This is a genomic window from Microbacterium sp. MMO-10, assembly GCF_037148715.1.
GTDB lineage: Bacteria > Actinomycetota > Actinomycetes > Actinomycetales > Microbacteriaceae > Microbacterium.
Window position 1 is genome coordinate 284,051 of record NZ_JBBCSV010000005.1, and the last position, 56,095, is coordinate 340,145.

A 56,095-nucleotide genomic window follows, 5' to 3' on the forward strand; every position below is an offset into this window, starting at 1 on the left:
CGCGCAGTCCGTCTTCCACGTGCACGCCCATGTGCTCGGCGATCTCGAGGAGAACAAGCTCGTTGGCTTCTGACGAAACGGCTGAATCCGTCATCTCGGCGCGGATCGAGGTGGACGGCGTCGCGATGGTGCAGCTGCTCGGCCCGCAGGACCGGCTGCTGCGCATGCTCGAGAAGGAGCACCCCGCGGTCGACGTGCTGGTCCGGGGCAACGAGGTCACCCTCACCGGGGATCCCGGCGCGGTCGGCGCGGCGCGGAAGCTCGTCGACGAGCTCATCGAGCTCACGCGGTCCGGCCATGCGCTCGCCCCGAGCGATGTGGCGCAGTCGGCGCGCATGCTGGAGCGCGAGGGCGTGCGACCCAGCGAGGTGCTCGGCGAGGCGATCCTCTCGACCCGAGGACGCGTGATCCGTCCGAAGACCCTCGGTCAGAAGGAGTACGTCGACGCGATCGACGAGAACACGATCGTGTTCGGCATCGGCCCCGCGGGCACCGGAAAGACCTATCTCGCGATGGCGAAGGCCGTCCAGGCGCTGCAGCGCAAGGAGGTCGAGCGGATCATCCTCACCCGCCCGGCGGTCGAGGCGGGGGAGCGGCTGGGCTTCCTCCCCGGTACCCTCACCGACAAGATCGATCCGTATCTGCGCCCGCTCTACGACGCGCTGAACGAGATGATGGATCCGGAGATCGTGCCCCGCCTGATGGCGAGCGGAACGATCGAGGTCGCGCCGCTGGCGTACATGCGCGGACGCACGCTCAACGACTCCTTCGTCGTGCTCGACGAGGCGCAGAACACGACGCCCGAGCAGATGAAGATGTTCCTCACCCGCCTCGGGTTCGGCACGCGCATGGTCGTCACCGGGGACATCACCCAGATCGACCTGCCCACCGCCGCATCCGGTCTCCGGGTCGTGACCCGCGTGCTGAAGGACATCGACGGCATCCACTTCTCCCGGCTCACCAGCGACGACGTCGTCCGGCATTCCCTGGTCGGCCGCATCGTCGACGCCTACACCGAGTACGACGAGCAGCGCACCGCCGTGCGCGCCGAGCGGGAGCAGGCCGCCGAGTTCGCCAACCGGGCGGAGCGCAGAGCGGGGCAGCAGCGCCCCGGCCCCCGAGACCGCATGCCGAAACGAGGCCTGAAATGATCGAGATCAACAACGAGTCGGCCATCGCGATCGACGAGACGGTGCTGCTGCGCCTCACCGAGCGCAACCTGGCCGAGCTGAACGTCAGCGCGGACGCGGACGTCGCGATCGTGCTCGTGGACGAGGGTGCCATGGAGGCGCTGCACGTGCAGTGGATGGACGAGCCGGGTCCCACGGACGTGCTGAGCTTCCCGATGGACGAGCTGCGCCCCGGCACGATCGACCGCCCGACGCCGCCCGGGCTGCTCGGCGACATCGTGCTGTGCCCCCAGGTGGCGGAGACCCAGGCCGCCACCGCGAAGCACACCCTCATGGACGAGCTGATCCTGCTCACCACGCACGGTCTGCTGCATCTCCTCGGGTTCGACCACGCCGAGCCCGAGGACGAGAAGGAGATGTTCGGCCTGCAGCGCGAGCTCATCGCCGGCTTCGCGGCCGACGAGCGCTCCCACGGTCGATGACTCCATTCCTGCTGCTCGCGGGCGCGATCCTGCTGGTCGCCTTCGGCGGTCTGATGGCGGCGATCGACGCGGCGCTCTCGGTGACCTCCCGTGCCGATCTCGTCGAGATGGGCGCGGAGGGACGAAACGCGTCGGCCCTCGCCCGGATCGCCGCGGATCCCGAGCCGCACGCGAACGCCGTCGCGTTCATGCGCGTGTTCGTCGAGACGGCGGCCGCGGTGCTCGTCACGGTCGCTCTCGTGCTGCTCTTCGACGACCAGATCTGGTGGGCGATGCTCGCCGCGGCGGTCATCATGACGGGCATCACGTTCGTGCTCGTCGGCGCCAGCCCGCGCTCCTTCGGCCGGCAGCACGCCGACGCGATGCTGCGGGTGTGCGCGCCGACGATCCGCGCCGTCCGGGTGATCCTCGGTCCCATCGCGCAGGGCCTCGCGGTCTTCGGCAGCCGCGTGACGCCGGGCGCGGGTCGCAGCACCTTCGCCAGCGAGACGCAGCTGCTCAGCATGGTCGACGAGGCCGCCTCGCACGATCTCATCGAGGCCGACGACCGGGAGCTCATCCACTCCGTGTTCGACTTCACGGACCAGTTCGTGCGTGCGGTCATGGTGCCTCGCACCGACATGGTCACCGTCGATGCCGCGGCGACGACGTCCGAGGCGATGGATCTCTTCCTCCGCCGCGGCGTCTCGAGGATCCCGGTGGTCGACGACGACGCCGACGATGTGGTGGGCGTGCTCTACCTCAAGGACCTGGTGCAGTTCGCCTACCGCGACGACCTCAGCTGGCGGGCGGCGTCCGTGCGGCAGATCGCACGCCCCGCCGTCTTCGTCCCCGAGTCGATGCGGGCCGAGACCCTGCTGCAGCAGATGAAGCGCGATGCCGTGCACGTGTGCATCGTCATCGACGAGCACGGCGGCATCGCCGGACTCGTGACGCTCGAAGACCTCATCGAGGAGCTCGTCGGCGAGATCTCGGACGAGTACGACCGTCCCGGCAGCGAGGTCGTCGAGCTCGAGCCGGGTCGCTACCGCGTGAGCGGCCGCATGGACCTCGAGGACGTCGGGGAGCTGTTCGGCGTCGAGCTCGAGGACGACGACGTCGACTCCATCGGCGGGCTCCTCGGCAAGGAGCTCGGCCGCATCCCCACTCCCGGCGCGACGGCCGTCGTGCGCGGGCTCCTCCTCACCGGCGGCGCCTCGCGCGGACGCGGGCGCGGCATCGAGTACGTCTTCGTCGAGCGGGCCGAGGAGCCGCTCGCGGAGGATCAGCACGGATCCGACCGGTCCAGCAAGGAGAACCACGATGAGCGATGAGCGCGAAGCGAAGGACGAGACGGGGCACCGAAGCGGCTTCGTGACGTTCGTCGGCCGCCCGAACGTGGGCAAGTCGACGCTCACCAACGCCCTCGTCGGCGAGAAGATCGCGATCACCAGCGAGAAGCCGCAGACCACCCGGCGCGCGATCCGCGGCATCGTGAACCGCCCCGACGGGCAGCTCGTGATCGTCGACACCCCCGGGATCCACCGCCCGAGGACGCTCCTCGGCGAGCGGCTGAACGACCTCGTCGAGCAGGTGCTCGGCGACGTCGACGTGATCGGCTTCTGCGTGCCGGCGACCGAGAAGGTCGGTCCGGGCGACCGCCGCATCGCGGCCTCGCTGGACGGCTACCCGCGGGCGAAGAAGGTCGCGATCGTGACCAAGGTCGACGTCGCCGACCGCGACGAGATCACCGAGCGCCTCATGGAGGTGGACTCCCTGCGCGAGGACTGGGCGGCGGTGATCCCGCTCTCGGCGCTGACGCGGGTGCAGCTGGACGTGCTCGCGGACGAGGTGCTGTCCCTGATGCCCGAGGGGCCGTCGCTGTACGGGGACGACGTCGTCACCGACGAGTCGACGGAGGACCGCATCGCCGAGATGATCCGAGAGGCCGCGCTCGAGGGCGTCCGGGACGAGCTGCCGCACTCGATCGCGGTCGTCGTGGACGACATCTCGCCCCGGGAGGACTCGGACCTGACCGACGTCCACGCCTCGATCGTGGTCGAGCGCGACAGCCAGAAGGCGATCATCATCGGACGCAAGGGCGCCCGGCTCCGCGAGGTGGGCGCCACCGCCCGCGCGGGGATCGAGGAGCTGCTCGGCACCCGGGTGTTCCTCGGGCTGCACGTGAAGGTCGCCAAGGAGTGGCAGCGGGATCCGAAGCAGCTCGGCCGGCTGGGCTTCTGACATGGGCTCCGCGGCGCGGCAGTGGATCGCCCCGGTCTGGGGGCCGCCGGAGCAGTGGCGCCTCGTCGATGCGACGGTGCCGGCACCGGGTCCGGGGGAGGTCACGGTGCGCGTGCGGGCCGCGGGGATGAACCCGGCGGACCGCAAGCACGTCGCGGCCCCTCGCGCGGGTGTCGCCCTCCCCGTGCCGATCGGCTACGAGATCTCGGGCGAGATCACCGCGATCGGTCCCGGCACGACGATCGGATCCGGCGAGGCACGGCTCGGCGACGAGGTGATCGCGTTCCGCGTGCAGGGCGGCTATGCGACCTCGCTCACGTTCCCTGCCGAGAAGGCGTTCCGCAAACCGGCCCCTCTGTCGCACGCGGAGGCGGCGAATCTGCTGCTCGCCGGTACGACGGCCGCCGAGATGCTCGAGCGCGTGCAGGCCCGCGCGGGGGAGACGATCCTCCTGCACGGCGCGTCGGGTGCGGTCGGCGTCATGGTGCTGCAGCTCGCCGCGCTGCGCGGCATCCGGGTGATCGGCACCGCGAGCGCGGCGGGCGCCGAGCGCGTGCGCCGTTTCGCCGGGATCCCCGTGGCGTACGGAGAGGGACTCCTCGGCCGGGTGCGGGCGCTCGATCTCCCGGTGCACGCGGCTCTCGATGCGGTCGGCACCGACGAGGCGGTGGACGTGTCCCTCGCGCTCGTCGCGGACCGCGCCCGGATCGTCACGATCGCGGCCCCCGCGCGCGCCGCCGAGCACGGCTTCCTCAGCATCGCCGGATCGCAGCCGGCGAGCGCCGCGTTCCGGGACGGGATCCGCGGCGAACTCGTCCGGCTCGCCGACGAAGGGCTCCTCGTGGTTCCGCTCGCGCGGACCTATCCGCTCGCGGACGCCGTCGAGGCGACCCGGTTCCTCGCCGAGGAGCATCCGGGCGGCAAGCTCGCGCTGATCCCCTAGGCGCCCGTCACCATCCGCCGGACGATCCGCCTCCGCCGCCCCCTCCCGACGAACCGCCGCCGAAGGATCCGCTCGACGATGACGACGAAGAGCTGGGCGTCGGGGTGGCGCTGAGCGAGCTGTTCATGCCGGACAGCGAGCCGGCGAAGCTGCTTCCGGAATAGCCGGGGTACCAGCCGGGCACGGTGCCGTCGCGCTCGTACTGCACGGTCAGCACCTCGCCCCATTCGCGTTCCAGGCCGAAGAGCATCGCGTACGGCAGAAGCCGCTCGTACAGCACCACGACATCCACGCTGCCGTCCGCGCGGCGTTCGGCGCCGCGATACGACTGCAGCATCCGGATCCGGTCCGCCTCGGCGAGCCGGATGTACTCGCGCACGCCGAGCAGGTCCTCGCGGGTCTCGGCGCCCTGCGGGGTGAGCACGGCGCGCCGCGGAAGCGAGACGATGAGCGACACGACCGCGACGACCGTCGCCACGATGGCGACGACGAAAGTGGCGATCGCGGCCGGGCGGCCGACCGCCAGACCCGGCACGGCGAGGGCGACGGCGGCGAGGCCCGCGACGATTCCGAGGGCGCTCAGTCCGATCGCGAGCGCCGCCCGGCGCCGCACGAGCAGTCCGCGGTCGAACGCGGCGGCGCGGGCGGAAGCGTCCAGGGCCTTCAGGCGCCCGACGAGGGCGTCGTCCGGAACCGCGAGGGCGAGGGTCGTGCCGACGGGCTGCGAGGGGAACAGCGCCTGCAGCGCTGCTGCGTCGAGCGGATCCGGGGCGATCGTCGGATCCCTCAGCTCCAGCACCGGCTTGCTCTCCCCGTCGGCGATGCGCAGGGCCTTGTGCACGGCGAGGTGCACCATCTCCGCGGCGTTAGCGACGGACCGGCGTCCCTCGATCTCGGCGGCGAGCAGCGGCGGCAGCGTCGCCGGCACGTCGTACTGGGCGACCACAATCCCGCGTCCGCCTCGGCGTCCCCTTCGCCGCAGCAGGGCGATCCCCAGGATCGGGCCGCCGATCGCGAGCAGCACTCCGGCTCCGGCGACCGGATACGGGACGACGTCGGTCATCGGGTCGGGCTGGCGGGCCGGCGCGGGGGCGAAGGTGCCGGCACGCATCGGGAACGCCACCGTCACGCCGCTCGCTGCGGGGAGGTCCTCGGCGGAGACGGAGTAGGCGCCGTCAGCGCCGGCGGACAGCGTGCACGGCGTGGTGGATCCGATCGCCCCGATGTAGCAGGACGGCGCCGCGATGCTCGCCGACGCCAGCTCCGGCGCGATGCCGAGGGTGGCGGAGAAGCGGGCGATCGGCTGCTGCGAGCTCAACGGCAGCAGATTCCAGTACCACTCGTCGATCCGGCGGTCCGTCGGACGGTGCACGACGTCGCGCATCGTGTAGCGGATCACGTAGGTGGTGGGACCGTGCTGGAAGCTGTCGGGATCGCCGATCCGGATCTGGCGTTCGCCGTTCTCCGTGTCGCCGTCGTCGTACGGCAGCGCACGACCGGAGCCGTCGGTGATCGAGACGATGTGCAAGCCGAGCGGTGCGCCGTCGTACCAGGTCGGCAGGCCGCGGATGATGCCGTGGTTCTGATCGAACTCCGGGAAGTCCGCCACCAGGGTCTCGGTCACCGCGAGGGTCGCCCGGCCGGAGGCGTCTCGACCGAGGTCGTACCGGGCGTCCCAGGAGGCGTAGGAGAAGTCGTTCGCGTCGGCGTGCGCGGCCGGGACCGCGAGCAGAGGGGCCAGCACGAGCGCGAAGGCGCCGAGCAGGGCGAATAGGCGGGCGCGCGATCGAGCCGTCATGCGAGCCAGACTATCCGCCACGCCGGCCGCCGCGGGATCCCGTCGGCCTGAGAGTCGCTCCCGATTCCGGCCTGCTCGGGCGAGGATCAGTGCAGAGCGCTCGTCTCGATGATCTCGCGGAGCACGGCCTCGTCGTTCGGGATCTCGGTGACGCGCTGCGGGGCGGCGAGCAGAGCCTGCAGTTCTGCGGAGAGCGGCAGCTCGATCCCGAGCGCCTCGGTGATCGTCTCCCCGAACTTCTCGGGCTTCGCGGTCTCCAGAACGAGCATGGGCACGGCGTCCTCGACGAACTCCCGCGCGACCTTCACGCCGTCCGCGGTGTGCGGATCGATGATCGTGCCGGTCTCCTCGTGGACGGCGCGGATCGTGGCGAGCCGGTCGGCATGGGTGCTGGTGCCGCTGACGATCCCGAACTCGTCGGCGAAGCGGTGGAGATCCGCGGTGAAGTCGAAGCTGCCGCTCGATGCGAGATCGCTCCACGCCGCGCGGACGCGCTCCGCATCCCGGCCGACGAGGTCGTAGATGAAGCGCTCCAGATTCGACGCCTTGGAGATGTCCATCGACGGGCTGGACGTCGCGAGCGTCTGCGCCGCGCTGCGCGGACGGTAGACCCCGGTGCGGAAGAACTCGTCCAGCACGTTGTTCTCGTTCGCGGCGAGCACGAGCCGGCGGATCGGCAGGCCCATCCCACGGGCGAAGAAGCCGGAGAGGATGTTCCCGAAGTTCCCGGACGGCACGGCGAACGACACCTCGAAGCCCGCCCGCTCGGACGGTGCGACGGCGTCGGTGGCCCGCAGCCAGGCCCAGAAGTAGTAGACGACCTGGGCGGTGATGCGGGCGAGGTTGATGGAGTTCACCGCGCCGAGGTGCTGCGCGTTCTTGAAGTCGAGATCGCCGGCGAGGTCCTTGACGAGGTTCTGGCAGTCGTCGAAGACGCCGTCGACCGCGATGTTGTGCACGTTCGCGTCCTGCAGCGAGTACATCTGGGCACGCTGGAACGCGCTCATCCGTCCCTGCGGCGAGAGCATGAACACACTGATCCGGTCCTTGCCGCGCAGCGCGTGCTCGGCCGCGGAACCGGTGTCGCCCGAGGTCGCGCCGACGATGTTCAGCACGCCGCCGGTGCGCTCCAGCGCGTACTCGAGCGCCTGCCCAAGGAACTGCATCGCCATGTCCTTGAACGCGAGTGTGGGCCCCTCGGAAAGACCCACGAGGGAGATCCCGTCCCCGATCGGGGTGAGCGGGACCGGAGCCGCGAAGACCTCGGGGGAGTAGGCGGCGGCGCACAGTGCGGCGAGGTCGTCGCGGGGGATGTCGGTGGCGAAGAGCCCCAGCACCTCGGTGGCGAGCTCCGCATAGCCGAGCCCGCGCCAGGACTCCAGCGTCGCGGCGTCCACCACCGGAAGACGCTCCGGCACGAGCAGGCCGCCGTCGATGGCGAGGCCTTCCAGGAGCGCCTCGCTGTAGGTCTTCGGCTCCCCGCCGCCGCGGGTGGAGATGTACTGCACGGCTGCTCCTCGATAAAAGTCGGGCGTCTCGGATCCGCCCGCACGCGCGCGGATCCGCGTCCATCGATTGTCGCAGGTTCCTCGGTCCTTCTCTCCCCGCGTGACGCCTCGAGAGGGGCACCCGATGGGCCGTGCTAGCATGGCCGCATGCGCGCAGGCGGTCTGCTCCTTCTTAGCTGCCGCGACGAGTCCCGTATCTGAGGGCCCCACTCGTCGCGGTGTTCGTGTTGGCCCGCCCCCACACTTGAAGCGACGAGAAGAGCACACCCTCATGAAGAACAACCAGCGCCCCACCGCCATGCCGGTCCACAAGTACCGGCCGTTCCACGAGCAGATCCGCGTCGACCTGCCCGACCGCACCTGGCCGTCCGCCCGCATCACCGAGGCGCCGCGCTGGTGCGCGGTCGACCTGCGCGACGGCAACCAGGCCCTCATCGACCCGATGTCGCCCGAGCGCAAGCGCGTGATGTTCGAGCTGCTCGTCAGCATGGGCTACAAGGAGATCGAGGTCGGCTTCCCGTCGGCGAGCCAGACCGATTTCGACTTCGTGCGCCAGCTCATCGACGAGAACCTGATCCCCGACGACGTCACGATCCAGGTCCTGACGCAGTGCCGCGAGCACCTGATCGAGCGCACCTACGAGGCGATCGCCGGCGCGAAGCAGGCCATCGTGCACTTCTACAACTCCACGAGCGTGCTGCAGCGCGAGGTCGTCTTCCGCTCGGATCGGGAGGGCGTCAAGCAGATCGCCCTCGAGGGCGCCCGGCTGTGCCGCGAGTTCGAGAGGCGCATCCCCGACACCGAGGTGTACTACGAGTACTCGCCGGAGAGCTACACCGGCACCGAGCTGGAGTACGCGGTCGAGGTCTGCAACGAGGTGCTGGAGATCCTGGAACCCACCCCGGGACGCAAGGTCATCATCAACCTGCCCGCGACCGTCGAGATGGCGACGCCGAACGTCTACGCCGACTCGATCGAATGGATGAGCCGGCACCTGAACCACCGCGAGAACGTGATCCTCTCGCTGCACCCGCACAACGACCGGGGCACCGCGATCGCCGCCGCCGAGCTGGGCTACATGGCCGGCGCCGACCGCATCGAGGGATGCCTGTTCGGCAACGGCGAGCGCACCGGCAACGTCGATCTGGTCGCGCTGGGCATCAACATGTTCACGCAGGGCATCGATCCCCAGATCGACTTCAGCGACATCGACCAGGTCAAGCGCACGGTCGAGTACTGCAACCAGCTGCCCGTGCCCGAGCGCAGCCCCTGGGCCGGCGACCTCGTCTTCACGGCGTTCAGCGGCTCGCACCAGGACGCGATCAAGAAGGGCTTCGAGGCGATGGCCGCGCAGGCCGAGGCGCAGGGCGTCACGGTCGACGACATCGAGTGGGGCGTGCCCTACCTGCCGGTGGACCCCAAGGATCTGGGCCGCTCCTACGAGGCGGTCATCCGCGTCAACTCGCAGTCCGGCAAGGGCGGTGTCGCGTACCTGCTGAAGACCGACCACGCGCTGGATCTGCCGCGCAAGCTGCAGATCGAGTTCTCCGGCGTCGTGCAGGCGAAGACCGACGCCGAGGGCGGCGAGGTCACGAGCGAGCAGATCTGGGACATCTTCACCGACGAGTACCTGCCCGCGTCCGCCGACGAGGCGAAGTGGGGACGGTTCGAGCTGCTCGGCACCCGCACGAACAGCGACATGTCCGGCGAGGTCAGCCTGGATGTGGTGCTGCGCGACGACGAGGAGCGCGTGGAGGCACAGGGCCGGGGGAACGGTCCGGTCGCGGCGTTCATCGAGGTGCTGCGTGAGCGCGGCTTCGACATCTCGCTGTACGACTACGTCGAGCACACGCTCTCGACCGGCGGCGACGCGCAGGCTGCGGCCTACGTGGAGCTGCAGGTCGGCGATCAGCGCCTCTGGGGCGTCGGCATCGACGGCGACATCTCCACGGCGTCGCTCAAGGCCATCGTCTCCTGCGTGAACCGCTCCATCCGCGCCCGGGTCGCCGCCGACGCGGACCTCGTCACGGCCTGAGCGGCCCCACCACGCTTCTCCGCACCGTCACCCCGTGTGCGGAGGACACGTCCGCGGCGCCACAGCACGCGTGACTGCGCCTGCGCCCCGTTCCCGGCAGATCTGCCGGGACCGGGGCGCAGACGTCTGCCCGGGTCTTTCGGCCTGCTCCCGGAGAGCCGCGACGCGGGTCAGGGCTTGATGATCGGGATCATGCCCGTCTCGGCCGCGACACGGCGACGGTAGAGGGCGCGCTGCTCCGGCAGCGACAGATCGAAGACGACGGCGAGGACGCGGATCACGGCGGTCACGACGATCCCGATGACGGCCGCGAGCACGATCCCCATCCCCAGACCGTGCGCGATCACGATGAAGGCGCAACCGGCCCCTGCGGCGACCGCGTACAGCGAACCCACGTGCATGATCGACACCGGCAGGCCCATGAGCACGTCGCGCAGCACTCCGCCGCCGGCGGCGGCGCACACCCCGATGAAGATCGCCGGAACCTCCGGCAAACCGAACGCGATCGCCTTGCTCGTCCCGAAGGCGCCGAACATGCCGATCACGACAGCGTCGAGCCCCACGACCACGGCGTTGAGCCGCTGGAAGAGCCCGGCCAGCAGCATTCCGACGAGAGCTGCCCCGCCGGCGGTGAGCAGATACCCGTTGCTTTGGAGGGATGCGGGCGGCTGCCCCAGCAGGATGTCGCGGATGAGTCCGCCGCCCATGCCGATCATGATGCCGATGATGGCCACGCCGAGAAGGTCCAGGCGGCGCTCGCCCCGGAAGCCGCTCGCGAACATCGCGCCCTGCACGCCGCCCAGGCCCACGCCCAGCAGATCGGCCCAGAGCGGGATGGTGAAGGTCGGTTCGGTCACAGCTCTATTGTCCCCGGGAGTGGGATGATCGAGGAATGCCCACCTACCGAGACGAAGCGGTGATCCTGCGCACCCACAAGCTCGGTGAGGCGGACCGGATCGTCACGATGCTGTCGCGCGCGCACGGCAAGGTCCGGGCCGTGGCCAAGGGGGTGCGGCGCACCTCGTCGAAGTTCGGCTCGCGCCTCGAGCCGTTCATGGTCGCGGACGTGCAGCTGTACCAGGGGCGCTCGCTCGACATCGTGCAGCAGGCGGAGTCGCTCGGCTCCTACGGCGCCGACATCGCGCTGCACTACGACCGCTACACGGCGGCGAACGCCATGGTCGAGACGGCGGACCGGCTCAACGACGCGGAGGCGACGCCCGAGCAGTATCTGCTGCTCGTCGGGGGCCTGCGCGCCCTCGCCCGGGGCGAGCACGCGAGCCGCAGCATCCTCGATTCGTATCTGCTGCGCGTCATGGCGCTGTCGGGCTGGGCCCCGTCGTTCAGCGACTGCGCCCGGTGCGCGAAGCCCGGAGCGCACACGGTCTTCGTGGCGCAGATGGGGGGCATCGTCTGCGACGAGTGCGCTCCCGTCGGCAGTCCGCGGATCCCGGCTACGGCGATCGAGGTGCTCCGCGCCCTTCTCGCCGGGGACTGGGAGCGCGTGGACGCCGCGTCCGACCGTGAGACCGCGGCCGCGTCCGGCGTCATCGCCGCCTATGCCCAGTGGCATCTCGAGCGGGGGATCCGCTCGCTCTCGCTCGTGGAGGGAAACCGTTGAGCCCCAAGCCGTACACGCACAAGGACGCCGTCCCGTACCGTCCGCTGGACTGGACCGGCGTTCAACCGCCTGCGTTCCCAGCGGTGCCGAACCACGTGGCGATCGTCATGGACGGCAACGGCCGATGGGCGAACCGACGCGGACTCAACCGCATCGAGGGGCACAAGGCGGGGGAGGAGGTGCTGCTCGATGTCGTGGCCGGGGCGATCCAGGCCGGCGTCAAGCACCTGAGCGTGTACGCGTTCTCGACCGAGAACTGGGCGCGCTCCCCGGAGGAGGTGCGCTTCCTCATGGGGTACAACCGCGACGTGCTGCACCGGCGCCGCGATCAGCTCAACGAGTGGGGAGTGCGGATCCGGTGGGCGGGGCGCAAACCGCGCCTGTGGGGATCCGTCATCAAGGAGCTGGAGTACGCGTCGGAGCTGACACGCGGCAACGACACGCTCACGCTGACCATGTGCATCAACTACGGCGGCCGGGTGGAGCTCGTGGATGCGATGCGCGCGATCGCCGAGGACGTGAAGGCCGGGCGGATGCGCCCGAGTGCGATCACGGAGAAGGCGATCCGCCGGCACCTGTACATCCCCGACATGCCGGACGTCGATCTCTTCCTGCGCAGCTCGGGGGAGCAGCGCACGTCGAACTTCCTGCTCTGGCAGTCGGCGTATGCGGAGATGGTCTTCCTGGACACGCTCTGGCCGGACTTCTCGCGCGAGGAGCTGTGGCGTGCGATCGGGATCTACCTCTCCCGTGACCGTCGCTTCGGCGGCGCGGTCGACACGCCCGACGCGCTCGACGAGGTCTGAGCCGGCCGTCGGATCGCTGGGTGCCGGGGCACGTCAGGCGGCGGGGTGGAACCGCCTCGGAGGAGGATCCACGTCGCCCCAGGCGTAGCGGACGGGGAGCCTCGGTCGGAGCGTGGTGCGTTCACCGCCGCGGTCGTGCAGCACGAAGTCGTCCGTCCCGATACGGGTGATCCGCCATCCGCCGTGGTGCAACCGCATGTGGTGGAAGCGGCAGAGCAGGATCCCACGGTCGATGTCGGTGCGTCCGTTATCGCGTGCCCACTCGTCGATGTGATGCGCCTCGCAGTATGACGCGGGCCGATCGCAGCCGGTCCACCGGCATCCGCCGTCGCGGATCGCGAGGCCGATGCGCTGCCGGGGCGTGAACAGCCGCGATTCGCGACCGACGTCGAGGGGATTCCCGCACCCGTCTACGGTCACGGGAACGGTGCCGGCCTCGCAGATCCGCCGTTCTGCAACGGCCGCCGGCAGCGCCGTCAGTCCGTCCTCGCTGATCGCGATCGGGGCAGAATCGCCGTGCCGGTCGACGGTCTGCACCAGTCGCAGCCCGGCCTGGCGCGTGCCGAAGACGCCTTCCGGTTCGGCGAGCGCGCCGGCGCGGATCAGATCCAGCAGCAGGTCGTAGGAGAGCTGCTCGTTCGTGCGGGGGTCGGCGGTGAGGTCCGCCGCTCGTGCGTTCTCGTCGGCGTCGACGAACCGCGGGCCGCCCCGGCGCGGACGCAGTGCAGACGCGAAGACCGCATCGACGAAAGCTCCGCCCTCGTCGTCGAAGACCGCCGAGGCGTGCCGTACGCCCTCATGGTCGAACCAGGTCCGGAACGAGCGGCGCTCGTATCGGGCGTTGAATCGCGCCTGGGTGCCCTCCGGGTCCAGCAGGTCTCGGATCGCTCGCGCCGACGCCCCCAGCTCTTCCACGGTGCGTTGCGGCGCCTCCTCGATGAGCTGCGCGGCGGCCTGCGCCCAGGCGGCCGCGGCGTCCTCCGGCGGATCGCCGAGTCCGCTGCGGATCGCGTCGAACTGGGCGGAGGTCAGCGTTCCCGATCGCAGCCCGGTTCGGAGCGGCTCCCGCCAATCGCCCGAGGACGGTTCTGACGACGGCGGTTCCGACGACCGTGTGGCATCGCCGGTCTCCGCCGGGCTGTCGTCGCGCACCTCGTCTTCGAGGAGCGCCTCTCCGACGCGCACCTGGCGTGCCGCCTCGCTCTTGGTTGTGCCGGCGAGCTCCTGGATCAACGACGCCGCGGAGCGGTGCCCTCGCGACTGCGCCAGCCCTGCGTGCCCCGCCGATCGGCTGGACCGGCGTGCGATCTGCCCGGCGCAGAGCAGCTGGATCTGCTCCGTGAGACGGCCGATCTCGACCGCCTCCTGACATGCCGCGATCGTCTCCGCATCACCGAGTCCCGCGATGACCTCCTGAACGTCGGACGCGCTCGCGCCGGCACGGATCCGCCCCGCAAGGGTCGGGATCAGTGCCGCGATCGCTTCCAACGTCGTCATACCCCGATTCTTCTCGGGGCCACCGACATTCGAATCCCCTGATCAGCGATATGTTCCGAGCTGTGGAGAATTGCGCCGAACGGCCGATTGTGGAGGACGATCCGCGAATCCTGCCGGTGCGGACACGACGCATCGATCGCGTGCGTCCGGTAGACTGATTCCGCGAAGGGGAGTATTCCGACTTCACACGATCGTCATCACGAGGCCCGCCGCCGGGCCTCCGGGCGTGTGACCGCCGTGCGGCGGAGGGAGAGACTTTCGGCCGTTTGACCGACCCCTCCGAAAGGCCCCTGTGGACGTTCCCGTCTGGTTCGAAGTCGTCTCGCTCGCCGTCCTGCTGCTGATCCTCATCGGAGATCTGCTCATCGTGCGGTGGCGCCCGCATATCCCCTCGACCAAGGAGTCCACCCTCTGGGTCGTCTTCTACGTCGCGCTCGCGCTCGGTTTCGCCGGTCTCCTGCTCGCGGTGGCCGGGGGACAGCACGCCGGCGAGTTCCTGACCGGGTGGGCGCTCGAGTACAGCCTCTCGATCGACAACCTCTTCGTGTTCGTGCTGATCATGGCCCAGTTCTCGGTGCCGCGGAAGCTGCAGCAGGAAGTGCTGATGGTGGGCATCATCATCGCCCTCGTGCTGCGCGGCATCTTCATCCTCCTGGGCGTGACGATCATCGAGAACTTCGCCCCGGTGTTCTACCTGTTCGGCGCATTCCTCATCTGGACGGCGATCCGCCAGGCCATGCCGGAGAAGGAGCAGGAGGACGAGACCGCGGCGAAGGAGGGCTTCGCCGTGCGCCTGGTCCGCCGGCTCGTCCCCGTCAGCGACGACTTCGACGGCCCCAAGTTGCGGACGGTCGTCGACGGCAAGCGCGTCTGGACGCCCATGATCATCGTGTTCGTCACGATCGGCGTCACGGATCTGATGTTCGCGATCGACTCGATCCCCGCGATCTTCAGCATCACGCAGAACAGCTTCCTGGTGTTCACCGCCAACATCTTCGCGCTGATGGGCCTGCGCCAGCTCTACTTCCTCCTCGGCGACCTGCTCGACCGCCTGCGCTACCTGCACTACGGCATCGCCGTGATCCTCGGATTCATCGGCGTGAAGCTCGTGCTCCACGCGATGCACGAGAACAGCGTCCCGTTCATCAACGGTGGTAAGCCGATCGAATGGGCGCCCGACGTGCCGATCTGGCTGTCGCTCACGGTGATCGTCGTCGCGATGCTCGGCGCGACCGGGGCGAGCCTCATCGCGTCGGGCCGCGAGAAGCGCCGCGAGCGCGCCCTCGCCGAGTGACCGCACGCCTCCAGCGCCGGTCAGGGTGGGTGGGAAACACCCACCCTGACCGGGGGTAAGCTCGTGGCCATGCAGGCGGTGCTTCTCCTTAGCAGCCGCGGCGAGACCTCGATCTAGGCCTCTCTCGCCGCGGAGTCTCGCGTGGGCCGCACCTTGACCCTCTGGAGAAGCAACGCATGAATGACGCAGCCCCCCGCCCCCGGACCCTGGCCGAGAAGGTCTGGGACGACCACCTCGTCGTGAAGGGCGAGAACGGCGAGCCCGATCTCATCTACATCGACCTGCACCTCGTGCACGAGGTCACCAGCCCCCAGGCCTTCGACGGCCTGCGCACCGAGGGGCGCCCGCTGCGCCGCCTCGATCTGACCATCGCCACCGAGGACCACAACACTCCGACGCTGGCGATCGACAAGCCGATCGCCGACCTCACCAGCCGCACCCAGATCGAGACGCTGCGTCGCAACGCCGAGGAGTTCGGCGTGCGCCTGCACTCGCTGGGTGACGCCGAGCAGGGCATCGTGCACGTCGTCGGACCCCAGCTCGGTCTCACCATGCCCGGCATCACCGTGGTCTGCGGGGACTCGCACACGTCCACGCACGGTGCGTTCGGCGCGATGGCCTTCGGCATCGGCACGAGCGAGGTCGAGCACGTCATGGCCACGCAGACGCTGCCGCTGAAGCCGTTCAAGACCATGGCGATCACCGTCGAGGGGACCCTGCGCCCCGGTGTCACCGCGAAGGACATCATCCTCGCGGTGATCGCGAAGATCGGCACCGGCGGGGGACAGGGCTACGTGCTCGAGTACCGCGGCAGCGCGATCCGCGCCCTCTCCATGGAGGGCCGCATGACGATCTGCAACATGTCGATCGAGGCCGGCGCCCGGGCCGGCATGGTGGCGCCCGACGAGACCACCTTCGCGTACGTGCAGGGGAAGCCCCACGCGCCGCAGGGGCAGGACTGGGACGACGCGGTCGCCTACTGGCGCACCCTGCCCACCGACGAGGGCGCGACGTACGACGCCGAGGTGTTCATCGACGCGGACGCGCTCGAGCCGTTCGTCACCTGGGGGACGAACCCCGGTCAGGGCGTCTCCCTGTCCGCGGACGTGCCGGACCCCGCCGACATCGTCGACCCGAACGAGCGCAGCGCCGCCGAGCGTGCGCTCGAGTACATGGACCTGACTCCGGGCACCCCGCTCAAGGAGGTGAAGGTCGACGCGGTCTTCATGGGATCGTGCACGAACAGCCGGATCGAGGATCTCCGCGCTTTCGCCTCGGTCATCCAGGGCAAGAAGAAGGCCGACGGCGTGCGCGTCATGGTGGTCCCCGGATCCGCCCGCGTGCGCCTCGAGGCCGAGGCCGAGGGACTGGACAAGGTCTTCACCGACTTCGGCGCCGAGTGGCGCTTCGCCGGCTGCTCAATGTGCCTGGGGATGAACCCCGACCAGCTCGCCCCGGGGGAGCGCTGCGCGTCCACCTCGAACCGCAACTTCGAAGGCCGACAGGGCAAGGGCGGACGCACGCACCTGGTGTCGCCGCTGGTCGCGGCCGCGACCGCCGTGCGCGGCACGCTGTCCAGCCCGAGCGACCTCGTCGAGAACGGGCAGGAGGCCTGATCATGGAGAAGTTCACCACCCACACCGGTGTCGCCGCACCGCTGAAGCGCTCCAACGTCGACACGGACCAGATCATCCCCGCGGTGTTCCTGAAGCGCGTCACCAAGACGGGCTTCGACGACGCGCTGTTCCACGCCTGGCGTCAGGATCCCGACTTCGTGCTCAACCAGGAGCCGTTCCGGAACGCGTCCGTGCTCGTCGCCGGATCCGACTTCGGCACCGGATCCAGCCGCGAGCACGCGGTCTGGGCGCTGCGCGACTACGGCTTCGCGGTCGTGCTGAGCCCCCGGTTCGCCGACATCTTCCGGGGGAACTCCGGCAAGCAGGGCCTGCTCGCGGCGACCGTCGAGGAGGCCGACATCGAGCGGATCTGGGCGCTGATCGACGAGGATCCCGGCCGGGAGATCACAGTCGATCTCGAGGCGCGCACCGCCACGATCGGCGACTTCCAGACCTCCATCGGGATCGACGATTACACTAGATGGCGGCTCCTCGAAGGGCTCGATGACATCGGGCTCACGCTGCGCAACGAAGACAAGATCGCGCAGTTCGAGGCCCGCCGCGAGTCGTGGCGGCCACGTACGCTTCCTGTTCTCTGAACCGGACGCGGCCGTGAGCCCAGGGCATCCGCCCGGCGGCTCCGGCCGCGCCCGTTCCACAAGAAGAGGCCCTGAATGACGACACCGCTGCACGAGACCACGCTCGCTTCGAAGCCCTCGGGCGACGTACTGGCAATCCGCGGCGGACGTCCACTGCACGGCCGGGTGGACGTGAAGGGCGCGAAGAACCTCGCGACCAAGGCGATGGTCGCGACCCTCCTCGGCGAGACCGCGAGCACGCTGCGCGACGTCCCCGACCTGAGCGACGTCGCCGTCGTGCGCTCGCTGCTCGAGGTGCACGGCGTGCGCGTCACCGAGGGCGACGAGCCCGGCGCGCTCGTGTTCGACCCGAGCGACGTCGAGTCGGCGCATTTCGAGGAGATCGACGCGCACGCGGGGGCCTCACGGATCCCGATCCTGTTCTGCGGCCCGCTCCTGCACCGTCTCGGCCAGGCCTTCATCCCCGACCTCGGCGGCTGCCGCATCGGCGACCGCCCCATCGACTTCCACCTCGACGCGCTGCGCAAGTTCGGCGCGGTCGTCGAGAAGCTGCCCAGCGGCATCCGCCTCTCCGCGCCGAACGGCCTGAAGGGCGCGAACATCCACCTGCCGTATCCGAGCGTGGGCGCGACCGAGCAGGTGCTGCTCACCGCGGTGCGCGCCCAGGGCCAGACCGAGCTGCGCAACGCGGCGATCGAGCCCGAGATCATGGATCTCATCGCGGTGCTGCAGAAGATGGGCGCGATCATCTCCTACGAGCCGAACCGGGTCATCCTCATCGAGGGCGTCGAGACGCTCCGCGGCTACGACCACCGGTCGATCTTCGACCGCAACGAGGCGGCCTCCTGGGCCTGCGCAGCGCTGGCCACCGACGGTGAGATCTTCGTCGGAGGCGCCAAGCAGCAGGAGATGCTGACCTTCCTCAACGTCTTCCGCAAGGCGGGCGGCTGGTTCGACGTGCGCGAGGACGGGATCCTGTTCCGCCGCGACGGCGAGCTGAAGCCGGTCATCGTCGAGACCGACGTCCACCCCGGCTTCATGACCGACTGGCAGCAGCCGCTCGTGGTCGCCCTCACGCAGGCACCCGGTCGCTCGGTCGTGCACGAGACCGTGTACGAGAACCGGATGGGCTTCACGGCCGCGCTGGTGAAGATGGGCGCCGACATCGTCGTGCACCCGCACGGTCTGCAGGACGGCCCTCGCCGCGTGGCCCGCCGCGACCTCGAGCAGGCCGCCGTCATCACCGGCCCGACCCCGCTGCACGGCGCCGACATCGTCGTTCCCGACCTGCGCGGCGGCTACAGCCACGTCATCGCGGCGCTCACGGCGACCGGCGAGTCCAAGGTCTCGGGTGTCGACATCCTCAGCCGCGGCTACGAGAAGTTCCTCGACAAGCTCACCGCGCTGGGTGCCGACTTCGACGTGATCGGCTGAGATGCGCGCGACCGCCGAGAAGACCCGCCCGAGCCTGTTCTGGTTCCTGGCGGTCTTCGTGGTGCCCTTCGTCTCCTTCCTCGCGAAGATCCGCTTCCGCGGCGCCGAGAAGCTGCCGCGCTCCGGAGCCTTCGTGCTGGCGCCGAATCACTACTCCGAGTTCGACCCGCTGATCGTGGCCGTCGCGGTCTGGCGGCTCGGGCGCGCCCCGCGCTTCATGGCGAAGGAGAGCCTGTTCCGTGTGCCCGTGCTGGGCTGGGCGCTGCGCGGCACGGGCATGATCCCCGTGGCGCGGGCGACATCCGTGGCCGCGGCGAAGCAGACCATCGCGCAGTCGAAGGAGCTCGTGGAGCACGGTCGCGGTGTGATCGTGTATCCCGAGGGCACGCTCACGCGCGATCCGGAGCTGTGGCCCATGCGCGGCAAGTCGGGCGCCGTGCGCCTCGCCCTCGCCGGGCGGATCCCGTTGATCCCGATGGCGCAGTGGGGCACGCAGAACATCATGGGCCGCTACCAGAAGGGGCTCAGCCTCTGGCCGCCGCGCAAGAAGATCGACGTCGTGATCGGGGATCCGGTCGACATCTCCGACCTGTACGACCGCGCGGGCGAGAACGCCGCGCTGATCGAGGCGACCGAGCGGCTGATGGCGGCGATCACCGCCCTCCTCGAAGAGGTCCGCGGCGAGAAGGCCCCGGCCCAGCGGTGGAACCCGGCCGAGCACGGGCAGAAGGAGACGGGGCGCCTTGACTCCTAGGAACGCGCAGCCCCGCACGGCCTCGATCCCGCTCGGGCCCAGGGTCACCGTGATCGGAGCCGGCAGCTGGGGGACGACCTTCGGCAAGATCCTCGCCGACGGCGGCGCCCAGGTGACGATGTGGGCGCGCCGCCAGGAGCTGGCCCACGAGATCGCCGAGGCCAAGCGGAACTCGCAGTACCTGTCCGGGATCAACCTGCCGCGCAACATGACGGCCACGCATCATCTCGTCGAGGCCGTCGCCGGAGCCGAGCAGGTGTACCTGTCGGTCCCGAGCCAGACCCTGCGTGAGAACCTCAAGGCGCTGCGTCCGCTGCTGCAGGGCTCCGACATCCCGGTGGTCAGCCTCATGAAGGGCGTGGAGAAGAGCTCCGGCCTGCGGATGAGCCAGGTCATCGAGCAGGAGCTGGGCTGCGATCCCGACCGCATCGCGGTGGCGAGCGGACCGAACCTCGCCCTCGAGATCGCCCGCGAACAGCCGACGGCGGCGGTGATCGCCTCGAACAGCCAGGAGACGGCCGACATCGTCGCGCGCACCGCGCGCAATCGCTACTTCCGCAGCTTCGTGAACACCGACGTCATCGGCACAGAGTTCGGCGGCGTGCTGAAGAACCTCATCGCGGTGGCCATCGGCATCGTCGACGGCGTCGGCTACGGCGAGAACACCAAGGCGTCGATCATCACCCGGGGACTGGTCGAGATGACCGACTTCGCGGTGGCGAACGGCGCGCAGCCGGGGACCCTGCAGGGTCTCGCCGGCCTCGGCGACCTGATCGCGACGTGCCAGTCGCCGCTCAGCCGCAACAACACGGCCGGGCGCCTGCTCGGTCAGGGATACAGCTTCCAGGACGTGGTCAAGCAGATGCAGCAGACGGCCGAGGGACTCGCGTCCGTCGCTCCGGTGCTGCAGCTGGCCCGCGCCGCCGGCGTGGAGATGCCGATCGTCGAGCAGGTGAAGATGGTGCTGGACGGCGCCATGGACCCGCGCGACATCGCCCCCCATCTGACCACCGACGACGACACCCCTCAGGGGGAAGGGACGGGCAATGGACAAGCAGACGGTGGTGGTGCTCTTCGGAGGGCGCTCCAGCGAGCATTCGATCAGTTCCGCCACGGCGGGAGGGGTGCTGCGGGCGCTTGACCGCGAGCGGTACGACGTCATCCCGGTCGGCATCACCCGTGCGGGCGCCTTCGTCCTCGAGGACGACGAGCCGGACAAGTTCCCGCTCGACGCCGCGCATCTGCCCGAGGTCGCCGACAACGGCACCCGGATCCAGTGGCCGGAGCCCGGCGGGGTCCGCACGCTGCGCGTGACGCGCGCCGACGGCGCGGTGGACGACCTCGGCACGATCGACGTGGTGCTGCCGCTGCTGCACGGCCCGCATGGCGAGGACGGCACGCTGCAGGGCTATTTCGACACCCTCGAGGTGCCGTATGCGGGCGGCGGAGTGCTCGACTCGGCGCTGTGCATGGACAAGCACTTCATGAAGATCGCCCTGCAGGCGGCCGGCATCGCCGTGGCGCCGTGGATCACCGTGCGCGCACGGCAGTGGGCGCAGGACGCCGAGGGCGTGCGCGCGGCGGCCGCCGAGCTCGGTCTCCCGGTCTTCGTGAAGCCCGCTCGGGCCGGATCCAGCGTCGGCGTCTCGAAGGTCACGGATCCCGCGGAATTCGACGCGGCGATGCGCATCGCCCTCGCCGAGGACGACAAGGTGCTCATCGAGAGCGGTGTCGTCGGACGCGAGATCGAGGTCGCGATCCTCGAGGGCGCGGACGGCGCGCGTGCGTCGGTGCCCGGTGAGATCGTGCTGACCTCGCGCGGCTTCTACGACTTCGAGGGCAAGTACCTCGGCGGCGACGGCGTGGACGTGGTCTGCCCGGCCGAGCTCGCCGACGCCGAGATCGCAGCGATCCAGGACGCCGGGATCCGCGCGTTCGAGGCGGTCGACGGACGCGGCCTGGCGCGCGTGGACATGTTCCTGACCGCGGAGGGCACCCTCGTCGTCAACGAGCTGAACACGATGCCGGGCTTCACGCCGATCTCGATGTTCCCGAAGTGCTGGATCGCCTCCGGGCTCAGCTACCGGGACCTCATCACGGAGCTGATCGAGGCGGGGCTGCGTCGCTAGTCCGACGCGCTCCCCGGAGCGACGGAGCCGCTAATTCGACGGGCTCGGGGCGGGTGTCGGATCCGCCCCGGGCCGCTCGATGCAGGCGTGGGTGGCCGGGATCGTGGCGATCGCGGCGGCGAGGCTCTTGTTGTCGATGACGTCGTTGCCGCTCACGCCGGATCCCGGCTTGCTGTTGATGAACAGCTGCACGGCCGGCTTGCGACCGTAGGTCGTGAGTGTGAGGTTGGGACTCCGGGAGTCGTCCACGAGCCAGTCGATGCCCTGCCGGGTGATGCACTGGAGGGCGCTCGTGGGCTCCGCCTCGGGCAGACCGCAGGTGAGCAGCACCACCGACGGGTCGCCCCACGCCGCCGTCGACTGCGCGTCCGTCCAGCGCCGGTCGTGACCGTCGATCGAGGGCACGTTCTTGAGGCGCACCGTGACATCGGCGCAGCGCGGGTCGTTCGCGTCGTCCGCCGGGTTGAGGTGAACGGTCGAGCTGCAGCCGGCGAGGAGCCCTGCCGCGAGCACGAGGACGGTGACGACGGCGAGACGACGGGGCATCCCTCCAGGCTACCGTTGACACCATGGTGGACCATTCAGCTCCAGGCCCCGACGCGGTCGCGGCAGGATCAGAGGATCCGACGATCGGCGAGGTGAGCGAGGGCCGCGTACTGCGGACGATCCTCGCGCGGACCCCGGCGGGTCGTGACGCCCTCCTCGGCCCGGGCGACGACGCGGCGGTCATCGCGGCACCCTCGGGTTCCGTCGTGGCGACCACCGACACCCTCGTCGAAGGGCCGGACTTCCGCGCGGCGTGGTCGACGGGCTATGACCTCGGCTGGAAGTCCGCGGCGGTCAACCTCGCCGACGTCGCCGCGATGGGAGCGCGGCCGACGGCGCTGCTCGTCGCCCTCGCCGTGCCGAAGGATCGACGCCTGTCGTTCGTGGCGGCCCTGGCCGACGGATTCAGGGACGCCTGCGCGGCTCTGGCGCCGGGCTGTGCGGTCGTCGGCGGCGACCTGACCGTGTCGGCGACGCTGATGATCGCGGTCACGGCGCTCGGAGATCTGGAGGGGCGGGCGCCGGTCACCCGCGCCGGGGCTCGGGTCGGTGACGACGTCGCGATCGCGGGGGAGATGGGACATGCCGCGCACGGACTGTCGGTGCTCTTCGGCCGCTTCCATCCGGCGGGCACCGCGGTGCCCGTCGATCCCGCGCTGCTCGCCGAGGGTGAGGCGGAGGCGATCGCCGCGCAGGTGCGCCCGGTGCCGCCCATCGGGCTCGGCCCCGTGGCAGCGGTCGCGGGCGCGACGGCGATGATGGACGTCTCCGACGGCCTCGCCCTGGACGCGGGGCGGATGGCGGAGGCCTCCGGCGTGACGATCGCGCTCGAGCAGGCGGCCCTCGGCGCGCATCCGCGTCGTGCACTGGCCGGAGGCGAGGACCACGCGCTGCTCGCGACGTTCCCCGCCGGCGCGCTGCCGCCGGGCTTCCGCCGGATCGGATCCGTGGTGCCGGCGTCGGAGGGCGCGCCGGTGCTGTACGACGGCGAGCCGGTGGGACCCCTCGGCTGGGACCCGTACCGCGACGCGGGCGCCGACGTCGGCACCTGAGCGGCAGGGAGCCGGAGCGCGAGCCGAGATCGCGGGCTACCCGTCGGCGGGCCACCCGCCGGTGCCCCACCGGTCAGCGGTGCGCCGGTTCCGCCCACCACAGCGCCGTGTCGCCGTACGAGCGCTCGCGGATCAGCGCGAGTCCCGCGGCGTCGAGGTCCGGGGCGGTGGCACGCCGAGCCCGTTCGATGACCACGACGGCGTCGGGGGACAGCAGCGGCGTCAGGGCGACGAGGTCGGCGGTCATGTCCGCATCGGACAGGTCGTAGGGCGGATCCGTGAACACGAGGTCGAACGGCCCGGCGGCGCGGCCGAGGTACGCCTGGACGGCGCTCTCGACGACGACCGCCTCGCGCCGATCCGCGTCCGGCCCCTTCGGCGCGGCGAGCGCCTTGCGCACGGCGCCGGCGTTGCGGCGGATGATCGCGGCGGCCGGACGTCCGCGCTCGACGAGCACCGCGCCGCGTGCGCCACGACTGAGCGCCTCCAGGCCGAGCGCGCCGGATCCGGAGTACAGGTCCAGCACGCGCGCGTCATCGATCGCGTCCATGGACTCGAGGGCGCCGAACAGCGATTCGCGCACTCGGTCGCTCGTCGGACGCGTGCCGTGGCCCGGCACCTCCAGGCGGGTGCCGCCCGCCGAGCCCGCGATGATTCTCGTCACCCGTTCACCCTATGGGGCGTGCCGCGGGTGTCGCGATCCGTCCGCGACCCGCGGGGAGGGGCAGGATAGGGGAGTGGCCGAACCTCTTGCAGAGCTGATCAGCATGCCCCGTCCCCAGATCATCGAGGCGGGCGAGGGGGTGGGCCTCGCGACGTACTCCTGGGGAGAGCCCGAGGCGCCCGTCGTGCTGCTCGTGCACGGCTTCGCGTCCAGCACGCGCGACAACTGGGTGCTCACCGGCTGGGCAAGGATGCTCGAACGCGCCGGCTATCGGGTGCTCGGGATCGACCAGCGCGGCCACGGCGCCAGCGAGAAGCCGCACCAGCCCGAGGACTACGGGATGCGGACGCTGGCGACCGACATCGAGCAGGTGCTCGACACGTATCTCGTCGACGAGGCCCTCTACGTCGGCTACTCCCTCGGCGCGCGCGTCGGCTGGGAGGTGCTGCGCGATCTCGGCGACCGCATCCCGCGCGCGGTGCTCGGCGGCATTCCGGACGGCCGGCCGTTGGAGCGGCTCGACGTCGACGAGGTCCGCGCGTACATCGCCGACGGGGCGCCGGTGTCCGACCCCGCGACACGCGACTACATCGCGCTCACCGAGCGGGTGCCCGGCAACGACCTCGAGGTCATGCTCGCGCTGGCCCTGGGGATGCGCGGCGAGTCCCGCACGATCGATCCGGATCCGGCGACGGCCCCCGGCCAGCCGATCCTGTTCGCGACCGGCTCCGACGACCCCATCATCGAGGGCTCGCGGCGTCTTGCGGACGCCTCGCCGAACGGGACGTTCTTCGAGATCCCCGGACGGCACCACTTCAACGCGCCGGGATCCAAGCCGTTCCGGGAGGCGGCGCTCGCCTTCCTCCAGGGCTGAGCAGCCGGGATCCGGGTCGCGCGGCGGCGGGGTTGTGCACAGCCGCGCGGCGGCGTCCGGGCCCCGCTCTAGAATTCTGAGCATGCCGCTCCGTCTCGATTCGCCGCTCGCCGTCGCGGTCGGCGACGGCAATGCGAAGACCCTGCAGAAGGCGTTCGGCATGTCCGTGGTCGCCGACCTGCTCACGCACTACCCGCGTCGCTACGCCAACCGCGGCGAGCTCACGCCGATCCTCGATCTCCCGAAGGGGGAGACCGTCACGATCGTCGCCGAGGTGATGAAGGTCGACGTGCGCGACATGAAGAACCGTCGCGGCGCGATGATGACCGTCGACATCGGCGACGGGGTGGGGCGCATGGTGCTGACGTTCTTCGCCAAGTACCGCGGCCAGCTCGAATGGCGCGAGAAGGAGCTGCGCATCGGCCGGCGCGGGGTGTTCACGGGCAAGGTGGGCGACTACCGCGGCGTCACCCAGTTCGCTCATCCGCAGTACGAGATGTTCGACGACGAGCTGCGCGCGCGCACGCAGGCCGACGTGCTCGTGACCACCCCGCTGCCGATCTATCCGGCGACGGCGAGCCTCACGACCTGGCAGATCGAGAAGATGATCGGCACGGTCCTCGACGCGCTGGGCCCGGTGCCGGAGCCGGTGCCCGACGAGGTGCGCCGCGAGGACGGCCTGCTCGATGCGCGCACGGCGCTGGAGCGCGTCCACCGGCCGAGCACCAAGGACGAGATCGCGCCGGCGATCCGCACCCTGCGGATGCACGAGGCGCTCACCCTGCAGACGGCGCTCATGCAGCAGCGCTACCTGGTGCGCATGCTCGACGCCACGGCTCGGCCGGCGAAGCCCGGGGGCCTGCTGGAGCGTTTCGACGCCGCACTGCCGTTCGAGCTCACGCCAGACCAGAAGGCGGTGGGCGAGACGATCGCGGCGGATCTCATCGGCGGTGCGCCGATGAACCGGCTGGTGCAGGGAGAGGTCGGATCCGGCAAGACGCTGGTCGCGCTGCGCGCCATGCTGCAGGTCGCCGAGACGGGCGGTCAGGCGGCGCTCATCGCACCGACCGAGGTTCTCGCGGCCCAGCACCTGCGCTCGATCACGAAGATGCTCGGCCCTCAGCTCGCGCCGCTCGTGATGCCGACGCTGCTCACGGGGCAGATGTCGGCGCCCGAACGGCGCAAGGCCGCTCTGCGCGTCGCGGCGGGGCAGGCTCTCATCGTGGTGGGCACGCACGCGCTGCTCGGCGAGAAGACCACCTTCGCCGACCTCGGGCTCGTCGTGGTCGACGAGCAGCACCGCTTCGGCGTCGAGCAGCGCGAGGCGCTGCGGGCGAAGGGCACCAGCCCGCACGCGCTCGTGCTGACGGCGACCCCGATCCCGCGTACGGTCGCGATGACCGTCTTCGGCGATCTCGACACCTCGGTGATCCGCACGATGCCGAGCGGGCGCGCGGGCATCGAGACCTTCGTCGCCCCGCTCGCCGATCACCCCGGCTGGTTCGCGCGGGTGTGGGAGCGCGCGGCGGAGGAGATCGCGCAGGGGCGACAGGTGTTCGCGGTGTGCGCGGCGATCGATACGGCAGACGGCGCCGAGGAGGCCGACCAGGAGCGCTTCGCCGACGAGGAGGAGAGCCGTGGTCCCCGGTGGGGCGTGGTCCAGCTGCAGGAGGCGCTGGCGACGCATCCGTCGCTGAGCGCGGTGCGCATCGCCGGCCTGCACGGGCGCATGGCCGCGGACGAGAAGGACGCGATCATGCAGTCCTTCGCCCGCGGCGACATCGATCTGCTCGTGGCGACGACGGTGATCGAAGTCGGTGTGGACGTCCCGAACGCGTCCACGATGATCGTCCTCGAGGCCGATCGGTTCGGGGTCTCGCAGCTGCACCAGTTGCGCGGCCGCATCGGTCGTGGCGGCGTCCCCGGTCTCTGCCTCCTCGTCACCGAGGCGGAGCAGGGGACGCCTGCCCGCGACCGCGTCGACGCGGTCGCGGCGACGCTGGACGGGTTCGTGCTCGCCGAGGTCGATCTCGATCTGCGCGGGGAGGGCGACGTGCTCGGGGCCCGGCAGTCGGGGGCCAGATCGTCGCTCAAGCTCCTGCGGGTCATCAAGGACGCGGATCTGATCGCGCAGGCCAGGGCGATCGCCGAGGGGATCATCGAGGAGGATCCCGCGCTCGAGGAGCACGAGGGTCTCCGGGACGCGATGGCCCAGCGCCTGACCATCGAGGACCGTGCCGCGCTCGCCAAGAACTGAGCGCTGGGCGAGGCCTGCGCTCGGCTCGTACCGAGGAGCCCGCCGCTAGGCTGGTCCCATGCGATGCACTGAGCGACGTGAGGAGACGAAGTGAGCGCTCGGATCGCCGTCGTCCCCGGTTCCTTCGACCCGCCGACCCTCGGCCACCTCGACGTCATCCGTCGTGCGGCCGCCCTGTACGACGAGCTGCACGTGCTCGTGGTGCACAACCCCGACAAGCAGGCGATGCTGCCGGTCGCGCAGCGGCTCGCGCTGCTCGAGGAGTCGATCGCCGAGGCCGGGGTCTCCGGATCCGTGATCGTCGGATCCTGGAGCATGGGACTGCTCGTCGACTACGCGCGCGACGTGAACGCGGGGGTGCTGGTCAAGGGCATCCGCTCGCAGATCGACGTGGCGTACGAATCGCCCATGGCGATCGTGAACCGGCACCTCGCCGACATCGAGACGGTGTTCCTGCTGCCGGATCCCGCTCACGCGCTGGTGTCCAGCTCTCTCGTGCGGCAGGTCGCCGCCCTCGGCGGCGACGTGTCGCCGTTCGTGCCGCCTGCGGTGTCGCGGTTCCTCGACACGGGGGCGCGCGGCCTCTGACCTCCGTCCCTGCGACCGGGTGCGACCGGTGAGAGCCGCCGCGGCGTCGGGCCGTCGTCCAGGCGGAGCCGATAGACTTGCGGGGTGAAAACCCGACGCAATGGACCTTTCGTGCTGCCCGTGCGCGACATCGTTCGCCGACCCGGCGAGATGCGCGAGCACCGGCTCACGATCCCTCTCGCCGAGCAATGGGGCGAGGGCCTCGTCGCCGTCTCGAAGGGCGAGGAGCTCGACATCGACGTGCGTCTCGAGTCCGTGCACGAGGGCATCCTCGTCACCGGCGAGGTCGATTCGACGTACCGCGGAGAGTGCGGACGATGCCTGAATCCGATCGAAGCGCCTGTCGAAGTCGAGTTTCAGGAGCTTTTCGCGTACCCTGGAGAGGAAGCGAACGACTTCGAGGTTCAAGACGACCACGTGGATCTTGAAACTCTGGTCAGGGACGCGGTGGTTTTGGCGCTCCCGTTTCAGCCGGTGTGTCAGCCGGATTGCCCTGGACTCGATCCCGAGACCGGCGAGCGGCTGACCGGAAGCGCCGGGAAAGAGCATGACGCTCCCGTCGATCCTCGATGGGCCGCGCTCCAGCAGATCACAGACCACGGGAACGCAGCGGAATAGCTGCGCGCCCAGAACACAGAAGGTAAGCAACCATGGCCGGTAACCCCCCGAAGCGCAAGGTCTCCCGTTCCAACACCCGCTCGCGTCGCGCGCAGTGGAAGGCTGAGGCTCCCGCCCTCGTCAAGACCATCGAGAACGGCAAGGTCGTCTACAGCCGTCCCCACCAGGCGAAGGTCGTCACCGACTCGCAGGGCACGGAGCTGTTCCTCGAGTACAAGGGCCGCAAGGTCGCCGACGTCTGATCGATCGGTCGATCATGGCATCAGTCCCCACTGGGACGGTCCCACTTTCTGAGCAGCTCGGGGTCGATATCGACCCCGAGCTGCTTCAGCTTGCGCTCACGCATCGTTCGTACGCGTACGAGAACGGCGGCATCCCGCACAACGAGCGCCTCGAGTTCCTCGGCGACTCGGTGCTCGGCCAGGCCGTCACCGTCATGCTGTACACGACCCTGCCCGACCTCGATGAGGGGTCGCTGGCGAAGCGCCGAGCGAGCGTGGTCTCGACCGTCGCCCTCGCCGAGGTCGCCCGCGGCATCGGCCTCGGCGCGCACATCCTGCTCGGCAACGGCGAGGAGCGCACCGGCGGTCGCGACAAGGACTCGATCCTCGCCGACACGATGGAGGCCGTCTTCGGCGCCACCTATCTGTCGGCCGGCCCCGAGCAGGCCACCTCGCTCGTGCTGCGCCTCATCGAACCGCTCCTCGCCGACCCCGAGCGCTACGGCGCGGCCATGGATCCGAAGACCGCGCTGCAGGAGATGTCCGCCCGGCACGGGCTCAGCGCTCCGGTCTACGAGGTCGTGTCGACCGGCCCGGATCACGACCGGCGCTTCACCGCGACCGTGACGACCGGCGAGGTCACGACGACCGGCACCGGCACCAGCAAGAAGACGGCCGAGATGGCTGCCGCGCTGGCAGCCTGGCACGTGCTCAGCAACCGTGCCTGAGCTTCCCGAGGTCGAGGTCGTCCGCGCCGGGCTCGCTCCTGCGATGACCGGGTCGCGCATCGTCTCCGTGGCCGTCCACGACGAGCGCGCGTTGACCCGTCACCCGGCGGGCGCGGCCGACTTCGCCGCACGGCTGGAGGGGGCCGAGGTCTCCACCGTGGCGCGCCGCGGCAAGTTCCTCTGGATGCCGCTCGCGTCGTGGGAGGGAGCGCGCTCGGCGGTGGTGGGACACCTCGGCATGTCCGGCCAGCTGCTGCTGCGCAGACCGGACGCGGCCGCGGACCGGCACGAGCGGGTGCGGATCTACATCGAGCATCCCCGGCATGGGGAGCTCGCCGTCGTCTTCGCCGACCAGCGCACGTTCGGATCCCTGGCCGTCGACGCGCTCGTGCCGACGAACGACGGTCGCGCCGCCGGATGGGGGAGCGAGGACCCGCTCATCCCTTCGCAGGTGGCGCACATCGCCCGCGACCCGATGGACGACGCGTTCCAGGACCGCCTCTTCCGTGAGATCCTGCGCACGCGGTCGAGCGCGATCAAGAGGGTTCTCCTGGATCAGGCCGTGATCAGCGGGGTCGGCAACATCTACGCCGACGAGTCGCTGTGGGCGGCGCGGATCCATCCCGAGACGCCGGCCTCCGCGCTGTCGACCGTCGCGGTGAACCGGTTGCTGGCGGAGGTGCGCGCTGTGCTGGAGAAGGCGCTGGCCGAGGGCGGCACGAGCTTCGACGCCCAGTACGTCAACGTCAACGGCCAGGCCGGGTATTTTTCCCGGCAACTTCATGTCTATGGGCTCGCCGGGCACCCGTGCCAGCGTTGCGGGACTCCTATTGTACGGGAGAAGTTCATGAACCGGTCGAGCCACTTTTGCCCGGTCTGCCAGCGAAAACGCTGAGTCCGCCGCCACGGATTGTCTGTGCTGAGCGCGGGCGGGTTTGGCACGGTTAGATGCCCGCCTCGACTCGCTGTATGTGAATGCGTAAGGGCATCCAGGTTGTGGTCGGATTTGAATGTATATGGCGCGATTCGCGGCGTTGACCGACCTGCAGTGACGCGCTCGTCAGCGGACGGTTGAGTCGTCGGACATAGCGACGCCACCAACTGGCGCGATCGCGCACGTGCGGGTGCCACACCCGCGGCTCAGGCGCATGCTTGGCCGGGGCCTCGTGCAAGGCGCGACCGATGCTGTACTCCTTGTGCGGCGCTGAGGATCCCATCCCGCCATATGCGGTTGCAGGTCCTTTGCTGACGGCTCCGCGTTGAAGACCCCGTCATCGAGTTGCTGGAGGTTCGCGATCGGGTCGAGCTCGCCCGCGGCTGCGCGCCCATCCCATTCACTCTCGCAGCCTCGGGCGATCCGTAATCAGCCCGTCCGCTGCCGCCTGGATTCGAGGGGCCTCGTTATGTCCCGGAGGTACTGCGCCCCTTGCCAGCTCTTGCATGCTCGCGCGAAGGTCACCTCTCCCTGAACGAGCAGAGCCTTCGCGCGGGCGCGTTCACGCATCTCTCCTTCGCCGCTCGGCTGTTTCGAGCACGGTCGCGATCTCCTTCTGGATGAGCACCGGGACGCCCAGGCCGTCGAAATTCTGACCGGCGAGCCACGTCACAGCCTCGGCCGTCGACCAGGAATCGACGCCGATGTGCTCGGCGATCGTGACCGTCGCCGTCCGTGACAGGCCCATCGACATGAGCACGACCTCACTGGCGCGCGACACTCCCAGCTCGAGCATCATTGCGTAGTCGGGGCGATCCGTGGGCTCTAGACCGAGTTCGTCGGCGTAGTGAGCCAATAAATCCGAATAGCAGGCGAGGTACTTGGGAGCATGGAACCTTGCGATGGACTCGATGTCTCGCATGACATCACGTATCGCCTTGGCGACGGCGACGTTGGAGAAAGTGATTCGCTGTTCGATGAGGCGCGCCAACGGCATGCCTTTCATCCAGTTGACCACGAGGTTGGCCAACTGCCACTTTCGGCGGTCTTCCCCAGACTGTGGCGTGCCGAAGACATCGGTCATAGTCGCACCGATTCTCACAAACGCCTCTTGGAAGCGGGGCCTTGCATCGGGGTCCTCGGGGAGAGGAAGCTCAAGCTCCGCCGGTGTTCTCCCGGACTCTCGGAAGCTCGTCAGAAGCCTCTCCATCGAGATGGATGAGATCCCGGTATGACGAGTCAGCAGGTCTACTGAGAGCGCCGATTCGGTTGTGGACCGCTCGATCGCCGCTTCGATCTCGTCCCGCTCGGATTCGAGCGGGACGCGGGTGAGAAGTTCACTGATCGGATCGCCCTCAAGGCGTCGCGACGCAAGGTACGCGAAGAGTCCTTCGGCGGTGCTGTCGCTGTGTACCTCATCCGAAGATCGAATGAACGACAGGAGACCCGAAGTCTCAACCAACCCGGTGTTGACGGCGCGAATGATCGGCGACCGCTTGCGCGCGACAGGAAGATTTGGCCAGATGGTGTCGTCGTCCGTATCGATGCACACGACGTTGCCTTCGAATTCCTTTCCCCACCGTCCGGCGCGCCCGGCGAGGTTCCAGAAGTCTCCATCGCTGAGGGGATGGCCGACACCCTTCTGCGGATTGCGCATGAAGATCGTGCGGCACGGCAGGTTGACGCCCTCGAGCAGGGTGGACGTGCAGACCAGGTAGTGGATCTTGCCCTCGCCAAAGAGGCGTTCGATCTCAGACCGTACGACGAGCGGCATGTTCCCGTAATGGAAGGCGACGCGGCGCTCTAGGACATCCGCGAGCAAGTACTTACTGTGCACCGCCGTCTTGATCAGGTCGCGCAGGTCATCGATCTCGGCGTCAGGCGCGCCCGTCGATGAGATTTGCTCGTACACGGCCTTCGCGACCTTCTCGGCATCGTTGGCCGTGTTCACATAGATCACGTTGCCCGGGGTGTTCCCCGCGAGTGCATGAGCCACCAGAGCGATTCGCATCGGGATGTTGATCGCGCGTTGGGCGAGTTCGATCTCACCCAACTGATGACGGTTGCCATTCGAGATAAGAGATACGGACCGGCGTTGACGTTTGCGGTAGGCACTCTCGACCCAGATGAGATTCTGGTTCACCGTCACGGTCTCCGATACGAAGTAACTAGATCGTCGGCCGGATGCCGCATCCTCGATGAGGAGTTCGGGATTGGAACTCAGCGGGCTGGCGAACAGCACCTGAGCTTTTGGGCTGCGTCGTACGGTGCGCTCGATCGCTTGCTGAAGAAGCACTCCGCGTGCGTCGCCAGCCAAGGACTGGGCTTCGTCGACGAACAGCAGATCCACCGTCAAGTCGGGCATCAGCTCCAGGGTGAGGTGTAGCCGTTCCTGTGTCACGACAAGAATTGATCTGGTCGACTCTGCCAAATCTGGATCCCAGGGCATCGTGAAGACGCCGACCTCGGCAGGTGCTTCCGCGCGGAGGTCTCGCGAGACTTCTTCGATGAGAGCCCGTGTGGGTACCAGGTACACGAGCGTGAAGGAGTCGTTGTTGCGCGTAAACTCGAGGAAATGTTCCCGGATGATCTTTGACTTCCCGGCGGATGTTGGCGCGGAGACGCTGAGCCAGTCGTTGCTCCCGACCGCGTCCCAGAACTTCCCTTGGAAGGGGTTGACTGGCAGTATCCGACCGTCGGACAGGCTGACGGAATGATCGATGCGGCTTCGGACCACCTCCATTTGAAGCGCTGCCGGCAGTTTCAGCCATGCGTCGGGAGGAACGCGGTCTCTGGCCTCCGCGAGCTCGACCGCGATGTGGTTGCCGCTGCGTTCGAGCAGGGCGGTCGCAGCTGCGCGATGCGCCGCTTCCGCGTCGGATGCGAACATGCACGCAGTGGCGATCCGGAGGATGGCTGATTGCGCGCGTTCTGACCGCGCTGAGGTGATGGCGCTCGCGTAGAGCAGGGCGACGTTCCAGTCGATCGCCGGAGGATCCTCATGCCACTGAATAGTCGCGAACTCGTTTCGGACCGTCAGCTTCCGCGAGGCTTCGAGAGTGTCTCGGAATTTCTGGGAGCCGAAGACCACTTCCTCGAGGTCGATTCCGTCCGTCATTTCGCCCCCATACGTTCAAGGACTCGGGTGCGCAGAGCGTTCACGTTCGGCATAGGGATGCAGAACAGGTCGATGTTCACGGCCACGAGTTCGAACTCTTTAACTCGGTTTCCCGCGCTCGTATGCCAGCGGCCCACCTGATCTGCTAGCGCTTGGCGCTGTTGAGTGTCTAACGTCGGCACGTTCGGATAGCTCGCGTGATCGAAACCCACGAGGCAGACGCCGTTCCAGCGCACCTGCATGTTCTTCGAACTGGACTCGTCGAAGTACTCGAGCAGGTGCGTGGCGAGTTCTACCTGCGGCACGTTCAGATGATCCCTCACGAGCAACAGGTCGCGCTTGCGTGCCTCGACCCCATCCGCTCGCAGGAAGGGCGCGATGCTCTCGAGGCAATCCTTGAACGCGGCCGAGCTCGACTGGTACAGCTTCGATTCGCCCCAGTAGATATCCAGAACCCCGTCGTCGGCCAGACTCGCATGAATACCGTCAGAGCCATGCACGTGCATCGCGGAACTCGTCTTCAACGGCATCTTCGAGATGAGTTGCGGACGCTGGAGAACCCGCTCAAGGAGGAGGAAGAGAAGCAGTTCTCCTCCCTCCCCCGAGGCAGTAGATTTCACGAAGAGATCCCGCGCTTGTTCGTTGAGGTTTACTATCGGTGCCGCTGTACCGGTCTTGGCGCAGTCGGCCAATGCCCGCTCGATCTTCCGACGGGGAATGCAGAAGTCCACAGCCGCATCGGCCATGGCACCCGCAAGCTGTTCGACAACGGGGGAGCCGTTCGCGTCGTGAGCTAGGAAATGAGTCCGGACAACCGTGGCCGTTTCTGGGATAGTCACGGCGTCTTCGAACGGAGGGAGGAAGTCGAGTAGCGAACGATTCTCCCCGCGTAGGAGTTCCTGGAATCGCTCGATGATTGACGCTTCTTCGTCCACTGCGCCCCCTGACGTCACGAATCCGAACTGAGCAGGGGTCTTGCGACGCTGCGCACCTGTGCGAAGCCTATCGTGAGCGGCCGGAACCGCGGGGAAGGACACTGGTTCGGGGCAGAGGTCAGTGTTCCGACAGGAAAGCGCTGGTGTAGAGGTCTGCGGCATCGACGAGAGCGGCTGTCGATACCTGGAAGCTGCCCGTGGTGGTCGCATCGCTTCCGTCCTCGGTGAGCGCCCAGCTGACCTCGATGGTGTCCGCCTGTTGATCTCTCGCGATGAGAACGTAGTCGTCACGATCAGTGGTCCATGGCACATCCGGGCGAAAAGACTCCGGAGTGAGGATCACTCGTGCATCGCCGCCGCTGTTGCTCCATGCCACTGGGTAGTTCCGCAAGGCCGGGCGTATTGCGGAGAAATCCATATCCGGAATGAGTGAATTTCGGGATGGCAGGACGGGAATCGTCGCCTTCTCGTGATCAGCCCCATCCGGGCCGACGTAGTCGAGGAGTTCGCAACAGTGGAACGTGACGATGAGGTGAGGCTTTGCGATGAAACGGTCATGGCTCACCACGCTGATCCCTGCGCCTCCAAGGGCTAAACCGAGCAGGTGCTCTCTCGCTGAGCGGAGGTGCTCGTTCGTCTGACTACGCCACTTCGCGAGGGCGTTGTCTCGGTCGGCTTGGGTGAGGTGCGCGGTGCCACCGAACACCCTGTTCGCCAGGATGATCGAGTTCCTCGCAAACGCGTCCTCCGCGAGCACAGGTTCCTTGAGGAACTGTTCTTCCTCGAAGTCTCGCAGCGTCTGTAGGACCTCGTCTACTCGATCGACTCTGTGGATCTCGCCGACGAGGCTCACACTGAGGGATATCGGAGGCTTGCCGCCGCCTCGCGCACGTTCGACCAAGCCGAGGACTTCGCCGGCACGGGCCGGTCGAGAGTTGCTCGTACCGCGCACGTAGATCGCGCCATCCGCAAGGTTGTCTCTCCGGTCATCACCTTGGAACTCTTTGTGGCAGGGAAATATGGACTGCCCGGGCTCCGGCGGCTGGGCGATGACGAACAGCACTTCCTTCTCGTCGTTGACGCTGATGCGCCCGAACTCGAACATGGGAAAGTGCGGCCCCAGATACGGCCGGAGGCTGTCTTCGAGCTCGTGGGCTTCGGACCCGCGAGGGACGCCAACGGTTTCCCCCTTCTTCGCACCGATCACCAGTACCGCGTATCCGCGGAAGTGTCGAGCTGCATCTTGGGGGCGACGATTGGCGGCACCGAGGAGGAACTTCGCCACCTTGGCGATGCCGAGCTTGCTACCAAGGTCGATGTCGCTCTTGACCTCGAGATATGTGGTCTCTGCCTCGTCGCCGATCGCCACCACGTGCTCGAGGATGCGCCTCAGCGCGCGCTCGCCGAGCGGGACGATGTCGGTATCGAACAACGGAGGCTCGGTGGAAGCACTCACCGAGGTTGCGACGTCGTTTGCCATGACGTCGATTCTCCCATTCTGGCAAGCCGGAGCAGCGCCTCCGCATCGGACTTCGGCGACCTCTGTCTGCCGGAAGCTGTGAGTCCCACCGCTGGCGATACTCTCGATCTCAACCGTGCATCGCCGCACTGGCGCGCTGATCGCGGATCGAGGGAGGGTGCTGTGAAGGCTGTCGATGCCAATCTGCTGGAGTTGTTGAAGAAGAGCGAGCGCTTCATCGTTCCGATCTACCAGCGGGTGTACTCGTGGGGGATCCCGGAATGCGCCCAGCTGTGGACCGACATCGTCCGCGCCGGAGCCCGAAACGGTCTCAACAATCACTTCACCGGCTCGATCGTCTACATCGAGAAGGACCAGGGCACCACGACGTCCCGCGAGCCCGATCTGATCATCGACGGGCAGCAGCGGGTAACGACAGTGACCCTGGTGCTCGCGGCCCTCGCCGCGCACCTCGATACCTTGCCCGAGGACGCGCGCGAGCCGGTCGCGGGGTTCGCGCCGCAGAAGATTCGAGGCCTGTACCTCACGAATCCGTACGAGTCGGGCGATGAGTTCTTCAAGCTCATGCTCTCTAAGCGCGACAAGGACGCGCTGAAGGCCGTCGTCCGCAACGTGCCGCTGCCGGCGTCGGACTCGAGGATCATCGAGAACTACCAGTTCTTCGTGGACCAGCTGAGCCGGGCCGATGCGGAGACCGTCGTCGATGTGTGCCGCGGCCTCTCGAAGCTCGTCGTCGTAGATGTGAAACTCACACGCGGCACTGATGACCCGCAACTCGTGTTCGAGTCGATGAACGCGACGGGCAAGAAGCTCTCCGAGGCCGATCTGATCCGGAACTTCGTGCTCATGGATCTTCCGCCGGCCCAGCAGGAGCGGCTGTACGAGGATTACTGGTTCCCGATGGAGAAGGAGTTCCAAGGGACGAACGAGCCCCGCTTCGACGAGTTCGTCCGTCACTTCCTCACGGTGAAGACCCTCAGCATCCCGCGACTCGATGAGATCTACGACGCCTTCAAGGATTACGCCGCGGGGGAGGCGAAGCACGGTGTGACCCGGGAAGAGCTGGTTGTCGACTTGAGCCGCAACGCCGGCTGGTTCGCCGCGATGGCGCTCGAGACCGAACCGGATCGGTCACTGGCGAAGCGATTCCGCGAGCTCGACCAGCTGGCGACGGTCGCGTACCCGTTCCAGCTTCGTCTCTACGCGGACTACGCCGACGGCAAGCTGACGAGCACGGAGTTCGTAGAAATCCTCGACACGATCATCGCCTGCCTGTTCCGACGGGCTGTCTGCCGGATCCCCACCAACAGCCTGAACAAGACCTTCGCCACCCTCGCCGCCGCGATCGACACCGAGGACTACGTCGGCAGCATCTGCGGACGTCTGCTGACGCTTCCCGACTACCGGCGGTTCCCGTCCGACGAGGAGTTCAAAGAGGCGCTCACGTCGACCGACCTGTACCACTTGAAGCGCCGAGGCTACTTCTTCCGCGCGATGGAGAACCACGGTCGCAAGGAAGAGGTTTCGACGGCCGAGTACACGATCGAGCACATCATGCCGCAGAACGCGAACCCGGTCTGGCAGGGAACCCTCGGCCCCGACTGGGAACTGCTTCACGACCGCTACCTGCACACCCTCGGCAATCTGACGCTCACGGGCTACAACCCTGAGTACTCCGACCGCCCGTTCCACGAGAAGCGCGACATGGAAGGCGGGTTCCGCGACAGCCCGCTCCGACTGAACCAGGGACTGGGACAGCTCGACCGCTGGGACGCGACGAACATCGAGCGGCGTGCAGAACGACTGGCGGAGCAGGCGATCACGATCTGGCCCCGCCCAGCGCTGAGTGAGTCCGAGCTGGAGGAGTACCGGCAGAAGTTCGACGACTCGCGCCGCTTCGACTGGTCACTCACACACTCGATCCTCGCAGCACTTCCAGCAGGACGCTGGACGAGCTACAACGCTCTCGCAGAAGCGGTCGGCACCGGTGCCCAGGCGACCGCACGGCACCTGTCGACATGTCGCACCTGCGAGAACGCGTACCGAGTCCTGACCTGGGACGGCCGCATCGCGAATGACTTCCGCTGGACCGACGGCGAAGACCGACGTAACCCCGCGGACGTGCTCCGCTCCGAAGGCGTCAACCTCGCCGACGGCCGCGCGGGCGTCGAGCAGCAGCTCGCGACCGAGGATCTGCTCGCGCTGGTGGGGGAGAGCGAGGTCTGAGATTGCTCGTCAGACCGAGCGCGCATGCCGGGCTTCTCGGCAGGCAAGTGCACTTGCGACCAGGATGCTCACAGTCTCTGGACGCTCTCTACCCGCTTGCGCCGTTCTAAGTAGTCGTGGTCTCGGGAGAGGGGAGTCGAGACATGTCCGCCGCAGATCCGGAGCAACCGGAGTACCCACCCTGGTCGTCTCTTCATGTCGGGTTGCAGCATCCGAAGAACCTAGTTCTCTATGCCCGACGGCAGGCCAACGTCCCGGACGGCATCCGAGTCGTGGTCCTGCAGGCGGCCCACTATCGCGACCCTGTCGTGACGATCGCCGTCGAGCGGATGGACGGTGGCCGCCTCGAGCTGGATCTCAACGATGGTGACGATCCCGGTCGACTTGCCGCGCGCATCGAGGCCGCAGCGCGGACCCTCATGGCGCAGCAGTGATTGGGAAACCGATCTACTGCGAGGATTCGACCGTCCTGGGTGCCCGTGGACTTGCAAAGCCGTAGCGCTACCTCAACGGGCTCCTCCGGTGCGTTCCTAACCTCGAGGTTATTGACACTTCAACGAGTTCGGGGTGCAGATCCAGCTCCGCCTCGCCGACGTCTGGCAACTTGATCACGGCTTCGTTCTCGACAAGAATCTGACGCAGGCGGCGACGACTACGCGAGTGTCGGAGTCATCCTGTCGGCCCGCTCACGTCCCAGCCCTCGCCGCCGGCACGCGCCGAGCGGACGGCAGAGGCCCAAGCCTCGGCCTCGATGAGGCTCGCCCGAGCGCGCAAGTCGCCTTTCCAACGGAGCGCCTCTCGGTCGCCGGCCATCACTTGCCCCATGTTGATCCTCTGTCCAGAGGCGATTCGCTCGTAGATCTCGCGTATTCGACCCTCGTAGGGCTCGGTGCGGATCATGTATCCGAGGCTGTGGTCGTCGTGGGCGGCGGCGCGCATGGTGGTCATCAGCCGCTCCATCTGCAGCTGTTTCGCCTCTTCGACGGCCATCGGCCACCACTCGATCCGCTCGAGCTGGCGGTGCAGTTCCTCGTCGTCGAGTTCGATCGGCTCATCCGGTTCCTGAGCGATGGCCGCGCCGAACACGACCTTCCATCCCTCGCCGTGACGTGCGATCCGCGTCGGCGAGAGCCAGGGACACGGTCGTGGGCCGTACATCCGCGGCCGCTTCGCCATCGCCTCGTTGTTCCATTCCGGCAGGCCGCCGTATCCGACCGGCGCGGTCGGGGGCCAGAAGAACTCCAGAGGTTCGTCGTCTGCGACGTCGAGATCAGTGACTGCCCAGCCGCGAGCGACCAGTTCTGCCTGAACGTCGTTGCCAAGCAGTCGCCAGCCGTCCTTGATCATGCGGATCTCGTCGTCGGCATTCATAGGGAGACCTCGTTGTGCGGGCCCTGCCGTGCCTGCGCGGCGACCTCCCTCAGATCGTTGCCCATGTCGCCTATTTTCCCAGTGTCGGCTCGAAGTCGTCGAGAACCTGGGTCCGATGCTTTCGGCTGAAAGCACGTGATGATCAGCGCCTCGGTCAGACGGCGGTGCGGAAGTCTGGGGAAGAAGGTGATCCAGGAGCGATGTACTGACGCGGCGGTTACTAGACCGTTGACAGCAGTTCCGATGGCTTCACATCGAGTCCGTGGGCGAGCTTGACGAGCACGTCCAGGGTCGGGTTGCGAGTTCCTCGTTCCAGCCCGCTGACGTAGGTGCGGTCGAGTCCCACGTGGTGAGCGAAGGCTTCCTGGGAGGCCCAGCCCTGCTCCTGGCGCAGGTCGCGAAGGCGTTGTCCAAACGCGATGCGATGCGCCGATCTAGTCATGCATCAACGCTCTCGGTACGCTGATCATGAGTCCACGGACTATGAGTCACATCGGCGTGCTCGCGGTGGCGTCAGCGATCGAGCCCGTCTCTGGGTGTTCGGGGATCTGGAGGAGACTGATGTCCGAAGATGAGTCGATCGACGTGGTCGCCGCAGCCAACCGTCACCACTGCAGCACGCAGACGATCTGGCGACGTATCAGACAGGGGAATCTTCCCGCGCGTAAAGAGAAAGTGGAAGGACGCGACGGACGCCCGGTCATCAAGACGTTGATCCGCGTCTCTGACCTGAACGACGCGTTCGGCTGGACTGTTCGTGACGCGCACGTCCGCGCGATCCGTGAGGCTGCGCCTCCGTTCACCGAAGAGCAAGCAGCAGTGATTCGCAAGGTCTTCCTGGACCACATCCGGGAACGCGATGCCAAACGACGAGGTGCGGGGGCCCCGGGGTCGCCTAGCAGCGACGGGCATCGCACCGACGCCTGAACTCGCCCTTCGACACGGAGAACCGGCTCTTCGTCTTCAGGCCGTCCGCTGGTCCGGAATGCTCGTTCCCCGCCGGTAGACTTGTAGCGCAAAAGTGGCCTTTGACCAGCACAAACGCTTTCCCTGCACTTCGAAAAGAGGTGAATGCATCTATCTTGGGAAGTAGGGCTACTTCGCGCACTCGCTGAACGCGTACGGTCGTGGCGATCAGCCCTGCCCGCGATGCGGTGGACCGATCCGGCGCGAGTCCTTCATGAACCGTTCTTCGCACTTCTGCCCGCGGTGTCAGCGACGACGCTGACCGCGTGCCGGCGCCCGGCGCGGGCGGTCGCCGTCAGTGCTCGCCCTTGATGACGAAATAGGAGCCGCGGATCTCTCCCGCCAGCTTCGACCGCTGCCGGGCGAACTTGAACGCCGACAGCTCCTCCGGGATCTCCATCCCGAGCGACAGCTTGAAGCCGACCGCGCGCTTGCCCGCGTCGTCGAGCGTGTACATCACGTTGATCGCGAGCCCCGAGGCGTAGAAGACGTATCCGAACCGGATCCCGTCGGCCTCGAACCCGCTGACCTCGAGGGCGGGACTCGCGATCACGATGCCGCGCTCCTCCTGCAGGATCTCGGTGACCCAGGCCAGGGTCTCGGGATCCTCCCCGGGCGTGCTGACCGTGAACGGCGTGCCGTACTTGTTGGTGATGTAGCGTGCCTCGTTCGCCCGCAGGCCGGCGAGCGCCTCGGCGATCGGCGATGCCTCCAGTCCTGTGGTCGAGACGGTGGCGAAGTCGACGACGCTGCTCATACGGAGTCCTTCCAGGAGGCGGTGATCCTCTCATTCTCCTGCAGCACCCCGCCGCGGGCGAGATCGACCGGGGGAGCGCTCCCCATCGCCGGCCTCACGGGCGTCGGCTAGCGTCGGACCATGACCCAGCCCAGGCCGTGGATCCTGTTCGACATCGGCGGCGTGCTCGAGCTCGTCGAGGACGGCATCTGGCAGGAGGAGCTCGCGAATCGGTGGGCGACCCGTGCCGGACTCACCCGCGCGGAGTACGACGAGCGGCTCGCCGTCGCGGACCTGCCGCGCATCGATGTCGAGCCGGGCACGGCCGAGGCGTACTGGAGCGGCTTCGCTCGTGCGCTGAGGTTCACCGACGTCCAGCGCGAGGAAGCCGTGCAGGAGCTGTAGGACGCCTACTGCGGCGAGGCGAACGTCGAACTGATCGAGTACGCGCGGTCGCTGCGGGGGCGGGCGGGAGTGGCGATCCTCTCCAACTCCGCCGACGGTGCGCGCGAAGAGGAGGAGCGTCGGCACGGATTCTCCGCCGTCTTCGACCCGATCTGCTACAGCCACGAGATCGGCGCGAACAAGCCGGAACCGGAGGCCTACGAGGCGGCGCTCCGGGCGATGCAGTCGACCCCGGAACAGGTCTTCTTCATCGACGATCGGCAGCAGCAGATCGACGGCGCCGCCCGGGTCGGGATCCGCGGCATCGTGCATCGCGACAACGCCACGACGGTCGCGGCCGTCGAGGAGTTCCTGACGGCCGCCACCGGTTCCTGAGGGTCAGCCCGCGAACGCCCGCAGGAGGATCGGACGGGTGAGTCGCGTCGCGATCCAGACGAGCGCGACCCCGGTGGCGAGCACGGCGGCGATCGTGAGGAGCGAAGCCGGCGCGGTGATCAGGGCGATCCCGAGGAGCGGGAAGATGAGGACGGCCGCGCACAGTGCGGAGCCGATCGACGTCACCAGCAGGGGCGACATGACCGCGCGGCGCCGCGCCGCGTCGACCGTGTCCGCGGGAACGCCGAGATAGTGCAGGCTGCGATGGAGCTCGCGCTGGTCGAGGATGTCCGACGCCTGGGTCACCGCCACGGAGCAGGCGACCATCAGGAAGGACGCGACGAGTGTGATGATCAGGCCGGTGCGCATGTCGGTCACGAGCTCGACGTCGTCGGTGCGGGTGTTCTCGCTGCCGATCACATTCATGAGGGCGACGCCGGTGCCGGCGAACACCGCCATGAAGCTCGACATCGCGATGCCGCTCACCTGACGCCAGGCGCCCTTCGCGTCGTCGAGCACGATGCGAGCCGCGATGAGCCGTGCGGGAGTCCCGGCGCGACGCAGCTGCATCCGCGCGCCGACCGTCAGCACCCACGGCCCGATGAGGTTCAGCACGAGGAGGCCGATGGCGAAGATGGCGACGAGGCCGGTGATGATCGCGATCGCCTCGCCCATGCCGGGCACGATCCGGCCGGCCGCGAACCCTGCCGCGATGACGACGACGGCGATCAGGGCGCGCACCCAATGGGGTGTGCGGGGAGTGGTCCTGGTGCGCACGCCCAGTGGTGAGATCACCACCCGACGCAGCCCGATCACGGCGCTCACGGTCGCGAGCAGCACGGTCCCGATCGCGATCGCCGCGGTCAGCAGTGGCGGCAGCATCACGGCCGATCCGAGCGGAGCGCCGCGGAACGGGATGAGGCCGACGAGCGGCGCGATCCCGATCGTCAGCAGCACCCCGGCGAGCACACCCGTCGCGGCGACGAGCGTCGCCTCGACGACCGCCACCACGCCCACGCCGAACCCGCTGACGCCCAGCAGCCGCAGCGTCGAGAGCCGCTCGTCCCGCCGGCGGGCGGAGAGCCGGGCGGCCGCCCCGCCGAGCGAGGCGAGGGGCAGCACCAGCAGCACCAGCGCGACGGCGGCGAGGATCTGGTAGATCATCGCGTACTCGTCCGTCCATCCCCAGAACGCCTGCGCACCGCCCACGACCGTGAGCACGAGTGCGGAGACCACGGCGAACGCGACCGCGGGGATCACGACGACTCCGGCGGAACCCGGTGCGGGACGCAGGAGCAGACGCAGGGTCGCGGCGTTCATGCGGCGACCGCCGAGCCCAGCACGCGACCGTCGCGGACCGCGATGGTCCGGGAGCAGCGCGCGGCGACCTGCGGGTCGTGCGTGACGACGACGAGCGTGCGGCCCTGCCCGGTGGTCGACCAGAGCAGCGCGTCCATGACCTCCGACGACGTCGTCGAGTCCAGCGCGCCGGTCGGCTCGTCCGCGAACACGACGCTCGCCCCCGTGACCTGGGCGCGGGCGATCGCGACGCGCTGGGCCTGGCCTCCGGAGAGCTCGCCGATCCGGCGATCCTCCATGCCCTGCAGTCCGAGAGCCGCGAGCCACCCGGCCGCGCGCTGCGTCGCCTCGGCACGGGAGACCCCGGTGATCATCGCCGCGAGCGCGACGTTCTCCACGGCGGTGAGCTCGGGCATCAGCAGCCCCTGCTGGAACACGAACCCGAACGACTCGCGGCGCAGCCGGGACCGCGCCGATTCGCTCAGTGCGCTCACCTCGACGACGCCCCCGGCGGGCGGCAGGAACGTCACGCGGCCCCCATCGGGCCGGGTGATCCCGGCGAGTACGTGCAGCAGGGTCGTCTTCCCGGATCCGGATGCTCCCATGATCGCGACGGATTCGCCGGAGGCGATCCGGAGGTCCACCCCGGCGAGGGCTCGGGTGGATCCGAACGACTTGATCAGACCCTGTGCTTCGACGACTGCTGTGCTCATGCCTCCAGCCTGGCCGGCGCCGTCGGGCGGATCATCGGTCCGGGGAGTGAGGATCGCGCCGGGACGTCATCCTGCGGGATGATCCTGGCGAGCGATCAGTCCAGCACCTTCTTCCAGGCGCCGCCGTATCCGATCGGCGCGAATCCGAGCTGCTCGTTGATGGACAGCATCGGGCGGTTCTCCTCTGCGTTGTAGGTGACGACGCGCTGCGAGCGCGGGTGGCGCTCATGCCAGGAGAGCAGACCGGCGGTCTTCACGAGCAGGCCCAGCCGGTGGCCGCGGTGCTCCGCGAGCACGAGGGTGTCGTTCTGCTGGGTCACGCTGTCGTCGGCGCCCTTGAGGGAGAGCTCGTTGTACGCGCAGAGCTCGCCGGTCTCGATGTGCTGGGCCGCGGTGACCTGAACGGTGTGGCCCATGTCGAGCCAGCGGGAGTCCTGCTCGCGGACGCGGTCGGCGTCCCAGGTCTCCTCCGGCGAGTCCATGTCGGCGTCCGGGGCGTCGGTGGACATGCGGGACTTCATCCACGCGTACCCGTCGACGAAGGCCTCGGGCGTGGGCAGCAGCCATTGCACGACGCGGTAGCCGGATGCGGCTTCTTCCGCGGCGGCTCGCAGCCCGAGGAGGCGGTCGTCCCCGTCCCAGCGGTACTCGCTGACGCGGTCGACCTGCTCCAGGGTCCAGCCCTGGGCGAGGAGGAAGCGCGCGGTGTGATCGCGGGGGACGCTGCCGAAGCCCGTCGGCGGCTCCAGGGCCGGTTCGCCCGAGGGGAGGTGCTCGGTCCACATCTGGAGGGTGCGCATGCCCTCGGCCCGCGCGAGCGGCTCCAGGTGGCCGGCGACCGCGGTCGCGATGCCCCGGCCCTGCTCCTCGCGGAGCATGCTGATCGCCGACATGGCGGTGTCTCCGGCGCCGTCGCGCGAGATGTTCAGGAAGGCCACCCCGATGGTGCGCTCCCCACGGACGATCCGCCACTGGCGGCGGTGCGTGTGGGCGTCCGAGGTGAGCAGCGGAAGCAGCTCGTCGGCGGTGAAGCTGTCGTCGTCGCGGCCGGAGGCCTCCTCGAGGCAGCGGTTGCGGACCTCGGCATAGGCACGGAACGCGGGGGAGGACCCCGCATCCGCCCGTGCGGGGAGCACGAGCGGATGCAGGGTCGCGCCGGCGGTGAGGGCGATGATCGGGTCGGCGGTGCCGGCGTCGGTCATCAGAGCACCTGCCGCGTCGCGCTGCGGGACAGGCGGTCGGCCTCGTACTGCTCCAGGAGGCGGAGGCGACGGGACGCGGCCTGAGCGGCCCGAGCCCGGTCCTGCGCCGCAGGACGTGTCCGCACGATGAGGTGCAGGGCGACGCGCAGGGCCACCCGCTGGGCGAACGACAGGTTGCGGAGCTCCTCCTCGCGGGGGAGCTGGATGGACAGGTCGCGCTCGGGGAGAGCGCTCTGCGTCGACTCGGTGGGAGGCGAAGCGTGCAATGCGGTGTTCACGGTGGTTCGCTTTCGTTGGTCGTGCCGGAAGGCGGTTTCGCTCCACGGCGCGGTCGCCCGGTGGGGTGCCGCGACGTGTCACGGGTGAGGGAGCCGGATCCAGGACGCGGTGTCCGGATCGGCGTGGATCCGGAGACAGGTGTCCCGGATCAGGTGAGGCGATCGGAGATCGACGCGAGGATCGCGGATCGGATCGCGGACGCACGAGGCGTCAGGCCGGCCTCAAGCCGGAGCGGGGGAGAATGCGCCTGTTACGCGGCGAAACGCACGCGCAGGCCGGCGGAAGTCGCCGAGGACGCATCGATCCCACGGGATGGGGTGAATGCAATGCGGATGTTCATCATGTTCGGCAACCTCCTTTCTCGGCTCGGGTTGTCACGCTAGCGGAGCTTCACAGGAAGCGTCAAGCCGACACTCAGAAATCCCTGGACCTCGGGCGTTTCCCGCGCGGAGGCGGGGAGCGGCCGCGATAGCGTAGAGGCCGTGAACTCCGCCGAACGTCGAGCGTGCCCATGCATCTGAAGAGCCTGACCCTCAAGGGGTTCAAGTCCTTCGCGCAGCCGACGACGTTCGCCTTCGAGCCGGGCGTCACCTGCATCGTCGGACCGAACGGCTCCGGGAAGTCCAACGTCGTCGACGCGCTTGCCTGGGTCATGGGCGAGCAGGGGGCGAAGACCCTGCGCGGCGGCAAGATGGAGGACGTCATCTTCGCCGGTACGTCGACGCGGGGCCCGCTGGGGCGCGCCGAGGTGCAGCTCACGATCGACAACAGCGACGGCGCGCTGCCGATCGAATACGCCGAGGTGACGATCAGCCGGACCCTGTTCCGCAACGGATCGAGCGAGTACGCCATCAACGGCGAGGGCTGCCGCCTGCTCGACGTCCAGGAACTGCTCAGCGACTCCGGCCTCGGACGCGAGATGCATGTCATCGTCGGCCAGGGGCGTCTGGACACCGTGCTGCAGGCCTCGCCGGAGGACCGGCGCGGTTTCATCGAGGAGGCGGCGGGGATCCTCAAGCACCGGCGCCGCAAGGAGAAGACCCTCCGCAAGCTCGACGCGATGGAGACGAACCTCACGCGCCTCAGCGATCTGGCCGGGGAGATCCGCCGTCAGCTCAAGCCGCTCGGGCGCCAGGCCGAGATCGCCCGGGAGGCCCAGACCATCGCCGCCGTCGTGCGGGACGCCAAGGCCCGGATCTTCGCCGACGACGTGGTGACCCTGCGCTCGGCCCTCGCCGATCACACGCGCAACGAGCACGAGCGCCATGCGGAGCGCGTCGTGCTGAGCGAGCAGGGCGACCTCATCCGCGCGGAGATCACGCGGCTCGAAGGGCTGCAGAACTCGGCCGCGGTCGACGAGGCGCGCCGCATCGCGTTCGGTCTCGAGCAGGTGCAGGAGCGCACGCGCGGCCTGTTCACCCTCGCCAACCAGCGTCTTGCGCTGCTCGGGACCGATGAGGACGACGCGGTGACCGCGGTGACCGTCACCCAGGCGACGATCGACGAGGCCAAGGACGAAGTCGAGGAGATCTCCTCGGGCATCGGTCGTGCACAGGACGCCGCCCAGCAGGCGACGCGGGGCGTCGCCGAGGCCCGTGCGGAACTCGACGCCCTCGATGTGGACATCGCCGAGCAGAGCGCCCTCGTGTCGGCGCACGACATGCGCCTGACGACGCTGCGCGGACAGGCGGAGGCCGCGGCCTCGGCCCTGGCCGCCGTCCGCGGTGCTGTGCTGCGTCAGGAGAACGCCCTGGAAGCGGCTCATCAGCGTCGCCGCGAAGCCGCCGAGGCGCGGGAGCGGATCGAGGAGGGCGAGGCCCCCGAGGGCACCGCCGCCGAGCATGCCGAGGCCTACGAGCGGGCGCAGGCTCGCGCCGTCGCCGCAGAAGGGGAGCTCGAGGGCCTGCGCGAGCGGCTGCACGCCGCCGAGCGGGAATCGGAGGCGCTCACGGCGAAGGCCGCGGCGCTGGGAAGCGCGATCGCCGTCACGGGCGGCGCGGCCGAGATCGTCGCCGCGGGGCTCGCCGGCGTGCGCGGACTCGTGGGCGATGCGGTGCAGGTCACGCCCGGCTATGAAGCGGCGATCGCGGCCGTGCTCGGGCCCCTCGCCGAAGGCGTCCTGGTCGACGACGTCGCGGCGGCCTTCGCCGTCGCCGCCGACGGCGAGGCTGCGGGGGCGTACGACATCGTCATCGCCGAAGGCGCGGCCGCGGCGGTGTCTGATGCCCGGATCGCCGGGGCCACTCCCGCGACCGAGGTGGTGACGGCACCGTCGGGTGTCCTCGGCATCCTGTCGCATGTCGTGATCGTGGAGGACCTGACGGCGGCCCGATCGGCGCACGCGGCCGCGGTCGCCGCGGCCGGCGTGCCGCTCACCGCGGTGACGAAGGCGGGCGAGGTGCTCACCGCGCACACCCTGCACACCGGATCGGGAGGGGAGCGGTCGCGGCTCGAGCTGGTCGCGGAGCGCGACGCCGCCGTCGACCGGCTGGGCGAGGTGCGCGTCGTCGTCGACTCGCTGCGCGAGGCCCGCGAGGACGGAACCCAGGCGCTGGAGACGGCGCGCCGGGTCTCCCGGGACGCCCTGCGCACCCTGCGCGAGCACGATGCGGCCCTGGCCGCGCACACCGAGCAGGTGAACCGCGTCAGCGTGCAGCACGAATCCGCGATCGCGGAGTGCGATCGCCTCGAGGCGGGCCTGGAGCAGGCTCAGTCCGCCGTCGCGGACGCCGAGGCGAACGCCGATGCCGCCAAGGACGCCCTGGCCGCCGCGGAGGCCGCGCCCCGGCCGGTGCTGGACGCCTCCGCCCGCGAGGGGCTGCTGGAGGCGCTGGAGGCGGCGCGGGAGACCGAGATGGAGGCGCGCCTGGGCATCGAGACCCTGCGGGAGCGCGTGCGCGCCGCGCAGACCAGGGTGACGTCGCTCGAGCGGCAGCGCGAGCGGGAGCGCGAGGCGGCCGCGGAGGCGGCCCGCCGCGCGGTGATCCGGCGCGCCCAGCGCGAGACGGCCTCCGGGGTCGCAGCGGAGCTGCCTCGGATCCTGGATTCGATCGACCGCTCGGTCGCCGAGGCGCGCGTCGCCCTCGCCGCGGCGGAAGCCGCGCGTTCGGCGCAGAATCAGGAGCTCGGCGAGCTGCGCCGGCAGGATTCGTCGATCCGCGAACGCCTGGCAGGGCTGACGGAGAGCGTCCACGGGCTCGAGCTGCAGATCCACGAGAAGAAGCTGCACCTGACCAGCCTCCTCGAGCGCGTGCAGTCGGAGCTCGCCCTGGACGAAGACATCCTGGTCGCGGAATACGGCCCGGATCAGCTGGTTCCCCGTGACGCGGTGCTTCTCGCCGCCGAGCCGGACGACCTCGTCGAGGCGGCGGACGCCGCAGAGGCGGATGTTGTCCCCACCGGGATCCCCTTCGATCGGCGCATCCAGCAGCGCCGGCTGCAGGAGGCCGAGCGCAAGCTCGCGCAGCTCGGTCGGGTGAACCCGCTCGCGCTCGAGGAGTTCGCCGCTCTCGAGCAGCGGCACGCCTTCCTCACGGAGCAGCTCGCCGACCTCACCAAGACGCGTCAGGATCTGCTGACGATCATCGCCGAGCTGGACGAGCGGATGCAGACGATCTTCGCGTCGGCGTTCGAGGACACCCGGCAGGCGTTCGGCGAGGTGTTCCCGCTGCTCTTCCCGGGCGGCGCCGGAAGCATCTCGCTGACCAACCCCGACGACCTGCTGAACACCGGCATCGAGGTCGCGGTGCGCCCCGTCGGCAAGAAGATCGAGCGGCTCTCGCTGCTCTCCGGCGGCGAGAGGTCGCTCGCGGCCGTGGCCCTGCTCGTGGCGATCTTCAAGGCGCGCCCGAGCCCGTTCTACATCCTCGACGAGGTGGAGGCGGCGCTGGACGACGCGAACCTCGGGCGTCTGCTGACGGTGTTCGAGCAGCTCCGCGCGAGCTCGCAGCTGCTCGTGATCACCCACCAGAAGCGCACGATGGAGATCGCGGACGCGCTCTACGGCGTCTCGATGCGGCAGGACGGCGTCTCGGCGGTCGTCGGCCAGAGGGTCGGCGACCGCGCTGCCGCGGCAACCGCCTGAGCGCACGCGCGTCCGCGACAGCGCGCCCTCGGCGAACACGCCGGGTTCGCCGGGCTGCTCCCCGTAGGCTGGACGCATGGCGGAGAAGTCCTGGTCCCTCGGCCGCGCGCTGCGCGGCATGTTCGTCAAGCCCACGATCGACGACGACACCTGGGACGACCTCGAGACGGCCCTGCTCACCGCCGACTTCGGGCCCGACATCACCGAGCGCCTCGTCGACGAGCTGCGCGCGAAGGTCGAGCGGTATCGCACCACGGATCCGAAGGATCTGCAGCGGATGCTCCGCGAGACGCTCGAGGAGCACTTCGCGAAGTTCGACACGACGCTCAAGCTCACCGAGCGTCCGGCCGTGGTGCTCGTCGTCGGCGTGAACGGCGTGGGCAAGACGACCACGATCGGCAAGTTCACGAAGTTCCTCCGCGGCTACCAGCGGTCCGTCGTGGTCGGTGCGGCCGACACCTTCCGCGCCGCGGCGGTCGAGCAGCTCGGCACCTGGGCGCAGCGCGCGGGAGCGGCGATCGTGCGTCCCCAGCAGCAGGGGCAGGATCCGGCCTCGGTCGCCTTCCAGACGGTCGAGTACGCGAAGAACAACGGCACCGAGATCGTCATCATCGACACGGCGGGCCGCCTGCACACCAAGGGCGGCTTGATGGACGAGCTCTCCAAGATCCGCCGGGTGGTCGAGAAGCAGGCGCCGATCAGCGAGGTGCTGCTGGTGCTCGACGCGACGACCGGCCAGAACGGCGTGCTCCAGGCCGAGGCATTCCTCGAGCACGCCGGCGTCACCGGCCTGGTGCTCACCAAGCTCGACGGCTCGGCCAAGGGCGGTTTCGTGCTCGCAGTGCAGGAGCGCACCGGCATCCCGGTCAAGCTCCTGGGGCAGGGCGAGGGCATCGACGACCTCACCGGCTTCACGCCGCACGTGTTCGTGCAGGCTCTCGTGGGCTCCTGATCCGAGCCGATTCCCGGCACGCGCCGCGCGGACTACCGTCCCGCCCGCAAGGCTGGTTTTATAGGCCTATGGCGATCGAACACGACTTCTTCGGACTGCTGTCCTCGGGACCGGACGGATCGATCTTCTGGTCCGAGACGGTGGAGTTCGGCGACCATGCCCTCACCGTGGACCTGACCGCGCCCGACCAGGAGGACGTGTCGCGGGAGTCGCTCGACATCGCGGCCGCCTTCGTCTCGGGTCTCGAGGCCATCGACGACAAGGCCCGCCGCGGAATGCTGTCCGAGGTCGACGACCGCACCAGCGAGGTGACCGAGTACATCCTGCAGCAGCAGGAGGAGTACGGCGACGAGCTGAACGACTACCTCGTCGACGTCAGCGGCGACGCGGCCGTCGACATCATCCGGTCGTTGCGCCTGATGAGCATGACGCTGCTCGTGGACGAGCACGGCGGCAGCGAGCCGTTCGCGGTGCTCGAGTACGCCCTCGACGCCGACGGCGACGACGACGTGCTCCTGGTGAACTTCGGATCCGACGGCGCCGTGCTGTCGGTCATGAGCGCCGACTGAGGAGCCGGCCCGTCGGAATGACGAACCGCCGGACGGGAGTGGCCCCCCTGCTGCCCGTCCGGCGATCCGGGTCTCAGACGGCCTGCGCGAAGCCGAGGTCGGCGCCCTCGGCGATGTGCGCGAGGTGAGGCGGGATCTCCCGGCCCTTCGAGATCATCGACTGCGCCCACAGGCGGCCGGCGCGGTAGGACGATCGCACCAGGGGGCCGGCGAGCACGCCGAGGAAGCCGATCCGCTCGGCCTCCTGCTTGAAGGCGACGAACTCGTCCGGCTTGACCCAGCGCGACACGGGAAGGTGCCGCGGCGTCGGACGCAGGTACTGGGTGATGGTGATGATGTCGCAGCCCGCGTCGTGCAGGTCCTGCAGCGCCTGCACGACCTCCTCCGGCTCTTCGCCCATGCCGAGGATGAGGTTCGACTTCGTGATGAGGCCGGCTTCGTGGCCCTGCGTGATCACGTCGAGCGAGCGCTCGTAGCGGAACGCCGGGCGGATCCGCTTGAAGATGCGCGGAACGGTCTCGACGTTGTGCGCGAAGACCTCGGGCCGGGCGTCGAAGATCTGCCCGAGGAACGCCGGATCCGCGTTGTGCTCGTTCGCGAGCAGCTCGACCCCGGTGTTCGGGTTGAGCTCGTGGATCTTGCGCACCGTCTCGGCATTGAGCCACGCGCCGGTGTCGGGCAGGTCGTCCCGGGCGACGCTCGTGACGGTCGCGTAGCGCAGGCCCATCTGCTGCACGCTCTCGGCGACGCGGCGCGGTTCGTCCGTGTCGTAGGCGTCGGGCTTGCCGGTGTCGATCTGGCAGAAGTCGCAGCGTCGTGTGCACTGGGATCCGCCGATGAGGAAGGTCGCCTCCTTGTCCTCCCAGCACTCGAAGATGTTCGGGCAGCCGGCCTCCTGGCACACCGTGTGCAGGCCCTCGTCCTTGACGAGCGAGTGCAGCGCCTTGTACTCCGGCCCCATCCGGGCCTTGGTCTTGATCCACTCCGGCTTGCGCTCGATCGGCGTCTCGGCGTTGCGGATCTCCAGGCGCAGCAGCTTGCGGCCCTCGGGGGCGGCGCTCATGCGGCCACCTCCGTCGCGTACTCGGCGGCGAACGCCGCGGCGACGGCGTCGACGATGTCGGCGGGGGAGGTCTCGCGGCCGACGACCTCGCTCACGGTGGTCACTCCGGCGTCGGTGATGCCGCACGGGATGATCCCGCGGAAGCCCGCGAGGGTGTTGTCGCAGTTGATCGCGAAGCCGTGCATCGTGACGCCCTGCTGCACGCGCACGCCGATCGCCGCGACCTTGTCCTCGCTGAGCGGCCGGCGCACCCACACGCCGCTGCGGCCCTCGACCTGGTATCCGTCCACGCCCAGCGGGCGCAGCACGTCGATGAGCAGTCGCTCCAGCCGGCGCACGTGCGCCACGACGTCCATCGGCTCGGGCAGGCGCACGATCGGATAGCCCACGAGCTGTCCCGGACCGTGCCAGGTGATCTTGCCGCCGCGGTCGACGTCGACCACGGGAGTGCCGTCCTGCGGGCGCTCCTGAGGCTCGGTGCGCTTGCCGGCCGTGTACACGGCCTCGTGCTCCAGCAGCAGGAGCGTGTCAGGGCGCGAACCCGCGACGACGTCGGCGTGGACGCGTCGCTGCAGATCCCACCCCTCGAGGTACGGGACGTAGTCGGGGGCGAGGCCCACCGTCTGGATGTCGAGCATGACCGATCCTTCTGATCGAGTTGTTGAATGCAGTTCAACAATAGCCCCGAACGGCGGCGGGCGCGTCGCGCGATACGGTGGCGGGGTGAGCATCCCCGCCCGCGGCGTCGGCCGTCCCCGGGTCTCCTCGCGCGAGACGATCGCCGAGGCGGCCTGCGAGCTGTTCCTCGAGTCCGGTTACGAGGGCACCTCGATCGCGGGTATCGCGCAGCGGGCCGGAGTGAGCCGGTCGAGCTTCTTCAACTACTTCTCCTCGAAGAGCGACGTGCTCTGGTCGGGGCTGGACGAGCGCATCGACCGCGCCGTGGCGGCGCTGGCCGAGCCCGGCGCCGGCGAGAGTCCCGCGGCCATCGCCGCGGTGCTCGCCGCGATCCTGGAAGGACTGGAGCCGGATCCGCTCGCGCTCGCGTTCGGCAACGTCCAGGCGATGGGGCTGGCCGACGAGCTGCAGCGGGAGTCGGCACTGCGTCAGGGCCGGCTCGCCGCAGCCCTGTCCGCGGCTGCGCGGGATGCGGGCGTCGAGCGGATCCGGGCCGACGTGCTGGGCGCTGCCTACGCTGTGGCCGTCCTGTCGTCGTTGCGGGTGTGGGCCGAGGGGGGTGCGGGGCACGGCTCGCCGCTCGCGCAGCTGCAGCACGCCCTGCCGCGGATCACCGACCTGCACTGGGGCTGAGCGCCCTGCACGGGCGGCGGATCCGCTCGCGTAGAATTGCAGCACCATGGCTACTTTTGGCACGCTCTCCGATCGGCTCACCGAGACCTTCCGCAATCTGCGCACGAAGGGCAAGCTGTCCGCGTCCGATGTGGACGGCACCGTCCGCGAGATCCGCCGCGCACTGCTCGACGCCGACGTCGCGCTGCCGGTCGTCAAGGACTTCACCGCGAAGGTGCGCGAGCGCGCCCTCGGCGACGAGGTCAACAAGGCGCTCAACCCCGCGCAGCAGGTCGTGCAGATCGTCAACGAGGAGCTCATCGCGATCCTCGGCGGCGAGCAGCGCCGGCTGGAGTTCGCGAAGAACCCGCCCACGGTCATCATGCTCGCCGGTCTTCAGGGATCCGGCAAGACGACCTTCGCCGGCAAGCTCGCCAAGCAGCTGCAGGGCGAGGGGCACACCCCGCTGCTCGTCGCGGCCGACCTGCAGCGCCCCAACGCCGTGACCCAGCTGACGGTCGTCGCGGAGCAGGCCGGGGCCACCATCTTCGCGCCGGAGCCGGGCAACGGCATCGGCGACCCCGTGCGCGTGGCGCGGGACGGCGTCGAGCACGCCCACCGCCAGCAGCACGACATCGTCATCATCGACACCGCGGGCCGGCTCGGCGTCGACGCCGAGCTCATGAAGCAGGCGGCGGACATCCGCCGTGCTGTGGACCCGGACGAGGTGCTGTTCGTCATCGACGCGATGATCGGCCAGGACGCGGTGAACACGGCCAAGGCGTTCCAGGACGGCGTCGACTTCACCGGTGTCGTCCTCTCCAAGCTCGACGGCGACGCCCGAGGCGGCGCCGCGTTGTCCGTGGCCTCGATCACCGGACGCCCGATCATGTTCGCCTCCACGGGCGAGCGCCTCGAGGATCTCGAGCCCTTCCACCCCGACCGGATGGCGAGCCGGATCCTCGACCTCGGCGACATCCTCACCCTCATCGAGCAGGCGCAGAATGCGTTCGACGAGGCCGAGGCCCTCAAGGTCGCCGAGAAGCTCGCGACCCAGACCTTCACGCTGGAGGACTTCCTCGAGCAGATGCAGCAGCTGAAGAAGATGGGCTCGATGAAGAAGATGCTCGGGATGCTCCCGGGCATGGGCCAGATGAAGCAGCAGCTCGAGGACTTCGACGAGCGCGAGATCGATCGCACCGAGGCGATCATCCGCTCGATGACCCCGGGGGAGCGGCGCAACCCGAAGGTGCTCAACGGCTCCCGCCGCCTGCGCATCGCGCGCGGTTCCGGCATGACGGTGACCGACGTGAATCAGCTCGTGCAGCGGTTCGAGCAGGCCGCGAAGATGATGAAGACCGTCGCCCGCGGCGGCACCCCGAACATCCCCGGCATGGGGTCGGTGCCCGGCATGGGCCGCCCCGGCGCGTCGTCCAAGCGCGGCAAGAAGGGCAAGAGTGCGGGATCGCGCTCCGGCAACCCCGCCAAGCGTGCGGCGGAGAACTCCGGGCTCGCCACGAGCCAGGCGCCGAGCGGCACCGGCTTCGGTCTCGGCGGGCAGAAGGCCCCGTCCGAAGCCGACATGGCGGAGATCCAGAAGCTCTTCGGCAAGAACTGACCGCGGCCGCGGGGCATCGCGAGAAGCCTCGCGCATCGGAGACGAAGAAGCCTCGCGCATCGGAGACGAAAAGGCGGGCCCGGAGGATCGCTCCTCCGGGCCCGCCTTTTCGTCGTGTCAGATCACTTCACGTCTTCGTCGACCCAGTCCATCGACTTGGTGACGGCCTTGTGCCACAGGCGCAGCTGGCGGTCGCGCTCGGCGACGTCCATGCTCGGCTCCCAGCGACGGTCCTCCTGCCAGTTCGCGGACAGGTCGTCCAGACCCGTCCAGAACCCGACGGCGAGGCCGGCCGCGTAGGCGGCGCCCAGAGCCGTGGTCTCCGCGACCACCGGGCGCACGACCGGCACGCCCAGCACATCCGCCTGGAACTGCATGAGAGCGTCGTTCGCGACCATGCCGCCATCGACCTTGAGCTCGGTCAGGTCCACGCCGGCGTCGGCGTTGACCGCGTCGAGCACGTCGCGGGTCTGGAAGGCCACGGCCTCCAGCGCCGCGCGGGCGATGTGGTTCTTGTTCGCGTAGCGGGTGAGGCCGACGATCGCACCACGGGCGTCCGGACGCCAGTACGGTGCGAACAGACCCGAGAACGCGGGCACGATGTACACGCCGCCGTTGTCCTCGACCTTGTCGGCGAGCTCCTCGACCTGAGGCGCGGAGTCGATGATGCCGAGCTGGTCGCGCAGCCACTGGATCAGGGATCCGGTGACCGCGATCGAGCCCTCCAGCGCGTAGTGCGTCGGGCCGTCGCCGAGCTTGTAGCCGACGGTGGTGAGCAGTCCGTTCTTCGAGTGGACAATCTCCTCGCCCGTGTTGAAGATGAGGAAGCAGCCCGTGCCGTAGGTGTTCTTGCTCTCGCCGGAGTTGAACGCCGCCTGGCCGAAGGTCGCCGCCTGCTGGTCGCCGAGGATGCCCGCGATCGGGGTCTCGCGCAGGAGCGAGGAGTCCTCCGCCGCGCCGTACACCTCGGAGGAGGAGCGGATCGACGGCATCATCGACTTCGGGACGCCGAACGCCTCGAGGATGTCGTCGCGCCACTGCAGGGTCTCGAGGTCCATGAACA

General features: G+C 69.0%; 53 protein-coding genes and 1 pseudogene (2 of these 54 cut by a window edge). 35 read left to right on the forward strand and 19 right to left on the reverse strand.

The genetic code is table 11. The annotated features are described in order from the left end of the window. The 6 genes in view from WFJ17_RS17340 to WFJ17_RS17365 are tightly spaced (at most 52 nt apart) and all read left to right on the forward strand, a layout consistent with a single transcriptional unit that may run on beyond the window. Positions 1 to 73, forward strand: partial view of an HIT domain-containing protein gene (locus tag WFJ17_RS17340; RefSeq protein ID WP_251441107.1) — the final stretch only. The gene continues 275 nt to the left of window position 1, outside the view; the window shows 73 of its 348 coding nt (coding positions 276-348); its start codon lies beyond the left edge, outside the window; it ends in the stop codon at positions 71 to 73. Between the two features lie 52 nt (positions 74 to 125). Beyond that, positions 126 to 1,151: a PhoH family protein gene (locus WFJ17_RS17345; protein WP_336649150.1), complete on the forward strand. Its 1,026-nt coding sequence runs from the start codon at positions 126 to 128 to the stop codon at positions 1,149 to 1,151. After that, the gene (gene ybeY, locus WFJ17_RS17350; protein ID WP_251441092.1) at positions 1,148 to 1,612 is read left to right on the forward strand and encodes an rRNA maturation RNase YbeY; all 465 of its coding nucleotides are present in this window, start codon (positions 1,148 to 1,150) and stop codon (positions 1,610 to 1,612) included. Before WFJ17_RS17345 ends, ybeY begins: the two co-directional genes overlap by 4 nt. Next, the gene (locus WFJ17_RS17355; protein ID WP_251441065.1) at positions 1,609 to 2,925 is read left to right on the forward strand and encodes a hemolysin family protein; all 1,317 of its coding nucleotides are present in this window, start codon (positions 1,609 to 1,611) and stop codon (positions 2,923 to 2,925) included. The genes ybeY and WFJ17_RS17355 overlap by 4 nt, the downstream gene beginning before the upstream one ends. Further along, complete coding sequence (era, locus tag WFJ17_RS17360; RefSeq protein ID WP_251441062.1) at positions 2,915 to 3,835, forward strand: GTPase Era; 921 nt, start codon at positions 2,915 to 2,917, stop codon at positions 3,833 to 3,835. The genes WFJ17_RS17355 and era overlap by 11 nt, the downstream gene beginning before the upstream one ends. Before the next feature lies 1 nt (position 3,836). Further along, complete coding sequence (locus tag WFJ17_RS17365; protein WP_251442372.1) at positions 3,837 to 4,778, forward strand: NADP-dependent oxidoreductase; 942 nt, start codon at positions 3,837 to 3,839, stop codon at positions 4,776 to 4,778. A gap of 7 nt (positions 4,779 to 4,785) precedes the next feature. Here the strand turns inward: WFJ17_RS17365 and WFJ17_RS17370 are convergent, their stop codons facing one another. Both WFJ17_RS17370 and thrC read right to left on the reverse strand, forming a co-directional pair. Continuing rightward, positions 4,786 to 6,576, reverse strand: coding sequence for a DUF2207 family protein (locus WFJ17_RS17370; protein WP_336649058.1), 1,791 nt, complete (start codon positions 6,574 to 6,576; stop codon positions 4,786 to 4,788). An 86-nt stretch (positions 6,577 to 6,662) separates the two neighbouring features. Beyond that, entirely contained in the window at positions 6,663 to 8,084 is a 1,422-nt protein-coding gene (gene thrC, locus WFJ17_RS17375; protein WP_295032916.1) for a threonine synthase, read from the reverse strand. Between the two features lie 271 nt (positions 8,085 to 8,355). On the opposite strand from thrC, the gene leuA reads away from it, so the two are divergent. Next, complete coding sequence (gene leuA, locus WFJ17_RS17380; RefSeq protein ID WP_336649059.1) at positions 8,356 to 10,119, forward strand: 2-isopropylmalate synthase; 1,764 nt, start codon at positions 8,356 to 8,358, stop codon at positions 10,117 to 10,119. A gap of 170 nt (positions 10,120 to 10,289) precedes the next feature. On the opposite strand, the gene WFJ17_RS17385 is transcribed toward leuA, so the two are convergent. Beyond that, on the reverse strand, positions 10,290 to 10,976 hold the full coding sequence (locus WFJ17_RS17385) for a trimeric intracellular cation channel family protein (protein ID WP_251440977.1): 687 nt from the start codon (positions 10,974 to 10,976) through the stop codon (positions 10,290 to 10,292). A gap of 35 nt (positions 10,977 to 11,011) precedes the next feature. Between WFJ17_RS17385 and recO the strand changes: the two genes are divergently transcribed. Both recO and WFJ17_RS17395 read left to right on the forward strand, forming a co-directional pair. Beyond that, positions 11,012 to 11,740 carry a DNA repair protein RecO gene (gene recO / locus WFJ17_RS17390; RefSeq protein WP_251440963.1) on the forward strand — a complete coding sequence of 243 codons (729 nt, stop codon included), beginning with the start codon at positions 11,012 to 11,014 and terminating at the stop codon, positions 11,738 to 11,740. Then, a complete protein-coding gene (locus tag WFJ17_RS17395) occupies positions 11,737 to 12,546 on the forward strand; it encodes an isoprenyl transferase (protein WP_251440962.1) in 810 nt (269 codons plus the stop codon). Before recO ends, WFJ17_RS17395 begins: the two co-directional genes overlap by 4 nt. 33 nt (positions 12,547 to 12,579) lie before the next feature. Here the strand turns inward: WFJ17_RS17395 and WFJ17_RS17400 are convergent, their stop codons facing one another. Next, positions 12,580 to 14,043: an HNH endonuclease signature motif containing protein gene (locus tag WFJ17_RS17400; protein ID WP_336649060.1), complete on the reverse strand. Its 1,464-nt coding sequence runs from the start codon at positions 14,041 to 14,043 to the stop codon at positions 12,580 to 12,582. Positions 14,044 to 14,335: 292 nt separating this feature from the next. Between WFJ17_RS17400 and WFJ17_RS17405 the strand changes: the two genes are divergently transcribed. From WFJ17_RS17405 to WFJ17_RS17435, 7 genes are all read left to right on the forward strand, one after another. Next, complete coding sequence (locus WFJ17_RS17405; RefSeq protein ID WP_336649061.1) at positions 14,336 to 15,337, forward strand: TerC/Alx family metal homeostasis membrane protein; 1,002 nt, start codon at positions 14,336 to 14,338, stop codon at positions 15,335 to 15,337. 176 nt (positions 15,338 to 15,513) lie between these two features. Next, positions 15,514 to 16,953 (forward strand): 3-isopropylmalate dehydratase large subunit, encoded by a 1,440-nt coding sequence (gene leuC / locus WFJ17_RS17410; RefSeq protein WP_251440921.1) that lies wholly within the window; start codon positions 15,514 to 15,516, stop codon positions 16,951 to 16,953. A gap of 2 nt (positions 16,954 to 16,955) precedes the next feature. Beyond that, on the forward strand, positions 16,956 to 17,552 hold the full coding sequence (leuD, locus tag WFJ17_RS17415) for a 3-isopropylmalate dehydratase small subunit (RefSeq protein WP_336649062.1): 597 nt from the start codon (positions 16,956 to 16,958) through the stop codon (positions 17,550 to 17,552). Between the two features lie 75 nt (positions 17,553 to 17,627). Beyond that, positions 17,628 to 18,986, forward strand: coding sequence for a UDP-N-acetylglucosamine 1-carboxyvinyltransferase (gene murA, locus WFJ17_RS17420; RefSeq protein ID WP_251440916.1), 1,359 nt, complete (start codon positions 17,628 to 17,630; stop codon positions 18,984 to 18,986). Between the two features lies 1 nt (position 18,987). Beyond that, entirely contained in the window at positions 18,988 to 19,740 is a 753-nt protein-coding gene (locus WFJ17_RS17425) for a lysophospholipid acyltransferase family protein (protein WP_251440913.1), read from the forward strand. Next, a complete protein-coding gene (locus WFJ17_RS17430; protein WP_251440910.1) occupies positions 19,730 to 20,881 on the forward strand; it encodes an NAD(P)H-dependent glycerol-3-phosphate dehydrogenase in 1,152 nt (383 codons plus the stop codon). Before WFJ17_RS17425 ends, WFJ17_RS17430 begins: the two co-directional genes overlap by 11 nt. Then, a complete protein-coding gene (locus WFJ17_RS17435; RefSeq protein ID WP_336649063.1) occupies positions 20,787 to 21,869 on the forward strand; it encodes a D-alanine--D-alanine ligase family protein in 1,083 nt (360 codons plus the stop codon). Before WFJ17_RS17430 ends, WFJ17_RS17435 begins: the two co-directional genes overlap by 95 nt. 30 nt (positions 21,870 to 21,899) lie before the next feature. Here the strand turns inward: WFJ17_RS17435 and WFJ17_RS17440 are convergent, their stop codons facing one another. Next, positions 21,900 to 22,415: a DUF3515 family protein gene (locus tag WFJ17_RS17440; RefSeq protein WP_251440904.1), complete on the reverse strand. Its 516-nt coding sequence runs from the start codon at positions 22,413 to 22,415 to the stop codon at positions 21,900 to 21,902. Between the two features lie 23 nt (positions 22,416 to 22,438). Between WFJ17_RS17440 and thiL the strand changes: the two genes are divergently transcribed. After that, the gene (gene thiL, locus WFJ17_RS17445) at positions 22,439 to 23,467 is read left to right on the forward strand and encodes a thiamine-phosphate kinase (protein WP_336649064.1); all 1,029 of its coding nucleotides are present in this window, start codon (positions 22,439 to 22,441) and stop codon (positions 23,465 to 23,467) included. Between the two features lie 73 nt (positions 23,468 to 23,540). Here thiL and rsmD read toward each other — a convergent pair whose 3' ends face one another. Further along, positions 23,541 to 24,131, reverse strand: a complete 591-nt coding sequence (rsmD, locus tag WFJ17_RS17450) for a 16S rRNA (guanine(966)-N(2))-methyltransferase RsmD (protein WP_251440899.1) — start codon at positions 24,129 to 24,131, stop codon at positions 23,541 to 23,543. Between the two features lie 103 nt (positions 24,132 to 24,234). Here rsmD and WFJ17_RS17455 point away from each other — a divergent pair, with 103 nt between their 5' ends. The 7 genes from WFJ17_RS17455 (at position 24,235) to mutM (ending at position 30,312) form a co-directional block, all read left to right on the forward strand. Continuing rightward, complete coding sequence (locus tag WFJ17_RS17455; RefSeq protein WP_251442369.1) at positions 24,235 to 25,005, forward strand: alpha/beta fold hydrolase; 771 nt, start codon at positions 24,235 to 24,237, stop codon at positions 25,003 to 25,005. An 82-nt stretch (positions 25,006 to 25,087) separates the two neighbouring features. Continuing rightward, a complete protein-coding gene (locus WFJ17_RS17460) occupies positions 25,088 to 27,262 on the forward strand; it encodes an ATP-dependent DNA helicase RecG (protein ID WP_295032898.1) in 2,175 nt (724 codons plus the stop codon). Between the two features lie 90 nt (positions 27,263 to 27,352). Further along, entirely contained in the window at positions 27,353 to 27,850 is a 498-nt protein-coding gene (gene coaD, locus WFJ17_RS17465; RefSeq protein WP_251440871.1) for a pantetheine-phosphate adenylyltransferase, read from the forward strand. Positions 27,851 to 28,000: 150 nt separating this feature from the next. Next, positions 28,001 to 28,468: a YceD family protein gene (locus WFJ17_RS17470; RefSeq protein ID WP_251442367.1), complete on the forward strand. Its 468-nt coding sequence runs from the start codon at positions 28,001 to 28,003 to the stop codon at positions 28,466 to 28,468. Positions 28,469 to 28,500: 32 nt separating this feature from the next. Further along, positions 28,501 to 28,710, forward strand: a complete 210-nt coding sequence (gene rpmF, locus WFJ17_RS17475) for a 50S ribosomal protein L32 (protein WP_013586329.1) — start codon at positions 28,501 to 28,503, stop codon at positions 28,708 to 28,710. 14 nt (positions 28,711 to 28,724) lie between these two features. Continuing rightward, positions 28,725 to 29,417, forward strand: coding sequence for a ribonuclease III (gene rnc / locus WFJ17_RS17480; protein WP_336649065.1), 693 nt, complete (start codon positions 28,725 to 28,727; stop codon positions 29,415 to 29,417). After that, positions 29,410 to 30,312: a bifunctional DNA-formamidopyrimidine glycosylase/DNA-(apurinic or apyrimidinic site) lyase gene (gene mutM / locus WFJ17_RS17485; RefSeq protein ID WP_336649066.1), complete on the forward strand. Its 903-nt coding sequence runs from the start codon at positions 29,410 to 29,412 to the stop codon at positions 30,310 to 30,312. Before rnc ends, mutM begins: the two co-directional genes overlap by 8 nt. A gap of 601 nt (positions 30,313 to 30,913) precedes the next feature. Here mutM and WFJ17_RS17490 read toward each other — a convergent pair. The 3 genes from WFJ17_RS17490 to WFJ17_RS17500 all read right to left on the reverse strand — a co-directional run bounded on the left by WFJ17_RS17490 (position 30,914) and on the right by WFJ17_RS17500 (position 35,884). Then, a complete protein-coding gene (locus tag WFJ17_RS17490; RefSeq protein ID WP_336649067.1) occupies positions 30,914 to 33,469 on the reverse strand; it encodes a DEAD/DEAH box helicase in 2,556 nt (851 codons plus the stop codon). Further along, positions 33,466 to 34,404, reverse strand: a complete 939-nt coding sequence (locus WFJ17_RS17495) for a HamA C-terminal domain-containing protein (RefSeq protein WP_336649068.1) — start codon at positions 34,402 to 34,404, stop codon at positions 33,466 to 33,468. The genes WFJ17_RS17490 and WFJ17_RS17495 overlap by 4 nt, the downstream gene beginning before the upstream one ends. Before the next feature lie 118 nt (positions 34,405 to 34,522). Further along, on the reverse strand, positions 34,523 to 35,884 hold the full coding sequence (locus WFJ17_RS17500) for a hypothetical protein (protein WP_336649069.1): 1,362 nt from the start codon (positions 35,882 to 35,884) through the stop codon (positions 34,523 to 34,525). 162 nt (positions 35,885 to 36,046) lie between these two features. Here WFJ17_RS17500 and WFJ17_RS17505 point away from each other — a divergent pair, with 162 nt between their 5' ends. Both WFJ17_RS17505 and WFJ17_RS17510 read left to right on the forward strand, forming a co-directional pair. Beyond that, positions 36,047 to 38,110, forward strand: coding sequence for a GmrSD restriction endonuclease domain-containing protein (locus tag WFJ17_RS17505; protein WP_336649070.1), 2,064 nt, complete (start codon positions 36,047 to 36,049; stop codon positions 38,108 to 38,110). A gap of 143 nt (positions 38,111 to 38,253) precedes the next feature. Continuing rightward, the gene (locus WFJ17_RS17510; RefSeq protein ID WP_336649071.1) at positions 38,254 to 38,544 is read left to right on the forward strand and encodes a hypothetical protein; all 291 of its coding nucleotides are present in this window, start codon (positions 38,254 to 38,256) and stop codon (positions 38,542 to 38,544) included. A 235-nt stretch (positions 38,545 to 38,779) separates the two neighbouring features. On the opposite strand, the gene WFJ17_RS17515 is transcribed toward WFJ17_RS17510, so the two are convergent. Beyond that, positions 38,780 to 39,481: a hypothetical protein gene (locus tag WFJ17_RS17515; protein WP_336649072.1), complete on the reverse strand. Its 702-nt coding sequence runs from the start codon at positions 39,479 to 39,481 to the stop codon at positions 38,780 to 38,782. 220 nt (positions 39,482 to 39,701) lie between these two features. Then, positions 39,702 to 39,923 carry a helix-turn-helix domain-containing protein gene (locus WFJ17_RS17520; RefSeq protein ID WP_336649073.1) on the reverse strand — a complete coding sequence of 74 codons (222 nt, stop codon included), beginning with the start codon at positions 39,921 to 39,923 and terminating at the stop codon, positions 39,702 to 39,704. Between the two features lie 119 nt (positions 39,924 to 40,042). On the opposite strand from WFJ17_RS17520, the gene WFJ17_RS17525 reads away from it, so the two are divergent. Further along, positions 40,043 to 40,408 carry a hypothetical protein gene (locus WFJ17_RS17525; RefSeq protein ID WP_336649074.1) on the forward strand — a complete coding sequence of 122 codons (366 nt, stop codon included), beginning with the start codon at positions 40,043 to 40,045 and terminating at the stop codon, positions 40,406 to 40,408. Between the two features lie 166 nt (positions 40,409 to 40,574). Continuing rightward, positions 40,575 to 40,709: pseudogene (locus WFJ17_RS17530) on the forward strand (zinc finger domain-containing protein); the annotation flags it as partial. Positions 40,710 to 40,742: 33 nt separating this feature from the next. Here WFJ17_RS17530 and WFJ17_RS17535 read toward each other — a convergent pair. Next, positions 40,743 to 41,204: a phage tail protein gene (locus tag WFJ17_RS17535; RefSeq protein ID WP_336649075.1), complete on the reverse strand. Its 462-nt coding sequence runs from the start codon at positions 41,202 to 41,204 to the stop codon at positions 40,743 to 40,745. A gap of 120 nt (positions 41,205 to 41,324) precedes the next feature. On the opposite strand from WFJ17_RS17535, the gene WFJ17_RS17540 reads away from it, so the two are divergent. Then, positions 41,325 to 41,588, forward strand: a complete 264-nt coding sequence (locus tag WFJ17_RS17540; protein WP_336649076.1) for a hypothetical protein — start codon at positions 41,325 to 41,327, stop codon at positions 41,586 to 41,588. Positions 41,589 to 41,621: 33 nt separating this feature from the next. After that, positions 41,622 to 41,963 (forward strand): HAD-IA family hydrolase, encoded by a 342-nt coding sequence (locus WFJ17_RS17545; RefSeq protein ID WP_336649151.1) that lies wholly within the window; start codon positions 41,622 to 41,624, stop codon positions 41,961 to 41,963. Between the two features lie 3 nt (positions 41,964 to 41,966). Here the strand turns inward: WFJ17_RS17545 and WFJ17_RS17550 are convergent, their stop codons facing one another. From WFJ17_RS17550 to WFJ17_RS17565, 4 genes are all read right to left on the reverse strand, one after another. Beyond that, entirely contained in the window at positions 41,967 to 43,283 is a 1,317-nt protein-coding gene (locus tag WFJ17_RS17550; RefSeq protein ID WP_336649077.1) for a permease, read from the reverse strand. Further along, positions 43,280 to 43,975, reverse strand: coding sequence for an ABC transporter ATP-binding protein (locus tag WFJ17_RS17555; RefSeq protein ID WP_251440843.1), 696 nt, complete (start codon positions 43,973 to 43,975; stop codon positions 43,280 to 43,282). Before WFJ17_RS17555 ends, WFJ17_RS17550 begins: the two co-directional genes overlap by 4 nt. A 95-nt stretch (positions 43,976 to 44,070) precedes the next feature. After that, the gene (locus WFJ17_RS17560; RefSeq protein ID WP_336649078.1) at positions 44,071 to 45,177 is read right to left on the reverse strand and encodes a GNAT family N-acetyltransferase; all 1,107 of its coding nucleotides are present in this window, start codon (positions 45,175 to 45,177) and stop codon (positions 44,071 to 44,073) included. Next, positions 45,177 to 45,455 carry a hypothetical protein gene (locus WFJ17_RS17565; RefSeq protein WP_292888379.1) on the reverse strand — a complete coding sequence of 93 codons (279 nt, stop codon included), beginning with the start codon at positions 45,453 to 45,455 and terminating at the stop codon, positions 45,177 to 45,179. Before WFJ17_RS17565 ends, WFJ17_RS17560 begins: the two co-directional genes overlap by 1 nt. Positions 45,456 to 45,967: 512 nt before the next feature. On the opposite strand from WFJ17_RS17565, the gene smc reads away from it, so the two are divergent. The 3 genes from smc (at position 45,968) to WFJ17_RS17580 (ending at position 51,061) form a co-directional block, all read left to right on the forward strand. After that, positions 45,968 to 49,540: a chromosome segregation protein SMC gene (smc, locus tag WFJ17_RS17570; protein WP_336649079.1), complete on the forward strand. Its 3,573-nt coding sequence runs from the start codon at positions 45,968 to 45,970 to the stop codon at positions 49,538 to 49,540. A 76-nt stretch (positions 49,541 to 49,616) separates the two neighbouring features. Beyond that, positions 49,617 to 50,492, forward strand: coding sequence for a signal recognition particle-docking protein FtsY (gene ftsY, locus WFJ17_RS17575; RefSeq protein WP_292888385.1), 876 nt, complete (start codon positions 49,617 to 49,619; stop codon positions 50,490 to 50,492). Positions 50,493 to 50,560: 68 nt separating this feature from the next. After that, positions 50,561 to 51,061 carry a DUF2004 domain-containing protein gene (locus WFJ17_RS17580; RefSeq protein ID WP_251440824.1) on the forward strand — a complete coding sequence of 167 codons (501 nt, stop codon included), beginning with the start codon at positions 50,561 to 50,563 and terminating at the stop codon, positions 51,059 to 51,061. Between the two features lie 73 nt (positions 51,062 to 51,134). On the opposite strand, the gene lipA is transcribed toward WFJ17_RS17580, so the two are convergent. Continuing rightward, entirely contained in the window at positions 51,135 to 52,124 is a 990-nt protein-coding gene (lipA, locus tag WFJ17_RS17585) for a lipoyl synthase (RefSeq protein ID WP_251440821.1), read from the reverse strand. Next, positions 52,121 to 52,762, reverse strand: a complete 642-nt coding sequence (gene lipB, locus WFJ17_RS17590) for a lipoyl(octanoyl) transferase LipB (RefSeq protein WP_251440804.1) — start codon at positions 52,760 to 52,762, stop codon at positions 52,121 to 52,123. Before lipB ends, lipA begins: the two co-directional genes overlap by 4 nt. A gap of 85 nt (positions 52,763 to 52,847) precedes the next feature. Between lipB and WFJ17_RS17595 the strand changes: the two genes are divergently transcribed. Then, positions 52,848 to 53,435: a TetR/AcrR family transcriptional regulator gene (locus WFJ17_RS17595; protein WP_336649080.1), complete on the forward strand. Its 588-nt coding sequence runs from the start codon at positions 52,848 to 52,850 to the stop codon at positions 53,433 to 53,435. Positions 53,436 to 53,481: 46 nt separating this feature from the next. After that, positions 53,482 to 55,032: a signal recognition particle protein gene (gene ffh / locus WFJ17_RS17600; protein WP_336649081.1), complete on the forward strand. Its 1,551-nt coding sequence runs from the start codon at positions 53,482 to 53,484 to the stop codon at positions 55,030 to 55,032. Between the two features lie 122 nt (positions 55,033 to 55,154). On the opposite strand, the gene glpK is transcribed toward ffh, so the two are convergent. Continuing rightward, positions 55,155 to 56,095: the 3' portion of a glycerol kinase GlpK gene (gene glpK / locus WFJ17_RS17605; RefSeq protein ID WP_295034396.1), read on the reverse strand. It continues 574 nt past the right edge of the window; the window shows 941 of its 1,515 coding nt (coding positions 575-1,515); the start codon falls outside the window, past its right edge — the gene reads right to left on this strand; the stop codon is at positions 55,155 to 55,157.

Excerpts from the sequence above, each read along its gene's own strand:
- WFJ17_RS17345 (WP_336649150.1), top strand. The coding sequence starts at position 126 with ATGGTGCAGCTGCTCGGCCCGCAGGACCGGCTGCTGCGCATGCTCGAG.
- ybeY (WP_251441092.1), top strand. The coding sequence starts at position 1,148 with ATGATCGAGATCAACAACGAGTCGGCCATCGCGATCGACGAGACGGTG.
- WFJ17_RS17355 (WP_251441065.1), top strand. The coding sequence starts at position 1,609 with ATGACTCCATTCCTGCTGCTCGCGGGCGCGATCCTGCTGGTCGCCTTC.
- era (WP_251441062.1), top strand. The coding sequence starts at position 2,915 with ATGAGCGATGAGCGCGAAGCGAAGGACGAGACGGGGCACCGAAGCGGC.
- WFJ17_RS17365 (WP_251442372.1), top strand. The coding sequence starts at position 3,837 with ATGGGCTCCGCGGCGCGGCAGTGGATCGCCCCGGTCTGGGGGCCGCCG.
- WFJ17_RS17370 (WP_336649058.1), bottom strand. The coding sequence starts at position 6,576 with ATGACGGCTCGATCGCGCGCCCGCCTATTCGCCCTGCTCGGCGCCTTC.
- leuA (WP_336649059.1), top strand. The coding sequence starts at position 8,356 with ATGAAGAACAACCAGCGCCCCACCGCCATGCCGGTCCACAAGTACCGG.
- recO (WP_251440963.1), top strand. The coding sequence starts at position 11,012 with ATGCCCACCTACCGAGACGAAGCGGTGATCCTGCGCACCCACAAGCTC.
- WFJ17_RS17400 (WP_336649060.1), bottom strand. The coding sequence starts at position 14,043 with ATGACGACGTTGGAAGCGATCGCGGCACTGATCCCGACCCTTGCGGGG.
- leuC (WP_251440921.1), top strand. The coding sequence starts at position 15,514 with ATGAATGACGCAGCCCCCCGCCCCCGGACCCTGGCCGAGAAGGTCTGG.
- leuD (WP_336649062.1), top strand. The coding sequence starts at position 16,956 with ATGGAGAAGTTCACCACCCACACCGGTGTCGCCGCACCGCTGAAGCGC.
- murA (WP_251440916.1), top strand. The coding sequence starts at position 17,628 with ATGACGACACCGCTGCACGAGACCACGCTCGCTTCGAAGCCCTCGGGC.
- WFJ17_RS17425 (WP_251440913.1), top strand. The coding sequence starts at position 18,988 with ATGCGCGCGACCGCCGAGAAGACCCGCCCGAGCCTGTTCTGGTTCCTG.
- WFJ17_RS17435 (WP_336649063.1), top strand. The coding sequence starts at position 20,787 with ATGGACAAGCAGACGGTGGTGGTGCTCTTCGGAGGGCGCTCCAGCGAG.
- WFJ17_RS17440 (WP_251440904.1), bottom strand. The coding sequence starts at position 22,415 with ATGCCCCGTCGTCTCGCCGTCGTCACCGTCCTCGTGCTCGCGGCAGGG.
- thiL (WP_336649064.1), top strand. The coding sequence starts at position 22,439 with ATGGTGGACCATTCAGCTCCAGGCCCCGACGCGGTCGCGGCAGGATCA.
- WFJ17_RS17455 (WP_251442369.1), top strand. The coding sequence starts at position 24,235 with ATGCCCCGTCCCCAGATCATCGAGGCGGGCGAGGGGGTGGGCCTCGCG.
- WFJ17_RS17460 (WP_295032898.1), top strand. The coding sequence starts at position 25,088 with ATGCCGCTCCGTCTCGATTCGCCGCTCGCCGTCGCGGTCGGCGACGGC.
- WFJ17_RS17470 (WP_251442367.1), top strand. The coding sequence starts at position 28,001 with ATGCGCGAGCACCGGCTCACGATCCCTCTCGCCGAGCAATGGGGCGAG.
- rpmF (WP_013586329.1), top strand. The coding sequence starts at position 28,501 with ATGGCCGGTAACCCCCCGAAGCGCAAGGTCTCCCGTTCCAACACCCGC.
- rnc (WP_336649065.1), top strand. The coding sequence starts at position 28,725 with ATGGCATCAGTCCCCACTGGGACGGTCCCACTTTCTGAGCAGCTCGGG.
- WFJ17_RS17490 (WP_336649067.1), bottom strand. The coding sequence starts at position 33,469 with ATGACGGACGGAATCGACCTCGAGGAAGTGGTCTTCGGCTCCCAGAAA.
- WFJ17_RS17500 (WP_336649069.1), bottom strand. The coding sequence starts at position 35,884 with ATGGCAAACGACGTCGCAACCTCGGTGAGTGCTTCCACCGAGCCTCCG.
- WFJ17_RS17510 (WP_336649071.1), top strand. The coding sequence starts at position 38,254 with ATGTCCGCCGCAGATCCGGAGCAACCGGAGTACCCACCCTGGTCGTCT.
- WFJ17_RS17515 (WP_336649072.1), bottom strand. The coding sequence starts at position 39,481 with ATGAATGCCGACGACGAGATCCGCATGATCAAGGACGGCTGGCGACTG.
- WFJ17_RS17520 (WP_336649073.1), bottom strand. The coding sequence starts at position 39,923 with ATGACTAGATCGGCGCATCGCATCGCGTTTGGACAACGCCTTCGCGAC.
- WFJ17_RS17525 (WP_336649074.1), top strand. The coding sequence starts at position 40,043 with ATGTCCGAAGATGAGTCGATCGACGTGGTCGCCGCAGCCAACCGTCAC.
- WFJ17_RS17535 (WP_336649075.1), bottom strand. The coding sequence starts at position 41,204 with ATGAGCAGCGTCGTCGACTTCGCCACCGTCTCGACCACAGGACTGGAG.
- WFJ17_RS17540 (WP_336649076.1), top strand. The coding sequence starts at position 41,325 with ATGACCCAGCCCAGGCCGTGGATCCTGTTCGACATCGGCGGCGTGCTC.
- WFJ17_RS17550 (WP_336649077.1), bottom strand. The coding sequence starts at position 43,283 with ATGAACGCCGCGACCCTGCGTCTGCTCCTGCGTCCCGCACCGGGTTCC.
- WFJ17_RS17555 (WP_251440843.1), bottom strand. The coding sequence starts at position 43,975 with ATGAGCACAGCAGTCGTCGAAGCACAGGGTCTGATCAAGTCGTTCGGA.
- WFJ17_RS17560 (WP_336649078.1), bottom strand. The coding sequence starts at position 45,177 with ATGACCGACGCCGGCACCGCCGACCCGATCATCGCCCTCACCGCCGGC.
- smc (WP_336649079.1), top strand. The coding sequence starts at position 45,968 with ATGCATCTGAAGAGCCTGACCCTCAAGGGGTTCAAGTCCTTCGCGCAG.
- ftsY (WP_292888385.1), top strand. The coding sequence starts at position 49,617 with ATGGCGGAGAAGTCCTGGTCCCTCGGCCGCGCGCTGCGCGGCATGTTC.
- WFJ17_RS17580 (WP_251440824.1), top strand. The coding sequence starts at position 50,561 with ATGGCGATCGAACACGACTTCTTCGGACTGCTGTCCTCGGGACCGGAC.
- lipA (WP_251440821.1), bottom strand. The coding sequence starts at position 52,124 with ATGAGCGCCGCCCCCGAGGGCCGCAAGCTGCTGCGCCTGGAGATCCGC.
- lipB (WP_251440804.1), bottom strand. The coding sequence starts at position 52,762 with ATGCTCGACATCCAGACGGTGGGCCTCGCCCCCGACTACGTCCCGTAC.
- ffh (WP_336649081.1), top strand. The coding sequence starts at position 53,482 with ATGGCTACTTTTGGCACGCTCTCCGATCGGCTCACCGAGACCTTCCGC.